The organism is Xanthomonas sp. BRIP62411 (genome assembly GCF_003993525.1).
Taxonomy (GTDB): domain Bacteria; phylum Pseudomonadota; class Gammaproteobacteria; order Xanthomonadales; family Xanthomonadaceae; genus Xanthomonas; species Xanthomonas euroxanthea.
In genome coordinates this window covers 115,343-169,596 of sequence record NZ_QEZI01000013.1, presented here as the reverse complement: position 1 = coordinate 169,596, position 54,254 = coordinate 115,343, and the positions used below count along the sequence as shown (strand labels likewise).

The following is a 54,254-nucleotide window of genomic DNA, read 5'->3' as shown; positions in this document are numbered from 1 at the left end:
TTGTTGGGGGTGTCCGGGGTGTGCGCGGCCGGCGTTCCATCGCAAGCCGGGCAGCGGACAACCCCTCAACACGCAACCTACAAACGTCTCATCTGCCCGCCGCACGCCGACTGGCAGGAACGCGACCGACCGATTTACCGGTGCGGTAGCCCGGCCGGTTACGGGACCCCTGGCGGCATGGGTGCCGCCAAGGACTCCTAAGGATGGACTGCCTGTCCTGCAAGCAGTGAGGGCACGCGCCCTCGGACCTATCCGCGCCTCCGACGCTCCGGCATTGAACGACTGCGCAGACCGGACTGCAGCCCGACTCAACCGTTGAGCGTGCCCAGATCCTTGGCCGCAGCCTGCGCGCCTTCCAGGCTGTCGAAGGCAACACCGGTGTCGCCGACCACGTACTTGGTCAGCTCGCCATCGCGGGTGGTTTCCTGCATCTTGAAGATCGGCACTGCATCGGTGCCGCCGACGCGTTCTTTCTGCGTTGTCATGGTGATTCCTCCAGGGAGAGTGCCTTGCACGGAGCCGGATGGCGCCGCGGCTCCCACGCGGGAGCACAGACGACCCGACCCTAGCGCGCCGTCTGGTGCAGGGGCGTGAATCCATTGACGAGGCCGATTCCCACGGCGCCCGGCACCATCATTTGCAGAAAATCACATCCGCTTCGCCCCGCGGACGCGCGCAACCCACGCGTCTGTCGTACATTCGCGACGTGCAGCCTCATCAGTCCACCGTCACTCTCTCCACCGTCTTGCCGCGGCATGCCCGCGTGCGGTGCAACTACGCCGCGCCGTTCGTGGGGCGATGCATGTCAGCGCTGCCCTGCGCGGGTTGTCGTGCGTGAGCACGCCTCCCCGCAGATGTGGGTGGTGAGGTGAAGCGTCAACGCATCATCAGTGTGACCGTGTTGCTGGTGCTGCTGTGCGCAACGCTTCCGATCAGCCTGTCCTACTACCTGGCATGGCGGCTGGCGCTGGACCGCGAGGAAGGCAAGCTCGCGCAACTCGCGGCATTGTCGATCCGGCGCACCGAAACCGCCTTTGACGAGGCACACGGTGCGCTCTTGAGCATGGGCGCATCGCCGCTGCAGCCGTGTTCCCAACCGCATCTGGCGCAGATGCGCGCGCTGGTGCTGGCCAGTCATTACATCGTCGAACTGGGCTACCTCCAGCAGGGCCGGCTGCGCTGCACCTCGTGGGGCCCATCGCCGGAGGTCGTGGCGCACACCGCTGCCGACTTCGTGGTCAAGCGCGGCATCGCGGTCACCACGCGGTTGCGCCCGCTGGCCAATCCGCACCACCCGCTGATGGCCTTGCAGTTGCGGGACTACAACGTGCTGATCAATCCGACCACGCTGACCGACATCAATCTGCCGCCCGGCCTGCAATTGGCGATTGGCACGCCGGACGGCCAGATACTTAGCAGCACCGGCACCGCCGCAGAGCAGCTGCTGATCGCGCTGCCGACCGCTGCATCCGGCACCGGGCCGGACGCCCAGGCATTGTCCGGCCGCGACCGCCGCGGCGACTGGGCCGCGGTCGTCACCGAGCCGGTGGCCTATCTGCGCGGGCCGCTGGCGGCTGCACGGCTGCAGGTGGTACCGGTCGGCATCGCGCTGGCGCTGCTGTTGGTCAGCCTGGTGATCTGGGTCTCGCGGCGGCGGTTGTCGCCGCTGGCGCGGCTGGAAATCGCCGTGCAGCGCAACGAGTTCGTCGTGCACTACCAGCCGATCATCGCGCTCGACACCGGCGCCTGCGTCGGTGCCGAGGCGCTGGTGCGCTGGCAGCAACCCGATGGCGTGTTGATCCCGCCCGATGCCTTCATCCCGCTGGCCGAAGAGAGCGGCCTGATCCTGCCGATCACCGATCTGGTGGTGGCCGAAGTCATCCGCGACCTCGGCCCGACCCTGGCGACCGACCCTTCCCTGCACGTGGCCATCAATGTCTCAGCCGACGACATCAAGAGCGGCCGCGTGCAGACCGTGCTGGCCCGGGCGCTGCATGGCACCAACGTGGACAGCGGGCAGTTGTGGGTGGAGGCGACCGAACGCAGCCTGATGGACATCGAAGCGGCGCGCACCACCATCACCCACCTGCGCGGTGCCGGCCACACGGTGTCGATCGACGACTTCGGCACCGGTTATTCGAGCCTGCAGTACCTGCAAGGCTTGCCGCTGGATGCGCTGAAGATCGACAAGTCCTTCGTGGACACCATCGGCACCCACTCGGCCACCAGCGCGGTGACCTCGCACATCATCGACATGGCCAAGACGCTGCAGCTGCGCACCATCGCCGAAGGCGTGGAACGGCAGGAGCAGCTGGACTATCTGCGCGCGCACGGCGTGGACCTGGCGCAGGGCTGGCTGTTCTCGCGCGCGCTGCCGGCCACCGGCTTCATCGCCTACCACGCGCTGATGCGCGGCGGCGCGCACTGACCAGCGCCGCTACGGCGTCAACACCAATTTGGAGCCGTGACGACCAACCGGGCAAGGCGATCAAGGCACGGCAATCAGCGGGATGGCACGCACGGCCTGCTCGAATCGCGGCCAAGACGGTTCGCCTGTGCCGAAGGCAACGAGGTCGCACGCCGACCAGGCGCACGCTCGTGTGGCAGCCAGGCCGGACTGACTGGCCCGACAAGAAAAAGGGCCGCCAGTGGCGGCCCTTTCGATCAGGCGCCTTGCAGGGCACCTTCGCGTTGGCGACGTACCGGCCTGGGCCGGCTCGGGAACGCATGCCGCACAATCCGCCACATCACCTGGCCGAACTGACGCGGCAGCGAGCCGGTGTTGTAGTGCTGGCCGTAGCGCGCACAGATCTGCTTCACCTCGACCGCAATCTGCGCGTAACGGTTGGCCGGCAGGTCCGGGTAGAAGTGGTGCTCGATCTGGTGGCTCAGATTGCCCGACAGCACGTTCATCAGCTTGCCGCCGGTGAGGTTCGAAGATCCCCGCAGCTGACGCAGGTACCAGTGACCGCGCGACTCGTTGCGGATCGACTCCTTCGGGAACACTTCCGCATCGGCGGTGAAGTGACCGCAGAAGATGATCACGAAGGTCCAGATGCTGCGCAGCACGTTGGCGGCCAGGTTGCCCAGCAGCACGGTCAGGAAGAACGGGCCAGCCAGCGCCGGGAACACGATGTAGTCCTTGAGCATCTGGCGGCCGATCTTGCGGCCGACCGGCAGGAACGAGGCGCGCAACTCGGCCGCCTTCATCTTGCCGGCGAACCAGCGGCCCAGGCGCAGGTCCTGGATCGCCACGCCCCATTCGAACAGCAACGCGAACACCACCGCAATGAACGGCTGCAGCAGGTAGAACGGGCGCCAGCGCTGCTCGGGGAAGATGCGCAGCAGCCCGTAGCCGATGTCGTCGTCCATGCCGCGCACATTGGTGTAGGTGTGGTGCTTGAAGTTGTGCGTCTTGCGCCAGTTGTCGCCGGTGGCAACGATGTCCCACTCGTAGGTGTTGCCGTTGAGCTGCGGGTCGCCCATCCAGTCGTACTGGCCGTGCATGACGTTGTGGCCCAGCTCCATGTTCTCCAGGATCTTGGACAGCGTCAGCAGCACCACACCGGCGATCCACGCCGGGATCAGCACGCTGTGCACGAACGCGCCCAGGAACAGCAGCGCGCGTCCGGCCACGCCGGTCCAGCGCACCGCGGCCACGATGCGGCGGATGTAACGCGCATCGGCGGCGCCGACCTGGGCCTGCACGCGGGCGCGGATGGCGTCGAGTTCGTCGCCGAAGGACTGCAGTTCGGCAGCGGACAGGGCGCGGTTGTGGACTCGGCTCATGAGGATTCCTTACAGATCCAGGATCAGGTCAGTGCTCGGGGCACTGATGCACAGGCGGACCTGTGCGGTGGGTTCGTTGCTGCGCTCACCGGTCAACAGGTGACGCGTGGTGCCGGCCTGGCGCGCGCAGGCGCAGCTATTGCAGATGCCCATGCGGCAACCGTGCTTCGGCCGCAGGCCTTGCGCTTCCAGCCCCTCCAGCAGCGACTGGCCGCGCGGCAGGGTCAGCGTACGGCCGCTGCGTGACAGCTGGACCTGCACCTCACCGGCTTCGCCGTCGTCCAGCACCGGCACGCTGAAGGCTTCGGCCTGGAACGCGGCCACGCGGCCCTGCAGGCGCGCGCGCGCTGCCTGCACGAAGCCGCCCGGGCCGCAGACCATGACGTGGCGGCTGGAGAGATCGGCGACCTGCTCCAACGGGTAGCTATCGATGCGCGCAGCCGGCGTGGCGCCTTCGCGGGTGGTCAGCAGGCGCACGCGCAGGCGCGGATGTGCGGCGGCCATCGCCTCGAATTCCTCGACGAAGCAGGCTTCGTCGCGCTGGCGCACCCAGTACAGCAGGTCTACGTCCATCGGCATGCCGGCCTGCGCGGCGGCCTGCAGCAGCGCGCGCATCGGGGTGATGCCCGAGCCGGCCGCCAGCAGCAACAGCGGCGTCGGGGCGGCCGGCAGCAGCATGTCGCCGAAGGCCGGATCCAGCGACACCACCGTCCCGATCGGCGCATCGCCGGCCAGGTAGCGGCTGACCAGCCCGCCCTCGATCGCCTTGACGGTGATCGCCAGGCGGCCATCGGCCAGCACGGTCGGGCTGTAGCTGCGCAGCAGGCGGCGGCCGTCGATCTCCACGCCCAGGCTCACGTGCTGGCCGGCCTGCAGCCCCTGCCAGTGGCCGTTGGGCCGCAGCACCAGGGTCACCGCGTCGCGGCTGGCCGGCGTGCGCGCGACCAGGCGGGCCATTGGCCGTTCCAGGGTCCACAAGGGGTTGAGCCGGGTTGCCCAGAAATCGAACAACTGCGGCGACACCAGCCGGCGCGCCAGGCGCGTCGGCAACGGGGACTTGGACTTGGGGTCGGATGCCAGGTTCATGGATTGCACTATACGCATGCATGCACAGCCGTGTATACAGTTGTATATCGATCAGAGGAGCTATGATTCAGGCCCACGCCCGGCTACCGCCTCATGACCTCCATCGCCCTGCCTTCCAACGACGCGCCGCCGTCACGCAAGCCGGCGATTTCACGTGAGGATCTGATCGCCGCGGCACTGTCGCTGATCGGACCGCACCGCAGCCTGTCCACGCTGAGCCTGCGCGAAGTGGCCCGCGAAGCCGGCATCGCGCCCAACAGCTTCTATCGCCAGTTCCGCGACATGGACGAACTGGCGGTGGCCCTGATCGATCTGGCCGGGCGTTCGTTGCGCACCATCATCGGCCAGGCCCGTCAGCGCGCCACCTCCACCGACCGCAGCGTCATCCGGGTATCGGTCGAAGCCTTCATGGAACAGCTGCGCGCCGACGACAAGTTGCTGCACGTGCTGCTGCGCGAAGGTGCGGTGGGCTCGGATGCGTTCAAGCAGGCGGTGGAGCGTGAGCTCAGCTATTTCGAAGACGAGTTGCGGGTGGACCTGATCCGCCTGGCCGCCGCCGACAATGCCAAGCTGCATGCGCCGGCGCTGGTGTCCAAGGCGATCACCCGGCTGGTGTTTGCGATGGGTGCGGTGGCGATGGACTCGCCGCCGGAAAAAGACCCCGAACTGATCGAGCAGATCTCGCAGATGCTGCGCATGATACTCACCGGTGCACGCACCTTGGGCACGCACGGCGGGTGAGCGTGGCTTGACGCTGGAAAGCCACCGGTCTGTCTCGCGTTGACCGGTGACGCATGCTCGCTTCGATCGATACGCCTGGCTGATGGCCTACGCATCAAGTCGCACGCATGCGCTGTCGGTGCGTCAATGACCTGCGCGCAGTATGGGGGCGCAGTCCACGAGCATAGCCACGCCAGGTGCATGCAAGCGCCTGTGCATGGAGATCGGCACATGCCGCGTTTTGCGCAGACAACCGAGCATGGCGATCGCTGAAACATCGGCAGTGCCTGTTTGTCTTCACAGGCATCCAAACACCTGCAAGGCGATACGGTCGTACGTCTATCTCCTATATCGACCAGCCTCATCCATGGCGGCGAATGCACAGTTCAGTCTTGTCGCGGTGGTGCTCACATCCAAGCACACGCGTTTCACTCCTGGCTGGCCAAGGTGGGCCACGTTCGCGATCTGCTCGACAGACGCACCTACAGGCACACGGAGACGACATGAGCAACCACGACACCCCTCTCGACAAGCAGGAACGCAAGGCCGAAGCGCAGGATCTGAACCGCGATCCGATCTCAGGTGCACCCGGTTCGCATCCGGTCGGTGTGGGTGTGGGCGGCATCGCAGGCGGTGCTGCTGCCGGTGCGCTGGCCGGCACCGTGTTCGGTCCGCTGGGCACGCTGATCGGCGCGGCGGTTGGCGTGGTGGCCGGTGCCGCGGCCGGCAAGGGCGTGGCCGAGCGCCTGGACCCGACGGTGGAAACCGAATACTGGCGTCAGGAGCACCAGAACCGTCCTTACTACAAGGAAGGCACTGACTACGACCGCGATTACGCCACCGTCTACGGCTTTGGCCTGCAGGCGCGCGAAACACGTCCGACCAGCACCTGGGAAGAAACCGAGGCCACGCTGGCTGGTGAATGGCCGCGCAATCGCGGCGAATCGCGTCTGGAATGGGAAGAGGCACGCCTTGCCGCGCGCGATGCCTGGGAGCGTGCCGATCGCACGCATAGCGTCTATCGCGAGGGCGATACGCATTACCAAGGCCGTTTCGACAGCGCGAGTTATCGCGACGCCGAATATTCCTACGACGATTATCGCCCTGCCTATCGTTACGGCATGCAGGCACGTCAGCAATATGTCGGCCGCCAGTGGGACGACCATCTGGAACGCGACCTGGGCGATGGCTGGGACCGTTTCAAGTCCAACTCACGCCTGAGCTGGGAAAAGGCCAAGCATGCCGTGCGCGAAGCCTTCGATTCGGAGAATCACGATCAGGCAGCACGTCGCAATCCGACCGACCCGCGCGTCTAAGGTGTCGCGGCCTGGCACCAGGCCACGCTGATGTGTGAAAAAGAGCGGGCCCGATGGGCCCGTTCTTCATTGTCGAAAACACTAGCGGTTACGCTGACCTCGTTGCGTGGACGACTCAGCTGGAGCTGTTTTCCACGGCACGGATGTCGCCACGAAATTCGCGCGCGCCCTGCCCGGGCGATGACACTGCATCGCCCTGTTGCTGCTTGAGCATCTGCTTGCGTGCGGCCACCACTTCCTTGGCCAGGGCGATGCGCCGGCCAACCACCATTTCGGTCAGCCAGTCGATCAGGGTCCGCGTGTATTCCTGCTGGTGTTCCTTGATGCTCAATGCGTGATCGGCACCGGCAATCACCCGCGCGCTCAGCGAGCGCGCATTGACGAAGGCATTGGCATAATTGCGCAACACCGGATGCGGCACGATCACGTCGTGTTGCGCCTCCACCAGCAGCACATCGCCCTTGTAGTCGGCACAGGCCGCCAAGGCGATATTGTCGTCCGGGGTCAGCACGCGCTGCCGGTATTCCATCAATTCCGTATCGGCATTGAGGCTGACCTTGGGGCGATCCCAATGCTCGTCCTTGTACAGCGCAGGCGAGCGTAACGCCAGCCATTCCACCGGGCGTTCGCGCGTCAGCAAGGCGGACAGGTAGCCACCGTAGCTGAGCCCGACCACGGCGATCGATTGCGGGTCGACATACGGCAGGCCGGCAAGCTGATCGTAGGCCGCCTTGATGTCGTCCAGGTTCTGCGCGCGTGTCACGCTCTGGCGCATGGACGCATAGCCTTCGTGGCCACGCAGGTCGAAGGTCATGCAGATGCAGCCCAGGCCGACCGCTTCGCGCGCGCGCACCAGGCTGTGATGCTGGCTACCGCCCCAGCCATGCACGAACAGCACGGCGGGAATGCCGGTGGGCGTGAGCAAGGTGCCACTGAGTTCGTCCTGGTCGACCGGGATCTGGATGCTGGAAAGTTTGGCTTCCATTACGTGGTGGATACCCTCCTGTATTTGAAGCGCGGACCCGGCCCAGGGCGTTCGGCGCGGTAGTAGATCTGCGCATCTGCGGGCGGTTCGCCCTGATAGATCTCGTGCGTGGATGCATGCACCCAGCGCAGGTTGGCATCGTCCTGAAAGCTGCCAATCGCGGCGAGCTCGGCCGGTGTGGCGCCGCCGACGCGCCAGGATTGCTCCAGCACGCCGCAGACCGCACCGTTCCTTCCATCGTCGCCGCTGACCACATCGTAGTTGCGCCGCGAGATGTGCAACCCAGGATAGGCGGCGGTGATGAATCGATCGTATCTGCAGGCTTGCGCGACCACACGCTGTTGCAGCGGCGGTAGCGCCGTCACGGCCAGCGCTTCGAGCGATCCGCGATACACATGCAGCGATGAGCCGCCATAGACGTCCTCGTCCTGCGTATTGCGCACGCTGCATTGGGTGCCGTAATAGGCGATCTGGACGCCGGCAACGCATAGCTCGCCCACGCTATGTGTCACCGGCTGCAGGATATTGCGCTCCAGGACCGCGCCATGCGTGCCCAGATAGTCCTCCGGCAAGCTGTCCAGCACCTGCGTCAGTTGCGCTGCATCGGCAATACGCCACTGGCCGTTGCCACCCACGCCGGTCGGCAGCTTGAGTCGCACACCGCCATCCGGCAGCAGGGCCTGCAGCGCACGCAGGGCATCGGTGCGCGAAAACACGGTATAGCCCGCCAACGTGGCCGGAATTAGCGCGGTGGCCAGTGCCTGGTTCCATCCGGGGACGCTGGCTGCCTGCTCGGCAATCAGCGGGTGGCCGATCACCTTGGTTGCGAGGAAGGCATGCGGCACGATGCCGCCCAGCAAGTCCGCAGCGTCATCGATGCCCAGTCCATGCGCCTGTTCCGACGTCAGGGTTTCATCGGGCACATGAAACACGGTCTCGGCAACCACGTGTCCGGAGGCGGCGCGATGCCCTGCGCCGCGCACGCCCAGCAGCCGTGCAATTTCGCGACAGACCCACGCATGCGTGGCACGCTCATGACCATCCTCGGGCACCGGCCGAGTGACATGCCCCACGACCCGGCAGTACTGCTTGTGCGCCATCACGTCTCCCCTCGCAGCGTCGAACCGCGTGCCGTTGCTGGCTTTTCAAGCAGTTGAGACCCGCGCAGTCGGTGATGCAGCGCTACGCCGGCGCCGGAAGAACCCGGCTTACTTCAAGGTCAGATAGAACGCAAACACGATCACAAGGACGACGATCAAGCTGATGGCGACACGTCCCCCACGCAACTCCACCAAGGCATGCCACCACACACGTGCTTCCGAGGTGCCGCTGGCGGCTTGCGGCTTACGACTGCTTTCGCTGTCCTGCATCCTGAGTACTCTCATCTCCATCATGTCATCCCACATCCTAAGCATCAGACGTTACACAAGTGTGGAACGATTCAGAATCTTCCGTAAATTGCGGCATTGCGCGCATGTTTGTCCCGACATCATCGCAACGATCGCCCGATACACGTGGCAATGGGAACTCGCCGAACGTAGACCTTTCGAAAGGATGCAATCGATTGCTGACGGGTGCTCACCGCTGCGCTATGACTTGAATCGCCGATGCACGCTGCAGACTGCAAGACCTGCATGACCTGCATGACCTGCATGTCATGGCGCAAACGAAGCTGACCAGTTAAGCACGCGCTGCTGCGATTCGGCCAATAGTCGGGTTCGATGATCATCCGTTGACACAGCCACGGTTACCCTGCGTGTCAAGTTTGTTTAACCCGGACCACGCGAAGTCATGAGCAGAGACCCATCCGTCATCGATGTACAGGCCGAAATCGCGCATTGGCAGGCGCGTCACGCGCAGGGCAACCTGGGCGCAGGCAAGTTCAGCGAATTGTCCCCGGTGGTGAAAATGGCCTGCGATATCTATCTGCAGGCACCGCGTTCGAGCGATCAGGAACGTCTGCGCCTGTTTCGCGACCGCCTGGAGCATCATTTCATTTCATCCAGCACGCAGTCCAATTACGAGCAGTTGGCGACCGATTGCTGGCAGCGGTTAGGCAACCGCAATAGTTGAGCAAGACCGTTCCTCATTGGAGAGCATCATGAAAACCCCGTATCAAGTGCAGCAGGAGCTGGAGCGATTGGAGCGGTTGGTTCCGCACATCGTCAGCGACCAGGGCGACCGCGCGGAGGACATCCTAGGCTTCCATGTCGCCAGCTTGCTGGGCAGTGCCCCGGTCAGCGAACACGCGTTGATTCGCGAACGCACCGCACGCATGGCGCGCGTGTGCCGCACCGCGCAGGATACGGTGCGCACGCCGGCCAGATCGTTAGGCCTTGGCGCAGTCGTCCAACCGCAACTGGCCTGATTGGCAGGCACGATCCACGCATCACCGGAGCCGCGTAGCGGCTCCTTTGCATTTCACCGTCGGCAGTGTTGGCCGCCTCTTCCCAGGACCTCCATGAAATCCCTTCTTGTCGCGACATCGCTCCTCGCCATGCTTTCCCTTACCGCCTGCGATCGCCCCGGCGGCGATGCGTCGCGGACTGCGCCGGCAGTGTCACCCGAACCGACTGCTGCACCGGTCTCCGGGACTGGTGCCACCGAACTGGCCAAGGGCGACGCCGCCGTGCTCGGCGTGTTGGTGGCGCTGGATGAAAACGAGATCGCGCTGGCCAAGCAGGCCATTGCCCAGGATCTGGGCGGTGCGACCGATACGTTCGCCAAGCAGCTGCTGCACGACCACGAAGCCAACCTGGAAAAGAGCAAGGCGCTGGGTGCCACTGACAGCCCCCGTGCCGATGCCATGCGCGCCAAGGGCAAGGCGGCAGTGGACGCACTGGCAAAGACCGCGACCCTGCCCGATGGCAAGGACGCCTACCGCAATGCCTTCATGCGCACGATGGTCAGCGACCACGGCGACACCATCAAGATCATCGATGCCGAACTGCTGCCCGCCGCCGAAAGCGCGCCGGTCAAGCAGCACCTGGAAGAAAGCCGGCGCGTGGTGTCGGCGCACTTCGAGCGGGCCCACGCGGTGTCCTCCTCGCGCTGAGCCTGGTGCACCGTCTGCAAGCATCCAACGCGCCGGCCTGTCCGGCGCGTTGGCGTTTGGGCCTTGCCGATCGAGCGCGCTGTCCACCCGGCCGCCGTCCTGGCGCCACGCGGCGACCGCCACGCATGCGGCAGCGACTTCACCCTGCAGCAGGCAGCGCTGGCCTATCGTGCCGCATCGATTCGGCGCAGGAGTGTCCCCATGCAGTTGCTCATCACCGGCGGCACCGGCTTCATCGGCCAGGCCTTGTGTCCGGCACTCCTGCAGGCCGGGCACCAGGTCAGCGTGCTGACCCGCGACCCGCGCCGCGCCGGGCGCAGCCTGCCCGGCATGACCGCGGTGGACACGCTGGACGGGGTGCGGGCCGATGCGGTCATCAACCTGGCGGGCGAACCGCTGGCTGCCGGTCGCTGGACTGACGCGCGCAAGCAGCGCTTCCGGGCATCGCGCCTGGGCATCACCGGCCAGCTGCATGCCTGGATCGCGCAGCAGCCGGCCGAACAGCGCCCGTCGGTACTGATTTCCGGCTCGGCGGTGGGCTATTACGGCGAGCGTGGTGACAGCGTCCTGACCGAGGCAGACCCTGCCGGCGACGATTTCTCCGCGCAGCTGTGCCGCGACTGGGAAGCCGAGGCGGCCAGCATCGCCGCACTCGGCCCGCGCGTGAGCTGGGTGCGCACCGGCATCGTTCTCGACCGCGACGGCGGCGCCCTGGCCCGCATGCTGCCGGCGTTCCGTTTCGGTGGCGGCGGCCCGTTCGGCGATGGCAGGCACTGGATGAGCTGGATCCACCGGGCCGACATGGTGGCCTTGCTGCTGTGGTTGCTGGAGCACGGCCAGGGCGGTGCCTACAACGCCACCGCACCGACCCCGGTCACCAATGCCGAATTCGCGCGCACCCTGGCCCACGTGCTGCATCGCCCGGCGCTGCTGGCGTTGCCGGCCGGCCTGCTGCGACTGGGCTTTGGCGAGATGGCCGAGCTGCTGCTGATCAGCCAGCGCGTGCTGCCACAACGCGCCCTGGAGGCCGGCTTCCGCTTCCGCTATGTGCGCCTGGACGAGGCGTTGCGCGCCATCCTGCAGCACTGACCCGCGCGTTGCCCGGGCGGGGCCTTGCACACGGGGCGGGCCGCCGGCCGCGCTGCGACGGCCGTTAGCCATGCACTAATATTTGCCTAACGACCATCCCCGACAGTGCTGCCGATCTCGGACTGGCCCCGGGCCCGGCGGAACACCTATGCACCTGCTCCTTGTCGAAGACGACACCATGCTGGCCAACGCGATCTGCGATGGCGTGCGCCAGCAGTCCTGGACCATCGACCACGTCGGCAGCGCCAACGCCGCCAAGACCGTGCTGGTGGACCACCGCTACACCGCGGTGCTGCTGGATATCGGCCTGCCGGGCGAATCCGGGCTGACGGTGATCCGCTTCATGCGCGGCCATTACGACGCCACGCCGGTGATCGCACTGACCGCGCGCGGGCAGCTCACCGACCGCATCCGCGGCCTGGATGCCGGCGCCGACGACTACCTGGTCAAGCCATTCCAGTTCGACGAGCTGATGGCGCGGCTACGTGCAATCACCCGGCGCAGCCAGGGCCGGGTGGTGCCGCTGCTCACGCAGGGCGATGTCTGCATGGACCCAAGCAGCCGCAAGGTCACCCGCGACGGCAAGTGGGTGGCGCTGAGCGCGCACGAATACCGGCTGCTGCTGGCGCTGATGGAACGCGCCGGGCGCGTGGTCACCAGGGACCAGCTGGAAGAAGGCGTCTATGGCGGCCCGTGCGAAGGCGGCAGCAACATGATTGCGGTGTACGTGCACCAGCTGCGCCGCAAGCTGGGTGATGCGCTGATCTCCACGGTGTATGGCCAGGGCTACATGGTCGGCAAGGCACCCGAATGAAATCGCTGCAGGCGCGCATGCTGGCGGCGCTGGCCGCAATCGTGTTGCTGAGCTGGTGCACCTCCCTGTGGATCCTGGTCGCCCTGGTTACCCAGGGCCATCACAGTGTGTTCGAGCAGGAACTCAACATCTTCGGCGACCAGCTGATCGGCGCCCTGCCCGACGCGCTGGAGCACCGCTTCGATACGCAAGCCGAGCCGCAGGCTGCGCTCGACGCGCGCGCGCCGAGCGGCAATGTGTCCTCGCGCATGAGTTTCAAGCAGACCCTGATTGCGATGGTGCTCAACACCGTGCAACTAGGCGTGCTGGGCCTGCTGGTGTGGTGGGCGGTACGCACCGCGCTCGCGCCGCTGCGCGCCATTTCCAGCGCCATTGCGCAGCGCACCGGGCTGGACACCGAACCGGTGCCGCTGGCGCAGGTGCCGGAGGAGATTCGCCCGCTGATCGGCTCCTTCAACTCCCTGCTGGCCCGCGTGGAAAAGACCGTGCAGGCCGAGCGCGATTTCGTGGCCGATGCGGCGCACGAACTGCGCACGCCGCTGTCTGCGCTGCATGCCTATGCCGAGGTCGCGCTGCGTGCGCCCACGCTGGAGGCCAAGGACGCGGCGCTGCAGCAGCTGCTGGAAACCGCACGCCGCAGCAATCGGCTGGCCGCGCAATTGCTGGATCTGGCGCGGCTGGATGCAGGCATCAGTTCGGCGGCGTACCGGCAGGTGGACATGGGCGAGTTGATCTCGCATGTGCTGGACGAATTCAGCGTGCAGGCCGACGCCCGCCACATCACTCTGCAGGTGGAGGCATTGCCGTGTCTGTTGCGTTGCGATGTGGATGCGGTGGGCATCCTGATCCGCAATCTGGTCGACAACGCCATCCGCTATGGGCGCCTCCATGGCACGGTGGAAGTGAGTTGCGGCTACTGCCTGCGCGCCGATGCGCTGCATCCGTTCGTGCAGGTCAGCGATGACGGCCCCGGCGTACCGGAGAGTGCCCACGCGTCCATCTTCGAACGCTTCTACCGGGTTGCCGGCAGCCAGGTGCAAGGCAGCGGGATCGGGCTGTCGCTGGTGGCCGGTATCGCGCGCCTGCACGCGGCCACCATCGAAACCTGCGAAGGCCACCAGGGCCGCGGCCTGTGCGTGCGCGTGGTGTTCGCCGGCGAAGGCGTGCGCCGCACTGGCTGAACGCAGGCGGCGCGCGGCGATCGCCTATCGACTATCGCCTGTCGTTATCGCCCAAGCCAATAAGTTTCCAACACCCACTGCCTACAGTGCACTCACCGCATGCATCCAGGATGCCTGGTGATGGTCAACTCGATCCGTTCCACCCCGCTCGTCCCCGCCGCCGTCGCGCTGCTGGCACCACACGCGGCCGCCAACGACAGCGCCATCCCTGCCGCCGTCGCCAACGCGGCACTACGGGAATTCCGCTGTGGCCGTACCGGCACGCGCAATCGCGACATCTGGCGCGCACTGCCGGATATCCGCAGCGCGCGCCAGGCACGCCGGCTGCAGCGCTGGGCCAACGGCGGTGTGTTGTTCACTGCCGCCGCAGTGGTGTTTGCGCTGGCGGTGGCCAGTTATCTGATGCATTGAGCGCGCGGCCCCGCTCGCGCGTGCTTGTCCCTATCTGCTTCCTCTCCAGGTATTTGCCCATGTCGTCGTATTCCCTTGTCCGTTGCTGCGCGCTGCTGGTTGTCGGCGTGACGCTGATCGGTTGTGCCAGTACGCGCCCGATGCCGTACAGCCAGTTGCCATCTTCAAGCTATCTGCGCCCGCACGTTGGCAGCCGCGGTGACCGCATGCCGTACGCCTACCAGGGCGCGGTGGATTGGACACGTTACCGCGCCGCACTGGTCGAGCCGGTCAGCATCTATCGCGGTCCCGACGCGCAATTCGAAGACGTGCCCGAGCAGGACAGACGCATGCTCGCCGATTACATGCAGCAGGAGTTCGGCGTTGCGATCGGGCAGCGTTGGCAACGCGCGACAGTGGCCGATCGCGACACCTTGCGCGTGCGCATCAGCCTGACCGGTGCCAAACCCAGCAAGCGGGTGCTGGGCACCTTCATGAAGGTGGATCTGGGCGGCGGTTCCTACAACGCGGTGGAGGCCGCACGCGGCAAGGAAGGCGCGTTTTCCGGCTCGGTCAGCTACGCGGTGGAAATCTTCGACGCGCAGAGCAACCGCCTGCTCGCCGCCTACGTCGAAAAACAGTATCCGAGCGCAATGAACATCAAGGCCAGCCTGGGCGCCTACGACGCTGCGAAGGCGGGGATCCGCAAGGGCGCCGAGCAGTTGGTCAAGGGAATGGACTAGCTGGGATGCGGGATTCGGGATTCGGGATTCGGAATCCGGGATTGGAATAGGGAATAGGGAATCGGATTATCGGAAGCGTTGGCTTCTAGTTTCCTTCTCCCACCGGGAGAAGGTGCCCCGCAGGGGCGGATGAGGGTACGGACCAGAGGCCCAATCCAGCCCAGATGTCAGATTCGATTACCTGCCCGATCACATGAGCGCAGCAAGACCGCGGTCGCCGAGTCACGGTCAACCCACGAAAAGGCCGGCGCTGTACGGACAGCGCCGGCCTTTGTCAGTTTGCACGGCCCACGTGTTGTCAGCGGGCCATGCCCTCTTGGCGCTGCAGCCTCAGCGCGTGACCCGCTTGGCCGCCTTCTTGCCGACGGCCTTGCGGGCGGCGGTGGTCTTGGCCACGGCGCGCGTGGCCGGCGTCTTGGTGACCTTGGCGGCCTTCTTCAAGGTGGTCTTGGTCACCGCCTTCTTGAGCGGCACCTTTTTCACTGCAGCCTGCTTGGTGGCGGTCTGCCTGGCCACCGGCGCCTTCTTGGCGGCGGGCTTGACGATGGCCTTGGCGACCGGCTTCTTGACCGGGGCCGACTTGGCCACCGCCTTCTTCGCTGCTGCGCGCGCACCCACCGTGGCCACCGCGCTCTTGCGCGCCGCGCTCTTGGCGGCCGTCTTGGCACTGAGCGCCGCCGCTTCGGCCTTGGCATTGGCCTTGGCGGTCTCCAGCTTCTGCCTGGCGCTGGCCTTGGTGTTGGCCAGTGTCTGTTTGGCAGCATCGGTGGTGGTGCTCAGCTTCTGCTTGGCCGCATCCTTGGTGGAGGCGAGCTTCTGCCTGGCGGCAGCACTGGTGGCGGCCAGTTTGTCCTTGGCGGCCGCTTTGCCCGACACCAGCGAACGCTTGGTCTTGGCCACGCCGCGCTTGACCGCGGTGGCTGCATCGCCGGCGTTGTCGACGACGCGCTGTTCGACCTTGACCACGGCCTTGCGCGCCTTGGCGACGCCGGTCCTGACCTGCGCCGCCGCCGTGCCGGCCGCGTCCTGCACGCTGGCCACCGCGTCGCTGGTGGTGCTGGCGATGGTCTCGCCCAGTTCGGTGGCCGTGCTCTTGACGCTCTCGACAGCGTCGGACAGGGTTGCCGTCACACCATTGCCGTTGTTCATAGACCCTCCTTCAGGGCGTCAGTGCGGAAAGCGCGGGCGATGCGCAGCGGCATGCGTATGCTGAACAGGCATCGGATCAAGCGGACGCTACGCCGGGCTCAAGCGGCTGTCAACGCAGGGCCCGCAAGGGATCTGCTGCGCTTTCACCACGCGTTAAATTGCCCGCTGGCACTCTCGTTCAGCTTGATTTACGCAGCCAGACGCCCTATTCCTCTTCCACCGCGTAACCCGGACTTCGTTGCATGCGCCCGCTGCCTACCTTGCTGACACTTTCCCTGGCCGCTGCCTTCGGCGGTTTTGCCGCCACCGGCATCAATGCCTGGATGGACAACCGCGCCGAGGCCACACCGGCCGGCGCCGCCACCACCTTCAGCCTGCCGGCGGCTGCCGCGTTGCCGGCCGCCGTGGCCGGGCAACCGGTGCCGTCGCTGGCGCCGATGCTGCAACAGGCGATGCCGGCGGTGGTGAGCGTCAACACCAAGCAGGTGGTGCGCGTGCGCAACCCGTTCTTCAACGACCCGATCCTGCGCCGGCTGTTCCCGGAGATTCCGCAGGACCGCATCAATGAATCGCTGGGCTCGGGCGTGATCATCGATGCGCAGAAGGGCTACGTGCTGACCAATCACCATGTCATCGAAAACGCCGACGACGTGCAGGTCACGCTCGGCGACGGGCGCACGGTCAAGGCCGATTTCATCGGCTCCGATGCCGATACCGATATCGCGTTGATCCGCATCAAGGCCGACAAGCTCACCGACATCAAGCTGGCCGACAGCAACGCGCTGCGCGTGGGCGACTTCGTGGTGGCGATCGGCAACCCGTTCGGCTTCACCCAGACCGTCACCTCCGGCATCGTCTCAGCGGTGGGCCGCAGCGGGATTCGCGGGCTGGGCTACCAGAACTTCATCCAGACCGATGCCTCGATCAATCCAGGCAATTCCGGCGGCGCGCTGGTCAACCTGCAGGGCCAGTTGGTGGGCATCAACACCGCCAGCTTCAACCCGCAGGGCAGCATGGCCGGCAACATCGGCCTGGGCCTGGCGATCCCCTCCAACCTGGCGCGCAATGTGGTCGAGCAACTGGTGACCAAGGGCGTGGTCGTGCGCGGCACGCTCGGGCTGGAAACCCAGAACCTCACCCAGCAGATGCTGCAGGGCCTGGGTGTGGATTCATTGCGCGGCGCCCTGGTGACGCGCGTGTTGCCAGGGTCCGCCGCGGCGGCCGCAGGCGTGCAGCCGGGCGATGTGGTGGTGGCGGCCAACGACCAGCGGGTGGACAGCGCAGAGGCATTGCACAATTATGAAGGCCTGCAGGCGGTCGGTAGCGCGGTAAGGCTGGAGATTCGCCGCGATGGCAAACCGCTCACGCTCACCGCGACACTGAAGGAGCAGGACCGCGCAGTCACCGGCGACATGCTCGACCCACGCCTGGGCGGCGCCACCTTCGTGGATCTGCCCGAATCGCTGCGCCAGTCCGGCATCACCGGCGTCATGGTCAGCGAGGTCAAACGCGGCAGTCGTGCCGCAGCCAATGGTCTGGTCACCGGCGATGTGATCGTGGCCAGCAGCGTGGGCGAGTTTGCCGATCTGGCCAGCTGGCGCGCCAATTTCCAACGCAAGCCGCAGCAACTGGTGGTGCGCATCCTGCGTGGCAATGCGCAATACGACGCGTTGATGCGTTGACGCGGCGTGCACTGCCCTCGGCCTGCACTAACACCTCCTACACCGCAGCGATGCTATTGCTGCACCACGCCCGCATGCTGTTCGCGGCTGCCATCAATGACCGAAGGAGATATCGCATGAGCCCCACCAATACCGACCAGCTGAAAGAAAACCTGAGCGAAGCCAGCACCCATCTTAAGTCTGCTGCCAGCGCCGCAGGCGAAGCCGTCAAAGGCGCCACCAGTGCTGCCGGCGACGAACTCAAGCTTGGTCGTGCCAACGTCAAGGCAGAGCTCTCCGATACCGCACTGGCCGGTATGGCGGCTGCCGAGTTCGGTGGTGCCGCTGCCAAGGAGCAGCTCGACGTGCTGGTCAGCAAGGGCAACGACCTGCTGGAAAGCGCGACCGATCTGATCCGTGAGCGGCCGCTGGCTGCGTTCGGTGTGGCGTTCGCGACCGGCTGGATCATTGCCAAGCTGGCACGCAGCAACGACAACTAAGTCGTGAGCGATCAGGCCTCCACAGCTGCCGCCTCCGACGCGCCCAACGCGCGGCCGGAAACGCCAGGACTGGACGAAAGCGTACGTGCGGTCGGCGCAGCCGGCCGTGCGACGCTGGGCTCGGCCAAGGACACCAGCCGGGCATTGCGCCGGCTGGTGTCGGCCGATTTACAACTTGCACGCAGTGCCTTCGGGCGCGGACTGGCCTGGGCATGCGTTGCCGTGGTCTTCGGCGCCTCGTCGTGGCTGTTGCTGGCGGGTGCGATCATCGCCCTGCTGCAACGCGCGGGGCTGTCGTGGTTCCAGGCGATGTTTTTCACCGCGTTGGCCAGCCTGTTGGTCACCGGCATCGCGGCGTGGCGCGTGTTCTTCTACTTCGACCACACCGGCTTGAATGCAACACGCCGTCAGCTGGTCAAGCTGGGCATCTTCGATGACAGCAGCGACGACGACGATGCCCATGCATCGGCTGCCACTGGAGCACGTACATGAAGTTTGGCACCTTGCGTCAGCGCGTCGATCGCGCGGAATTCCTGGTGGAAGGGCGCGCACAGGAAACGCGCCTGCATTGGGGAGAACTGCGTGACACCTGGCGTGCCGGATGGTCCCCGTTGCGGATCATGGTGGTCGGGTTCGGCCTGGGTTTTGTCACCGGCCGTAACGAACCGCAGGCGGCGCTGGGCAGTATCGCCAGCAAGCTGGGCGGTATCCCGAAAATCCTGCAGATGATCAGCACGATCTCTGCGCTGTTCACTGCACATCGTGCGCAGGAAGCCTCCGAGCAGGCAGAACGTGCCGCCGACAATGCCGAAGAGGTCGCTGCCGATCCACCGGTGACGGTGGTGCAGGCACCGGTCGATCGCGCCGCATAATGACGACGGTCCCGGGCCATCGCCCGGGATCACCCTGCGCGAGGCGTGCTGCCTGGTACACGGCAGAGCCCGCCACTGACATCGTTCGGGCCTGACATCCTGCGCACACCCTCTGTGCGCGATGTTGACGCGTTCGGCTGATAATGGCGCACCGCTGGCAGCACGCCAGTCTGCTGCCAGGGCGCGCATGACTCTTCCCGTCGATTCAATGGATGCTGCCGTTGCGGCAGATTCGCTTCCGCCGCCACCGGCACCGCGCCCGCGCGCACCGGTCTCGTTGGTGGTGCTGGCCACGCTGGCGGTCGGCTACACCCTGTGGGCGGCACAGACGATCATCCTGCCGGTGATGCTGGCGGCGTTTTTTGCCTTGATCGGCAATCCCATCCTGCGCGGTCTGCGCAAGCTGTATATCCCGCGCTTTCTCGGCGCCTTGATGGTGTTGTGCCTGGGCCTGGCCGCGACCGTGGCGCTGGCTGCGCAACTCGCCGGGCCGGCAGCCGAGTGGGTGCAGCAGGCGCCCCGACAGATGCGCCAGATTGCGCGCGACGTGCGCGATTTCACCAAGCCGATGATGCAGGCCAACCAGGCCGCGGAAAACTTTGCGCGCGCCGCCGGCGGCGACGGCCAGCGCAGCGTGCAGATCGTGCGCACGCAGATGGACGACCCCTACAAGGCGCTGGTGCGCACGCCGAAACTGGCCGCCTCGGTGCTGGCGGTGGTGCTGCTGACGTTCTTCTTCATGGTCTACGGCGAAAGCCTGCAACGGCATGCGATTGCGTTGCTGCCCAATCGCCAGCAGCAACGCTTCACCACCGAAATCATGCTGGACATCGAGCGCGAGGTCTCGCGCTACGTGCTCACCATCAGCGTGATCAATACGCTGGTCGGGCTGGTCTTTGCCGGCATTCTCTATGTGCTCAAGATTCCGCTGCCCGAAGCGCTGTTGTGGGGCACGGTGGTGGCGCTGCTCAATTTCGCACCGTACGTGGGTCCGTTGATCGGCGTGATGCTGATGCTGCTGATGGGCTTTGTGGAATTCCGCACCACCTTGTCGGCAATGCTGCCGGCGATCCTGTATCTGGCGCTGCACACCATCGAGGGCCAGGTGGTCACTCCGATCGTGCTCGGCCGCCGCATGGCGATCTCGCCGCTGATGCTGATCCTGGCGCTGATGCTGTTCGGCTGGCTGTGGGGCATGATCGGCCTGCTGCTGGCGGTGCCGCTGCTGGTCTGCATCAAGATGGTGCTGAGCCGGGTGGAGGGAATGCAGCGCTGGGCCAGGCTGCTTGAGTAGCCGGGATTGGGGATTGGGGATTGGGGATTGGGGAGTCGGGAGTCGGGAATCGCAAGAGCAGTGAAGCAGCCCGCCAAAGCGTTGCTCTACCGATTCCCGACTTCCCATCCCCGGCATTACAATCTCGCGATGAGTTTCCCAATCAGCGCCATCACTCTCGACCTCGACGACACGTTGTGGCCCTTTGCGCCGATCGGGGCGCGGATCGACCAGGTGTTGTACGACTGGATGCGCGAGCACAGTCCGGTCACCGCCGAGCGGTTTCCGGTGGAGGCGATGCGCGAACTGCGCGAGCGCAGCTTTGCCGACAACCCGCACCTGCATCACGATCTCAGCGCGCTGCGGCGGCTGACGCTGGAAATGGCACTGCGCGAGAGCGGTGGTGATCTGGCCTTGCTGGAGCCTGCGTATGAGGTCTTCTACGCCGCGCGCAACCAGGTGGAGTGCTACCCGGATGCGCTGGACGCGCTGGCGCGTATCGCCGCGCATGTACCGGTGGCGGCGCTCAGCAACGGCAATGCCGATCTGCAGCGCATCGGGCTGATGCATCACTTCGCGTTTCAGCTGGGCTCGCGCGAGCACGGCAGCGCAAAACCCGACCCGAGCATCTTCCTGGCCGCCTGCGCGCGCCTGGAGGTGCCGCCGGCACAGGTGCTGCATGTGGGCGACCATGTGCGCATGGACGTGCTTGGCGCGCTGGATGCCGGCCTGCGCGCCTGCTGGATCAATCGCGACCGAGCACAGTGGTCGCACCCGACCCAGCAGCCGGATCTGGAGTTCGACTCCATGACCGGGCTGGCCGATTGGCTGGACGCGCAGCAGCTGCATCCCGACGCCGCGCGTACCGGCATCCGCATTCCCGCCTGAGCCACTTTTGCTCGGCGCATGGCGCCGCCTCCGAGGATTTCCATGTCGCAGCTCACCGGTTTCATCGATCCTAACGCCGCAGCCCTGCCGCTGCATGTGCTCGACCGCGAAGGCTTTGCAGGTTGGTGCGCCGAGCAGCCCACCCGCGTGCTGGCGTGGGCGCAGGCGCAGCGTTTCGATGCGGCGCCGGGCAGCGTGCTGTTGCTGCCGGGGGAACACGGGCTGGCCGGCGCGGTGCTCGGGATCGGCGACCGCGCCGATGCCTACGCCTATGCGCACGCGCCGATGGCGCTGCCGCCGGCCAGCCGCTGGACGCTGGCCAGCGCGCTGAGCGAGAGCGAGCAGGCGCTGCTGCACCTGGGCTGGGGCCTGGGCGCGTACCGCTTCTCGCGCTACCGCAAGGTGCCGCGCGCACCGGCCGAACTGGCCGCCACACCGACACCGCACACCCGCGACCTGATCGAGGCCTGCATCCGCGTGCGCGACTGGGTCAACACCCCGACCGAGGACATGGGCCCGCAGCATCTGGAAGAGGCCACGCGCGCAGTGGCGCAACCGCATGGCGCGCAGGTCGAGGCCATCGTCGGTGAGGCATTGCTGGCGCAGAACTTCCCCACCATCCACGCGGTCGGGCGCGCATCGCATCGGGCGCCGCGACTGATCCAGTTGCAATGGGGCGACGCGGCGCATCCGCATCTGGTGCTGGTCGGCAAGGGCGTGTGCTTCGACACCGGCGGGCTGGATCTGAAGCCGGCCGATGGCATGCGCAACATGAAGAAGGATATGGGCGGCGCAGCGCATGCCTTGGCGCTGGCCGGCCTGGTGATGGCGCAGCAGCTGCCGGTACGACTGACCCTGTTGATTGCCGCGGTGGAAAACGCCGTCGGCCCGGATGCGTTCCGCCCGGGCGAAGTCATCACCACCCGCGCCGGTGTCACGGTGGAAGTGGACAACACCGATGCCGAAGGCCGCCTGGTGCTGTGCGATGCGTTGAGCTACGCCACCGAGCAGCGCCCCGATCTGATCCTGGATTTCGCAACGCTCACCGGCGCCGCACGCATCGCCCTAGGGCCGGACCTGCCCGCGCTGTTCGCCAACGACGATGCGCTGGCGCAGGCCTGGTTGAACGCCGGCGAGCAGACCCGCGACCCGGTCTGGCGCATGCCGCTATGGCGCCCGTACCTGCGTTACCTCAACAGCCATGTCGCCGACATGGCCAACGCCGGCTCGCGCATGGCCGGCGCGGTCACCGCCGCGCTGTACCTGGAGCGCTTTGTCGCACCGGGCCAGCCGTGGGCGCATCTGGATGTCTACGCCTGGAACGACAGCGACCGCCCCGGCCGCCCGGCTGGCGGGGAGGCACTGGCGTTGCGCTCGGCTTACGCGATGCTCGAGCAGCGTTACGGCGGCTGAGGCCGGCTGACAGCACGGCTTCAACAAACTCGCCTTCGTCGACGCGTGAAGTGATGCCGACGATGGCAGCGACGTCGATCCGATTAAAGTGCGTGCTCAGCCTGCGCCGCATTCACGGCTCGCATCCATGCACACCGACCATCCCGACTGGTCCTTGCCCGCCAACCGTCGCGGGACCTTACGCGGCATGGATGCCGCGTAAGAGCTTACAAGGACGTACTTGCAGCGTGTGCCGCGAGGGTGGGCGGGCAAGGACCCTGCAGCAAACCCGCAGATCATCCGCTCCACAACCGATGCATCCACTCTGCTCAATTACCTCCAAGGCGAGCGAGCGCTCGAGCTTCAGCATCGTTTGACTATCCCCAAGCCGAGCGGGTCGATGGCGTAGTGCCTTGAGCACGCTGCGCCATTGCCCGTCATCTGGATCATTCATCGACCGCTTTGGTCGCGGCATCACACACCAGACGCACTGGAGCGTGGACTATGCGCCCACGGGTCGTGCCGGTGCCGCAGGTTGGGCGGGGTGGCGATCACGGCGCCACACGCCTCACCGCATCGACTCTTTGCCGCATTGCCCACCGGAGCCAGCCATGAACTTGCCACCTCCCGCTCCACCCCCGCAGCGCGCACGTCTTGTGGCGCCATTGCTCGGTATCGCCGCAATTGCCGGCGGTATCGCGGTGGCGTTCGCCTGGACCGCCGGCTGGATCGGTGGCGACCGGCTCACTGCCGCGCGCATGACCGACACCATCGAAGCCAGCGGGCCGCCGCATCCGGGCTTTCGCCGCGCGCACACCAAGGGCGTGTGTGTGAGCGGGGAGTTCAAGGCCAGTGGCAAGGCCACCTGGCTGTCGTCGGCACGCATCTTCAGCCAGGCCAGCACGCCGGTGCTCGGGCGCATGTCGATCGGCGGCGGCGACCCGCATGGCGCCGACGGCGCGGCGCGCGTACGCAGCATGGCATTGCTGCTGCGCAGCGACGACGGGCAGGAATGGCGCACCGCGATGAACAGTTTTCCGTTCTTCGTGGTGGCCACGCCGGCCGGTTTTCAGGCCTTGAATGTGGCCTCCAGGCCGGACCCGGCCACCGGCAAGCCCGATCCGGCCAAGCTGGCCGCGTTCGGCAAGCAGTATCCGGAAGCGGCCAAGTTCCAGCAGTGGGCCAAGACCGCGCCGTGGTCCAACAGCTGGGCCAACACCCAATACAACGGGGTGAATGCGTTCCGCGCGATTGCGGCCGATGGACGCGAGCGCTACATCCGCTGGTCGATGCGTCCGCATACGCCGTTCAAGGAGCTCAGCGCCGAGCAGCGCGCGCAGGCCGATGGCGATTTTCTCGCCACCGACCTGGACACGCGCCTGGCGCAGGGTCCGCTGCGCTGGGACCTGGTGCTGACCGTGGCCGAGCCGGGCGATGCGGTGGACGATCCCTCGCAGCCATGGCCGGAAAGCCGCAAGCAGATCGTGGCCGGCACGGTGTCGATCGATCATGCCGAACCGCAGGCCACCGGCCCGTGCCGCGATCTGAATTACGACCCGCTGATCCTGCCCAAGGGCATCGCAGGATCGAACGACCCGATCCTGGCGGCGCGCTCGTCGGTGTATTCGCAATCGTTCAACCGGCGCGAGCATGAGATCGCCAATGGCACAGGCAACGCTGCCACCGGCCAGGGAGCACACCGATGAGCAGCCATCCCCACTTCAATTTGCCCGCGCGCATCCTGCATTGGTTGATGGCCGCGATGATCCTGACCATGCTGTTCGTCGGCGTGGGCATGGTGGCGTCGGTGACGCAGCGGCCGTGGTTGATCGACCTGCATCGCCCCCTGGGCATTGCGATCCTGGTTCTTGCGGTGCTGCGCCTGATCAACCGCCTGCGTCACCGCCCGCCGCCGCTGCCGGCCGACCTGCCGGCCTGGCAGAAGGCCGCCGCGATCGCCTCGCACTGGCTGCTGTATGCGTTGATGCTGGGGATGCCGTTGATCGGCTGGGCGATGCTGTCGGCCGGTGCGTATCCGATCGTGCTGTGGCCGGGTGCGAACCTGCCGCCGATCGCACCACACGATCCGGCGCTATACGCCTGGCTGCGCAGCGCGCATGGCTGGTTGGCGTATCTACTGTTCGCCACCGTGCTGGGGCATCTGAGCGCGGCGCTGTTCCATGCCTGGATACGCCGGGATGGCGTGTTTTCCAGCATGGCGCGCGGGGAGCGGTCTGCGCGTTGACGGATTGGATGGGTGGGTGTTGGAAGACGTGTTGCGCTGAGTGATTTCACTGCGCGGACGTACCCTCACCCCAACCCCTCTCCCGGTGGGAAAGGGGCCTGGTCTTCCCTTCTCCCGCCGGGAGAAGATGCCCCGCTGGGGCGGATGCGGGTGCGGGCAAAGCATCGGCTTCGCTGCCATGTGGAGTGGCGTTACCCCCGTACCCTCACCCCACCCCTCTCCCGTCGGGAGAGGGGCCAGGATCTAACGCTGGCGCTTTGTCTTGGCTGCTGGCGCGGGTGCCTGAATGCCCTTGCCGGTCGCGGCCCAGTAGATCCCGCCATACAGATGCTCCAGATAACGCGGGTCGTAGTAGGCCTCGGCCAGATGGCCCAGCGCGGTGGCAAACACGCGACCGCCTTCGAAGTGGTGGTACCAGGCCACCGGGTGCTGGGTGCCCATGCCCTTGGCAACCTGGCCCGGCCAGATCAGCGTGGGGTCGTAGCTGCTCTCGTCCACCGTCAGCAGCGTGACCAGGTCATCGCTGTACGGCGGATCGTATTCGTACCACTCGTCGGTCCACACCCAGCGCCTGGGCAGGCCGGCGGTGGCCGGGAAGTTGGGGTCCACCACGTCGACCATCGCGGTCTGCATGTACGGATGGGTGCGGAACGAGCGGCCGATCAGATGGTCGTACCACTCCCAGTCGCCACGCTTGATCGCAAACGCCTTGTGCACCGCCACCACGCCGCCGCCGTTGCGCACGTATTTCTGGAAGTTCGCACGTTGCGCCGGATCCAGATCGGTGGCCGGCGTGTTGAGCAGCACGATTGCCGCGTATTGCGATAGATCGCCATCAAAGGCCTTGGCATTCCACGCCCAGATCAGCTCGACATAATGCTTGCGCGCCATCGCTTCGAATTGCGGTTTGGCCACCGGGATGTAGTCGTGGTGATACTGGTTGGGAATTGCCGCCACCAGGATCTTGAACTGCTCGGCGGACGCATTGAATGCGCAGACCAGCAGCAGACCCAACAGCCACAGAGGTTTCATGCCGTTCGCTCGGAAATCGTTCTGGCCCGGCAGTGTACCTGCGCCTGCACGGCATGCTTTGCGCATGATCTGGAATAGCTGTCTGGCGCGCCGGTGATCGAGTGATGCGTGGCAGTGCATGGCCAATGCCATCCAGCGCTGCGCCCGCTGACAGCGCAACGCGTCTGCCTCACCGGTTCACAGCCAGCCTTTCTGCCGGGCCAGCCGATACGCCTCGATGCGATTGGCCACGCCCAGCTTGCCGATGCATTCGGACAGATAGTTGCGCACCGTACCGTGCGACAACTGCAGCTGCTGCGCGATCTCGCTGGCCGAGCGCCCTTCGCCGGCCAGCCGCAACACGGTGCGCTCGCGTTCGCTCAAGGGGTCGGCTTCCACCCAGGCGTCCAGGGCCAGTTGCGGGTCGATCACCCGGCCGCCGCGCTGCACCTGACGCAGTGCGCTGACCAGTTGTTCGGCCGGCGCGTCCTTGAGCAGATAGGCAGCCACACCGGCATCCAGCGCGCGGCGCAGAAATCCCGGGCGGGCGAAGGTGGTGACGATCATCACCCGCACCGGCAGCGCCTGGCGCTGGATACGCTGGGCCAGTTCCAGGCCGGTCAGGCCGGGCATTTCGATATCGGTGATCAGCACGTCCGGCTGCAGGCGTTGCAGGTCGCGCCAGGCACTTTCGCCGTCGCCTGCGCTGCCGACCACCTCGATATCGTCTTCCAGCCCAAGCAAGGCGACCAATGCGCCACGCAACAGCGCCTGGTCTTCGGCCAACAACACCCGGATCATCGCGCGCGCTCGTATGCAGACAACGGTGGCGCACGATAGCAGCGGTGGCGCCTGCCGTGCATGGGTCGATATGCAGTGGGCGTGCGTGCGATCAGCGCGACGGTGTCACCAGCGGGACCGGCACCGGCGGCTGCGCCGGCACCGGTGTGGGCTGCGGCAACGGCACGCTGGCGCGCAGGCGCATGCCGCGCGGCAGCGCTTCCACCTCCAGCGCGCCGCCCAGGCCGCGCAGGCGTGCGCGCATGCCGTCCAGGCCATTGCCGGGCACGATCACCCCGCCGCGCCCGTCGTCGCTGATGTCCAGCACAGCCTGGTCGCCGTGCGCGCGCAAGCTCACGCGCACGTGTCTGGCCCGCGCATGCCGTTGCACGTTGGTGGCCGCCTCGCGCACCACCAGCGCCAGCGCGGTTTCGTGTTCCGGCGGCAATGCCAGCGTCTGCAGGTCGTGTTCCAGCACGATGCCGTCCATGTCCAGCAATACCCGCGCCGACGCCAGCTCGGCCACCAGCCCGGCCGCGCGAATGCCGGTGACCGCGCGCCGCACCTGCGCCAGGGCATCGCGCGAAATCTGCGCCACCGCATCGATCTCGCTGCGTGCCCCCTGCGGATCACGCTCGATCAGACGCGCGGCCAGATCGGACTTGAGCGCCACCAGCGACAAGGTGTGGCCGAGCAGATCGTGCAGATCGCGGCCAATCCGTTCGCGCTCGGCGGTGGCCGCCAGCCGGCGCACTTCGTCCTGCGACAGGCGCAGCAATGCGTCCTTGCGTTCGTTGATGCTGTACACCGCACCGACCCCGGCCATGCCCAGCACCGACACCGGCAGCCACACCAGCGACTGCAGGCGCATTCCCAGCCAGTGCGCCCAACCCAGGTAGAGCACGTTCATCACCACCAGCATCGCGAAGTGCCGCCACATGGCATGCCGTGTGGACGGGCGCAGGCTCAGGCAGGCGAAGACGAAATAGCTGATCCCCGCCGGATACACCGGCAGCAATGCGGCACTGAGCACACCCATCGCCCACGCATAGCGATACAGGGTGCCGCGCGGCGCCAGCAACATCCGCGCGTACAACAGCAGAAAGACCGGATACGACAGCACGGTGCACAGCAGCCAGGTGCTGTCGTAGCCACGTGGCGAAAACACCGGCACCACGAACACCCAGCTCGACCACAGCAGATGCACGGCATCCATCCACGGCGACTGGCCCTGCGCCAGCCGTGCGGCAACCTGCGACGTGGCGGCGGGGCGAAGCCAGGCGGGCAGCGACAAGCGCATCGGGATGGGTCCGTGTGAGTGATCGGATTCTGCCACTGCCGGGCCCGGCCGGGCGCCCGATGCGGCAGCTCGCTGCGAACCGGCACGCTCATGCATCTGCGCCGCGCCCGCTCGTGGTGATCCTGCACAGCACCGATCCGGGCAATCGCGCAGGCCGACAAGAGCAATGAACGCAGCGCATGGCCAATCCGGCAGTATGAGGATGCTGCAGCCTCGCGCATGCTGCAAAGCCCGGCCAGTTGCCGCTGTCATGGACGGCAGGTGACAGCTGTCACTGGTGGAGGTGCCGCGACGGTCGCATGCTGCGCAGCACCTTGCAGCCGCGTCGATCGCGCTACCGCTCGTCGCCCCACCTGCATTGGTGACTTCCGGCAGCTTGCGGCGCCGCCCGCGTCCGGTCACATTTCGCGCAGCATCCCGTCCCGGTTATCGATGAATACTTCTGCCGATCTGCTCAAGCAACTGCGCATCGACCGCCAGCGTCCTGCTGCCCCTGAACCTGCACGGCGCGGTGGCTGGATCATCGCCGCGGTGGTCATCGTGATCCTGTTGGCGACCGCGGCGTGGTGGTTCACCAGACGCCCAGTGATGAAGGTGCAGACCGCACCGGTGGTGGCGATCAGCGCCGGCAGCAGTAGCGCCTCGGTGCTGGACGCATCCGGCTACGTGGTGGCGCGGCGCATGGCCACGGTGTCGGCGCAGGTCACCGGCAAGGTGCGCGAGGTGATGATCGAGGAAGGCATGCGTGTCGAACAGGGCCAGGTGATGGCGACGCTGGACCCGCTGGATGCCGATGCACAGCGCACGCTGTCGGCATCGCAACTGTCGGCCGCACGCAGCCAGGTCGACAACATGCAGGCGCAGCTGGCGGTGGCCAATGCCGATGCGACGCGGCTGCAATCGCTGGTCGGCGCGCAACTGGTGTCGCGCTCGCAATACGAGCAGGCCACTGCACAACGCGATGCCTTGCGCGCACAGCTGCAGAGTGCGCAACGCAACGTGCGCGTGGCATCGGACCAGTTGGCGATCTCGGCGATCCGCTCGGACTTCAACGTGGTGCGTGCGCCGTTTGCCGGCGTGGTCACCGCCAAGGCCGCCCAGCCCGGCGAAATCGTCTCGCCGCTGTCGGCCGGCGGCGGCTTCACCCGCACCGGCATCGGCACCATCGTGGATATGGAATCGCTGGAGATCGAAGTGGAAGTGGGCGAGTCCTACATCGGCCGCGTGCAGCCGAAGATGCCGGTGGAAGCGGTGCTCAACGCCTACCCGGAATGGAAGATTCCCGGCGAGGTGATCGCGATCATTCCCACCGCCGATCGCGGCAAGGCCACGGTGAAGGTGCGCGTGGCGTTCAAGCTCAAGGACCCGCGCATCGTGCCGGAGATGGGCGTGCGGGTGAGCTTTCTGGAGCGGGCCAACACGCAGGAGGCCAGCAAGCCGCAGGGCGTGCGCGTGCCGGGTGCGGCGCTGGTCGAACGCGACACGCGCACAGTCGCGTTCGTGCTTGGCGAGCGCAACACCGTCAGCGCAAGGACGGTCACTCCCGGCATGGTGATGGGCCAGGACCGCCAGGTGGTATCGGGCTTGAGTGCAGGCGACAGCGTGGTGCTGGATCCGCCGCAAGGCCTGAAAGACGGTGACACGGTGGCCGAGGCGGACGCGGAAGCGGACGCTGCCGAATAACCACAACGGATATTGCAGTCAACAACGCTGGGCAGCAACGCCGCTGCGACGAGCGCGGCGCCCATAGTGGCAGCCGGCGGCGTATGCGCTCGTTGCGCCTGGATGGGGTTGTGATCGCACACAGCGATGTCGCCATGGCGCCGGGAGCGCGGTCGATCGCGATCCGCACTTGTCATCGGTCATTGCAGAACCACGCTTGGCTCGCCGCCGCCATGCGTCGTCGCGGTTTTCACCCAGCAGTTGCGTCCGTCGTCAGCAAGCCTCGCACCGTCTTGCCGCGTCACCGTCATCGCATCGCCGTGTTGCCGTCTCATGCCAGCGCAGTCGTCATGCTGCATCGCGCTTGCCTCTTTCCCTTGCACCGTCAGGAGTCGCCATGACCGCTCTCGTCAGCTTGCGCAACATCACCAAGACCTACCAACGCGGCCCCGAGCAGGTGCAGGTACTGCACGGCATCGACCTGGACATCGCCAACGGCGACTTCGTCGCATTGATGGGTCCGTCCGGTTCGGGCAAGACCACCTTGCTCAACCTGATCGGCGGCCTGGACAGCCCCAGCGGTGGCGAGATCGAGATCCAGGGTGAGCGCATCGACCGCATGAGCGGCGGCCAGCTCGCGACCTGGCGCAGCCACCATGTCGGCTTCGTGTTCCAGTTCTACAACCTGATGCCGATGCTTACCGCGCAAAAGAATGTGGAACTGCCGTTGCTGCTCACCGCGCTCACCGCCGCGCAGCGCAAGCGCAATGCGGAAATCGCCCTGACCCTGGTCGGCCTGCAGGAACGCCGCAACCACAAGCCCAGCGAACTGTCCGGCGGCCAGCAGCAACGCGTGGCGATTGCACGCGCGATCGTGTCCGATCCCACCTTCCTGATCTGCGACGAACCCACCGGTGATCTGGATCGCCATAACGCCGAGGAGATCCTGCGCCTGCTGCAGGAACTCAATCGCGAACACGGCAAGACCATCGTGATGGTGACCCACGACCCCAAGGCCGCCGAGTACGCCACCCATACCATTCACCTGGACAAGGGCGAGCTGGCCGACGCGCCGCTTGCGCTCTGACGGAGTGATGCCATGAAGTATCTCTCGCTGGTGTGGGCGCAGTTGTTCCGCAGCAAGACGCGCACCTTGTTGACCTTGCTGTCGGTGGTGGCGGCATTCCTGCTGTTCGGCATGCTCGACTCGGTGCGCGTGGCCTTCACCGCCGGCGGCAATGTCAGCGGCGTGAACCGCCTGGTGGTGGCCTCGCGCCTGTCGATCACCCAGTCGCTGCCGATCAGCCTGGAGCCGCAGATCCGCAGCGTGCCGGGCGTGCGCGATGTGACCTCGGCGATGTGGTTCGGCGGGATCTACCGCGACCCGAAGAACTTCTTCCCGAACTTTTCGGTGGCGCCGAATTTCTTCGACGTCTACAGCGAGTACGAGTTGCCCAGCGAGCAGCTGAAGGCATTCCAGACCACGCGTACCGGCGCCATCGTTGGCGAGACCCTGGCCAAGGCCAATGGCTGGAAGATCGGCGACACCATTCCGCTGCAGGCCACCATCTTTCCGCGTGGCGGCAGCAACGACTGGCCGCTGCAACTGGTCGGCATCTTCCGCATGAAAGACCGCGCGGTGGCGGCCAACCAGGAGCGCCAGTTGATGATGAACTGGAAATACTTCGACGAGTCCAACGACTACATCAAGAGCAAGGTCAGCTGGTACACGGTGACGCTGGCCAACGCCGACCAGGCCTCGCGCGTGGCGCAGGCCATCGATGCGTTGTCGGCCAACTCCGATCACGAAACCAAGTCACAGACCGAGTCGGCGTTCCAGCAGGCCTTCATCAAGCAGTTCGCCGATATCGGCCTGATCGTCACCTCGATCATGGCCGCGGTGTTCTTCACCTTGCTGCTGCTGACCGGCAACACCATGGCGCAGGCGGTGCGCGAGCGCATTCCGGAACTGGCCACGCTCAAGACGCTGGGCTTTCAGGACCGCACGGTGTTGAGTCTGGTGATGGTCGAATCGGTGCTGTTGATCGGGCTGGGCGGGCTGATCGGCATGGGCCTGGCAGCGCTGGTGATCCCGCTGGTGGCCGCGCGCAGCGGCGGGGTGATGCCGGTGCAGAGCGTGCCGCTGCAGACCTGGTTGGTCGGGCTGGGCCTGATGGCCGGCATCGGCATCGTGGTGGGTGCGCTGCCGGCGCGACGCGCGCAGCGCTTGAAGATCGTCGATGCCCTCGCCGGCCGCTGACAGGAGCATGCAGATGCAAACCAAATGGAAGAACCGTCTCGTCAATCTGCTGTCGGTCGTGGCGCTGGCCGCCGGGCTGGGTGTGTGGATCGCATTGCCCTGGATCGGCGTGCTGGTCATCGCAGCGTTGCTGGCGGTGTGGCTGCTGGCCACACGCAGCGGCCGGCTGTCACTGGCTGCCGCCCGTATCGGCATCGCCACGCTGCCGCAACGCTGGGGTGCCAGCTCGGTGATCGTGGTCGGCATCGCCGGGGTGGTCGGGGTGCTTGTGGCGATGCTGGCGATGGGCCAGGGCTTCCAGGCCACGCTCAACAGCACCGGCGACGACACCACCGCCATTGTGTTGCGCGGCGGCTCGCAGGCCGAGACCAACTCGGTGATCACGCGCGAGCTGGTGCCGCTGATCAGCAGCCTGCCCGGCATCGCCGCCGATGCCAGGGGCCGCCCGCTGCTGTCGCCGGAGCTCTCGCAAGTGGTCAACATCGCCTCCAAGTCCGATGGCACCGACGTCAACGCGCAGGTGCGTGGCGTGGGCGAACAGGCCTGGGCGGTGCACGCCAAGGTCAGGCTGGTGCAGGGCCGGCGCTTCACCACCGGCCTGCGCGAGATCGTGGTCGGCAAGGGCGCATTGAATCAGTTTCGTGGCTTGGAGCTGGGCAGGACGCTCACCCTCGGCAGCCAGCAATGGACCGTGGTCGGCGTGTTCGCCTCCGGCGATGCGCACGATTCGGAGCTGTGGACCGACGCGCAGACGCTGGCCACCACCTACAACCGCAGCGCCTATCAGTCGATCAGCGTACGCACCACCGGCAAGGCCGGTTTCAGCCAGTTCAAGACCGCCATGGCGGCCGACCCGCGGCTCAAACTGGATGTCGAAACCACCCGCGCCTACTACGGCAAACAGGGCGGCGGCTTGAACAGGTTGATCAGCGTGCTGGGCACGGTGATCGGCGCGATCATGGCGGTGGGCGCGGTGTTCGGCGCGCTCAACACCATGTATGCGGCAGTGGCCACGCGGGCGCGCGAGATCGCCACGATGCGCGCGATCGGCTTTCGCGGCACGCCGGTGATCATGGCGCTGATGCTGGAGACCATGCTGTTGGCACTGCTGGGCGGCCTGCTCGGTGGCCTGATCGCCTGGGCCATCTTCAATGGCTACAGCGTGTCCACGCTGGGCAGCAACTTCAGCCAGATCGTATTCCAGTTCAAGGTCTCGCCGGAGCTGTTGTGGAGCGGGCTCAAATGGGCGCTGGGCATTGGCCTGGTCGGCGGGCTGTTCCCGGCCTTGCGTGCAGCGCGCTTGCCGATCACGACGGCCTTGCGTGAGGTGTAGCGCGGGCCTTGGCCCGCCGGGAATCGGGAATCGGGAGTGGGGATTCGTGACAGCCAAAGCCGAGCAAGTGCGCTGCTGCGGCTGAACCTAGTGCAGGCTGTCATCGTTTTGTCACTGCAGTGCGGTAGATGCGCGGGCGGGCAGGCCGTAGGCTGCTCGGCCGTTGCATCCATCGATCGTGCCCATGACGCGCCTGATTCTGCTGGCCTGCGCCTGCCTGTGGCTGGCCGGCTGTTCTTCGTCCTCCACCTCGCTCAGCGAACGCCTGGTTGCGCCCGGTGGCACTTCGCCGTTGCTGGATGCCGAGCGCATTGCCGCCACCATCGCCACGGTGCCCAACCGCAGCGGGCATGTGGTCACGCGCGACCAGGTGCCGATCTTCTGGCGCGCGATCGACCCCGGCCAGTACGCCATGCAGTACCGCTATCTCGGCCAGCGCCACGATCCGGCGCATGCGCTGGATGTGGATTTCAGTTTCAAGGTGCCCACCGCTCCCCCGCCGACGCCGCGCGGCACCGTGGTGCTGTTGCACGGCTGGATGATGGATGGCGATTCGCTGCTGCCGTGGTCGCTGGAACTGGCCCAGGCCGGCTACCGGGTGATCACCATCGACCTGCGCAACCACGGCCATTCCGGCGGTGGCCCGTCCGGCTACGGCACGCGCGAATCCGACGACGTCATCGATGTGCTCGATGCGCTGCAGCCGCGCGGCGAGATCCGCGGCCCGCTGTACCTGTTCGGCATTTCCTACGGCGCCGCCACCGCGCTGTTCACCGCCGACAAGCTCGGGCCGCGCGTGACCGGCGTGGTGGCGATGGAATCCTTCGCCAACGCCGGGCGCGGCATTCGCGACATGGTGCCGCACCTGCTCGCCAGCCAACCGAACGGCTGGCGTGGGCAGGCGGTGGCCGCGTATGCGCGCTGGCGCTATGCCGACCAGGATCTCGACGCGGTGATCGCCGCCGCCGACCGCCAGCTGCAGCTGGATCTGGACCACGTCGATGTCGCGCACGCCCTGGCCGACACCCGCAGCTGCGTGCTGCTGGTGCATGGCGATGCCGATCAGCACATCCCGGTGGCGCATGGACGTGCGCTGGCGCTGGCCAGCCCGCGCGCGCACTACGTCGAGCTGCCCGGCGAAACCCATCTGAGCCTGCCGCTACGACTGGACCTGCTGGGCGGGCCGATCGACCAGTGGCTGGCGCAGACGCAGCAGGATCCGAACCACTGCCCTGCCCCGCAGGCACTGCCGACCTCCACGCTCGCGGTGGCGGCACCGGCATCGGCGCCGCGCGGCTGAGGGCGGCCGGCAACCTCGCGCGGTCGGCAGGCCGGAGCGGACCGCAGGCTCTCAGCCTGCGTATACGAAGGACATGCCGATTGCGGGCAGCGACCACGCCCGCATGGCACCGAGCGTAGTGCTCTGCTGGTCGCCCTGCATTCAGACGGGAAGTGGCCGGCGGCAGGCTGCACGGAGCGCGCAACCGCACTGCTGCCGCCACGCGACGCCGTCGCTGCGCGCTCACCCCGAGCGCGCACCACCAATGCTCACGGCACCGCCACAGCCGGCCGCCGCGACCGCCACACGCTATCGCCGACGAACAGCAGCAGCCCGACCCAGATCGCGGCAAACCCGATCGCGCGCCCCTGATCGAACGGCTCGTGGAAGAACCACACGCCCAGCAGCAACTGCAGGCTCGGCGCGATGTACTGCAGGATGCCCACCAACGACAGCGGAATCCGCCGCACGCCATACGCAAACCCGATCAGCGGCACCGCGGTCAACACGCCGCCGAAGATCAGCAACAGATCGGTGCGCAGGTCCCAGCCGCTCAGGAAGGCACCGCCGTGGCCCTGCTCGCCCCAGCCCGCCAGCAGCAGTGCCGGCACGAACAGATACACGCTTTCCACGCCCAGCCCGGCCACCGGATCCACCGCCACCAGCTTGCGCAGCAGGCCGTAGGCACCGAACGAGAGCGCCAGCCCCAGCGCGATCCACGGCGGTGCACCGGCATCCAGGGTCAGCCACAGCACGCCCACCGCCGCGCACACCACCGCCACCCATTGAATGCGCTGCAGGCGTTCCTTCAGCACCAGCACGCCCAGCAACACGCTCAGCAGCGGATTGATGAAATAGCCCAGGCTGGCCTCGATCACATGCCCGGCGTTGATCGCCCAGATGTACAGGCCCCAGTTGAACGCGATCGCCACGCTGCTGCCGGCCAGCATCCACAGCGCGCGCGGCTGCGTGGCGACAGCGCGCCACCAGCGCAGGCCCGAGGTGGCCAGCAACCACACCACCACCAGCAACGCACTCCAGACGATGCGGTGCGCGATGATCTGCAGCGACGGCACCGCCTTGAGCAGATGCCAGTACAGCGGCACCAGGCCCCAGATCACGAAGGTCGATGCGGTGATCAGCAGCCCGCGGCGTGCCTCGATCGGCGAAACCACCGTCAACGCCGCGCCTTTGCCAGCGTCACCACCAGCACGCCGGACAGGATCACCGCCATCGCGCCGATGTCGTGCGCGCTGAAACGCTCATGCCCCAGCCAGGCGCCCAACGCCACCGCAATCACCGGGTTGACGTAGGCGTAGCTGCCGGCCAACGCCGGGCGCACGTGATGCAGCAGCCACACGTAGGCGGTGAACGCCACGATCGAGCCGAACACGCACAGGTAGGCCACGGCCAGCAGCCCCTGCGAGGTCGGCAGGCGCTGTGGGCGTTCGCCGATCAGCAGGCCGGTGCCGACCAGCAACACGCCGCCGCACAGCATCTGCCCGGCGGCGGTCATGAACGGCGACGGCAGGTCGCGTCCGCGCGACCACACCGAGCCGAATGCCCAGCCGATCGGCGCAATCAGCAATAACACCAGCCCGCCCGGCGAGGCGGTCAGGCTGCTGCCGGCATTGAGCCAGACCACGCCCAGAAAGCCGATCACGATGCCCAGCCATTCGCCACGGCTGGCGTGCTGCCCGCGCAAGGCGCCGAACAAGGCCATCCACAGCGGCACCGACGCCACCGCGGTGGCAGCCAGGCCGGACGAGACGCTGCGCTCGGCCAGCACCACCATGCCGTTGCCCAGCAACAGCAGGGCCGCGCCCATCATCGCCACGTTCCTCCACTGCGCACGCGTCGGCGCGGCCACACCACGCCAACGCAACACCGCATACAACACCGTGCCGGCCACGATGAAACGCGTCCCGGACACCATGGTCAGCGGCAGCGCGCCGCCTTCCAGCGCAAAGCGGATCGCCAGATAGGTCGAGCCCCAGACCACATAGACCAGCAACAAAGCGACAACGACCAGGCCGCTGCGCGCAGGCACAGCAGCATCGTGTGAAGAGGACATCGGAGATTGCCAAGTGCAGCAGAAGCTTCAATTCTAGATCACCTGCCCACGCCAACGGCTACGCCTCAGGCGCCTGCCGCGTTATGGTGCGCTGTGATCCCCGGCTCGGAGTGCCCATGCAGCGTCACGTCACCTGGTTGACCTTTGCCGCCCTGACCGTGCTATCGGCCAGTGCGTCGGCGCGCGTCCCCGAACCCTGGGAACCCAGCGGGCGCAAACTGCTCGAGGCCGGGCTGGACGGTTCGTTGGCGCCGGAAATCGCGCCCGAACAAACCGAACTCAAGGTCATGCTCTCGGCAAACCGCGCCGGCGCCTACCTGCTCGGCGTCGCCAGCAGCAGCTACCGCACGCAGTGGTGCATGCCGGCCGGCAAAAGCGGCCCGCCGGATCTGCAGGCGATCATCGCCGATGTCGGCGCGCTGCCGGATGCGCGCCTGGACGAGGCCGCACCCGCATTGATCGTACAGGCGCTGGCCAAGCGCTATCCGTGCCGCAAGTAGTGGGCGGTCGCCAGAAGCCAGCTCGACGCACCGCCATGCAATGGCCGGATGTGGTGCACATGCGCCGCGCGAATCACTCGGCGCGCCGGCTTGGACGCACCAGGCGTTTGAACACCGCTGGCCTTACTTGCGCGCGGCATCGCTGCTGGCGCGGATCGCCTTGAACTCCGAACCGTCCTGCCAGCTCGGCCACTGCCGGCCGTTGGCCAGCGCCACGCCCACGTCGTAGACCAGGGTGGTGTCGGCCGCGTGGCCGCTGGCGTCCCATTGCGGGGTCCAGCGGTCGCAGGGCTGGTGATAGCACTCGGCAAAGTACTTGTCGCGCAGCGCCTTGCCGGCTGCCACGCCGCCTTCGAGCATGTCCAGACCGGGCCCTGCGGTGATCGCCGGCACGCCCATGCGCGCAAAGGCGAAATGGTCGGCGCGATAGAAGAAGCCCGCTTCCAGATTCGGGTCCGGTGAATAGCTGCGGCCGCGCGCCTTGGCAGCGGTTTCCAGATCGCCTTCCAGCGACACCCGTCCGCGTCCCCACGAGGCGATATCGCGGGTGGGGCCATCGGGGCTGAACATTTCCATGTTGAGCACCGCCACGGTCTTGTCCAACGGCGCCAGCGGATGGGCGGCGTAGTAATTGGCGCCGAGCAGGCCCTTCTCTTCCGCCGTCAATGCGATGAAATACAGCGTGCGCTGCGGCTTGGGGCCGGCGGCGAACACGCGTGCCAGCTCCAGCACGCTGGCCACGCCGGTGGCGTTGTCCACCGCGCCACGACGTACCGTGTCGCCGCCGGCATCGGCCTTGCCCACGCCGAACGCATCCCAGTGCGCGGAGAAGATCACCGTCTCGTCCGGATGCTGGCTGCCGGTGAGCTTGGCCACCACGTTGTGCGTGACCACGCGCTCGCGCTTGAGCTTGAAGTCCACCGACAGCGTCGCATCGCCCAACGCCATCGGTGCAAAATCGCGCTGCTGCGCACGCTGCTTGGCCTGCGCAAAATCCAGCCCGGCGCGCTGGAACAGCGACGCCGCCAATGCCTGCTGCATCCAGCCACGTACCGGTACGTGCTGCGCCTTTGCATCGGCATCGCTGCGTTCGATATCGAACAACGGCGACAGGCCCGAACTCTGCACCGTCGCCCAGCCGTACGCGGCCGGTGTGGTCTCGTGCACGATCAGCACGCCGGCGGCACCGCGACGCGCGGCCTCTTCGTACTTGTAGGTCCAGCGGCCGTAGTAGGTCACCGCCTTGCCATCGAAGGCGCCCGGCTGGCTGGATTCAAAGTCGGCATCGTTGATCAGCACCACCGCGATCTTGCCGCGCAGGTCCACGCCCTTGTAGTCGTCCCACTGCCGCTCCGGCGCGCTGATGCCGTAGCCCACGAACACCAGCGGTGCATTCTTCAAGCGCACCGCGGCCTGCGGACGCAGGCTCTGCAAGGTCACGTCGCTGCCATTGACCAGCGCCTGGGTCTTGCCGCCGACACGCAGGCTGGCGCGCACCGGGCCGTCCACCTGCGCGCGTACCAAGGGCACCGCCTGGGTCCAGCCGCCCTGCTCGCCACCCGGCTGCAGGCCGCCGGCCTTGAACTGCTCGACCAGGTAATCGACCGTGCGCTGCTCGCCGGCACTGGCCGGCGCACGGCCCTCGAACTCATCCGATGCCAGCAGGCGCACATGCCGCGACAGCGCTTCGGCATCGATGCCGCCACCGGGCAGATCGTTGGCGGCCTGCGCCACGCCTCCCACGAACAGGCAGGCGGACAACAACAGGATGCGCATCGGATTCACGGCGTGGCCTTGCAACAGATAGATGACACACAGTTTACAAGCGCGCGCCCGCCCCGGGACAGCAGACACGCCTTGCATACGCAACCTGCAACCTCTCGCCTGCCACCGCAAGCCGAACAATACGCTTTCAAGAAAGCAACCTGCAAACGGTCTGGTGCGGTGTCCTCGCCGGTTGCGGGCTCGTGGCGACATGGATGCTGCCACCGAGCCTCCACGGACGGGGTCACGGCGTGTCCCGCAAGCGGTGAGGGCGCCGCACGCTCGACTGACTCGGCCTTTGACTGCAGCCACGCGAGGCTACGGCTCGCGACAGCGTTCGACTGGTGGAGCGTTACCCGCTCCAGGCGCGCTAATTCGTACGCGTCGCGCGGTCCAGCCAGCAGGCCAGGCCCTGCGCGTTGAGTTCGATATCGGTACCCAGCAACTGCGCCACGCGTGCATCGTCCAGGCGGCAGCCGTGCAGGCGGGCGCGCTGCAGATACAGGTCGGTCAGCGCCTCCACCATGCAGCGATGGCGATCGGCGCGCTGCGCGCACGCCAGCGCGATGGCGGTCATCGCATGGATCTGCTCGACCAGCGCCTGCGCCAGCGGTGCCGGCGATTCGACCCGGCCGTAATGGGTGAGATACATCGCCTGCGGCGCGGCCTCCATCAGCCGCGCGATCGACTGCAGCATCGACTCCGGCTCGAACTGCACCGGCGAGGAGGTCGGCAGGATGAAGGCGCCTTGCGCGCTGTCGAGCTGGCGATACGACAGGCCGAAGGTGTCGCCAGTGAACCAGCTGCGGCTGCACGCATCCCACACGCACAGATGATGTCGCGCGTGGCCAGGCGTCTCGATGGTGCGCAGCGCGCGCTCGCCCAGCATCACGGTCTGTCCGTCGGCCGCTTCCACCACGCGCTCGGCCGGTATCGGCACGATCGCGCCGTAGCTGCGCGCCATTTCCGCCTCGCCGTACACCGCCGTGGCACCGGCAATCAGCCGGGTCGGATCGATCATGTGCGGCGCGCCGCGCGGATGCACCAGTACCCGCGCATTGGGCAGGTGCTGCAGCAAGGCACCCGCACCGCCGGCGTGATCCAGATGCACATGGGTCAGGATCAGCCAGTCCACCTGCGCAGGCGTCAGCCCGGCCGACTGCAACGCGGCCAGCATCTGCGGCACCGACAGCGAAGTGCCGCAATCGACGAAGGCACCCCGTTGCGCCTCGACGATCAGGTACGCCGCATCGAACTGCACACCGCCAAAGCCGGTGTCGATGGTCTGGATGCTGGAATCGGCAATCGCTGTCATTGCTCCTCCACGGCTATGCGAGAGGCCCCAGTCTAGCCACCGGCTCCACGCATGTCGTTACGCCTCGCGCAACACGCGCATCGCCGCCAGGATCACGGCCGCCTCCACCTGCGCATGCACGCCCGGCAATTGCAGGTCGCTGCCCTGCTCGGCCTGTTTCAGCCGCGCGATCAGCTGGCCCGCATCGCGTGGCGAGGCGAAGCCATCGCTGTGCAGCAGCAACGCGCCGGCGCCATCGGTCAACTTGAAATAGAACTGCCCATCGCTCTCGCGGTACTGCTTGAACACCGGCGGTGCGCTCTTCTCGCCCACCGCCGGCGCGGCCGTATCGCCCTGGCTGGACAGGTCGCGCAGGCCCACCGCAGCACGCAGCTCGGCCAGGAACGGCGTGGCGTAGCGTGCGCGCAGACGTGCGCCACCGGCGCGCAGAATCGCCTCGATCTTGCCCGGCTCGGCCATCAACGCGTCATAGCGCGCGCGCAGCGGTGCGATCTCCTGATCGATCCGCTCGAACAGCTGCTGCTTGGCATCGCCCCAGCCGATGCCATCGGCAAAGGCCTGCGCAAAGGCGGCCGTTTCCTGCGGCGTGGCAAAGGCCTGGTACAACTGGAACAACGCCGACCCCTGCGTGTCCTTGGCCTGGCCCGGTGCGCGCGAATCGGTGAGGATGGAGAACACCAGCTTGCGCAGTTCCTCGCGCGGGGCGAACAGCGGAATCGTGTTGCCGTAGCTCTTGCTCATCTTGCGGCCATCCAGACCCGGCAAGGTCGAGACCTGCTCATCGATCACCGCCTCGGGCAGGGTGAAGAAGTCGCGGCCATACACGTGGTTGAAGCGCTGGGCGAAATCGCGCGCCATCTCGATATGCTGGATCTGGTCGCGTCCCACCGGCACCTTGTGCGCGTTGAAGATCAGGATGTCTGCGGCCATCAGCACCGGATACATGAACAAGCCGGCGGTCACGCCCGCGTCCTCGTCCTCGCCATCGGCGCGATTCTTGTCCACCGCCGCCTTGTAGGCATGCGCACGGTTGAGGATGCCCTTGCCGGCCACGCAGGTCAGCAACCACAGCAACTCGGTGGTTTCCGGCACATCGGACTGGCGATAGAACCACACCGTTTCCGGGTCCAGGCCGCAGGCCAGCCAGCTGGCGGCGATCTCCAGCGTGGAGCGCTGCGTCCGCGCCGGGTCCTGCGCCTTGATCAGGCTGTGCAGGTCGGCCAGGAAGTAGAAGCTCTCCGCATCGGCCGCCGCACTGGCCTGGATGGCCGGGCGGATCGCACCGACGTAATTGCCCAGATGCGGGGTGCCGGAGGTGGTGATGCCGGTAAGGACGCGAGTGGTCATCTGCGTAAGGCCAGGGAGTCAGCACGCAAGTTTAGCGTTTCCGCGCCCCTGGCATGGACGCAACCGCGTTGGATGCCTGCTGCCGCCTGCGCCGGCGGCAGACGCGCAACGGGCCGCATCAAGCGGCCCGTCGTGTGCAACGCGCCGTCACCACTGTCTCACCGCGGTGGCTGGACGCAGTGAAGCGACACCGTCAGGTGTCGTCGCGCAGCGACTTCTCGAAGGCGCGCACCTCGGTCTGGGCACGATCACGGTCCCAGCCATAGCGCTCCTGGAGCTTGCCCTGCAGATACTCGGCATTGCCTTCGGCCACCTTGAAATCGTCGTCGGTGAGGTCGCCCCACTTGGCCTGCGCCTTGCCCTTGAGCTGGGTCCACTTGCCGGAAATGATGTCAGTGTTCATTGCGTCGACTCCGCTGATGCGGCCGCGATTGACCGTATGCGCAGCTTGCCCCCGGCCCCGTTCGCCGCAGATCAAAAGCCGTCAAACCCGTACTCACCGCACTGAACGGTGGCCTGCGCTTGCGGCGCACCTTGTTCGCATCGGCTGTGCCCTCACGCCTCATCGCAGCCCTGCGTGCGCAGAACGTCGGACAAAAAAACGGGCCTTGCGGCCCGTTCTTTCTGCATGCAGCGCTCGATTACTTGCGCGCAGCGTCTTCCACCTTCTCGCCAGCGCCCTGCACGTCCTTGCCGGCACCTGCGACGGTGTTGCAACCCGACAGCATACCGACCGACAACACCGACAGCACCAGCAGCACAATTGCACGCTTCATAACAGACTCCTTCGTGGGTAAAGCGGCGGCTTGCCGCAGATCAATCAAATCAAACAACGATCAAACAAAACTCAAGGATCAGCACTTACCGTCACTGCAATTGTCGGCCTTCTTTTCGACCTTCTCGCCCGCGCCCTGCATGTCCTTGCCGGCGCCAGCCATGGTGTTGCAGCCAGTCATCACACCGGCCGAAAACAGGCCCAGTACCATCAGTGTCAGCAGTCGCTTCATCGGTCTTCCTCAGTTCTGCGTTCGGTGCAGACGCACCATCTCTGGCGCCAAATCTGACTGCGCGGCCGTGGATTTGATGTGAACGTGGCGTGCCGCGTTCAGCGATCGATCAATCTCGCATCAGTGTCGACTTGCCGAACAGGCTCTCGACCAGATCCACCGCCAGCTCCGCCGTGGCATTGCGGTTGTCCAGCACCGGGTTGAGTTCAACGATGTCCAGCGACCCCATGCGCCCGGTATCGGCGATCATCTCCATCACCAGCTGCGCCTCGCGGTAATTGGGTCCCCCCGGCACGGTGGTGCCCACGCCTGGCGCGATGCTCGGGTCCAGGAAATCCACATCGAAGCTCACATGCAGATGGGTGTCCTCGCTCATGCCCTGCAAGGCGGTCTCCATGGTGCGCTTCATGCCGGCCTCGTCGATGTAGCGCATGTCATAGACATCGATGCGGTGCTGCTTGATCAGGCGTTTCTCCTCCGGGTCCACCGAACGGATGCCGATCTGCCGCACCTGCTCGGGCAGCAGCGCCGGCGCACTGCCGCCCAGGTGGGTCAATGCCTGCGGACCCAGCCCGCACAGGCAGGCCACCGGCATGCCGTGCACATTGCCCGACGGCGTCACCTCGCTGGTATTGAAGTCCGAGTGCGCATCCAGCCACAGCACCCGCAACGGGCGTTGCTGCTCGCGGCAGTACCTGGCCACGGCGGTGATCGAACCGATGCCCAGGCAGTGGTCGCCACCAAGCATGATCGGCATGCGCCCGGCGCGCAGCTGCGCATAGCTGGCCTCCATCAGCACCTGGTTCCAGGCCACCACTTCGTCCAGGTGCCGGTAGCCGGCCTGCGGGGCCTGCCAGGGATTGCGCGGCCCATCCAGATTGCCCAGATCGCGCACCTCCACGCCGCGGCCGATCAAGGCCTCCTGCAACCCGGCGATGCGCAGCGCCTCCGGCCCCATCCGCGCACCACGGTGGCCGGCACCGATGTCGGTGGGAACGCCAATCAGGGAAACCGGCACATACTGCGTCGCCATGCATTGCTCCAGCATCGAGAAAGCGCTGCAGTCTAGTCGCCGGCCCGCGCGCTGACGCGCGGCAGCGCAGCACGACGCACGACGCACGCCGTGCGTCCCATCACGCAATCGCATCTGCCACTGCAGCAATCGAAAGTGCGGCCGATAGTGCGTAGCGGGCAGTCGTCGAACCGGCTCGGGCAGCAGGCGCAACACCGCCGCGTCGGCGTGATGCAGCCCGGCGAACCAGCGCCATCGGCCGCGTCCGCTTGGGGCGGCAACGGCGTCCCGACGGCCGCTTCAGGTGACGTGGTTGGGCAGTTTGTGGCGTATTCGCGCTTTGCCGAATGTGCTTGCCTGACCGCACAGTTAAGACATTGAGGGTGCTATGACGATGACAAAACGTGCCGATGCTACTGTTCGCCCGCCAGCGCGGGACCCGGTGTCATCGACAGGATCCTTCATCGCGCAGCGCGTTTCGTACAGGGGAGGATTTCATGCCGCATAACGCCGTCAACCAGGTCGTCAAGGCTGCCGTGGGCGAGATCGCGCGGGCGACGCATCACTACGATCTGCAGCGCATCGGCCGCGAGTTCGCGCAGACCATCGAGCGCGAGCGGGGCATCCGCCTGTTGATGCTGTCCACCGCCGACGGGCGTGCCATCGCCGAACACTCCAGCCTGGATGTGGACGGTCGCCGTCTGGCGGCCATGGCCAATTCGTTCCTGACCCTGGGCGAGACGCTGGCGCGCGAATCCAGCCTGAGCGAAGCCGACTACGCCACCATCAGTACGCGTGGCGGGCAGCTGGTGCTGATCCGCATTCGCGCCGACAAACCATTGACGCTCACTGCGGTGGGCGGCAACGACATCAATGCCGCGGCGCTGTTGTTCAACGCGCGCGACTGCGCCGGCCGTCTGGCTGCGGCGCTGGCGCAGCCGGCGAACTGAGCGTTTGGCATTGTTCGTGCTTGTGCCAGTGCACCCATCTCTCATCGCTCGTAAGGACGACCCGTGTCAAAACTCAATCTGGAACACCTGCATTCGATCGCCGGCTTCGTCGGCGCCGCCCTGGTCGATAGCGACAGCGGCATGGCGCTGGGCATGACCGGCGGCACCGATCTCAACCTGGAACTTGCCGCGGCCGGCAATACCGAAGTGGTGCGTGCCAAGCGCCGTATCGCCGAGCAGCTCGGCCTGAACGACACCATCGAAGACATCCTGATCACCCTGGCGCGTCAGTACCACCTGCTGCGTCCGCTGGAGAGCAACGGCACCTTGTTCCTGTACGTCGTGTTGGATCGCGCCAAGGCCAATCTGGCCATGGCCCGCCACGAGCTCAAGGCGTTCGAGAAGACCCTGGACTTCGGTTGATGCCACACCGGCGGCGCGCACGCGTCGCCTGCCCGGCCTGCCGGCTTGTCCCGGCAGGCACCGCACTTTCAAAGCGCCGACGCGGCGCCCTGTCATGACCACACCCATTCACGCCATGCGGGTCGCCACGGCCGGCCTGGACCTGCTGCACACCACGCGCCTGAAACTGGCGTGCTCGTTGTTGCTGGCCGAACGCATCGACGTGCAGCTGGGGCAATGGCCGCAACATACCGCCGAGGTGGTGGTGCTGGGGCTGGAAAGCGCCGACGGCCTGGCCGCCTGGCAGGCCTTGCAGGGGCAACCCGTGCGTGTGCTGGTGGTGTCGCGGACACCGGTGGGCGGCGCATGGCTCAAGCACGGCGCCACCGTGCGCGAACTCAACGAACAGATGCGCCTGCTGCTGTCGTCCTCCGATCACGCGCAGGTCGCCGAGCCGGCATTGCTGGTCCGCCATTGCCGCGGCGAGTTCGGTACCGCTGCGGTGCTGTTGCGCCATGCACACCTGCAGGTGCGCGTGGATCCGGCCAACGGCTGCGTGCAGCTTCCCGCCGGCATTGCGTTGCCGGAGCTGGTCGCCGCACTGGATCGCCCCGGCTGGCAGGTCGTACCGGACACCGCCGATAGCGCATTGACCCAACGCCTTTCGTTCGAGGCGCTGTATTTCGCCCTGCCCGAGCACCTGCGTCCCGCGCTGCCGGCGGTCGAACCCAGCCACGCGTTGCAGCTGCGCCAATGGCCGGAGCTGAGCGCCGAGACCAGTTCGCCGGCGCGGCTGCTGGCCATTGCCCACCTGCATGCGCGTCCGTGGCGCCCGCAGGCGCTGGCCAAGGCTTGCAAGCTACCGCTGCAAACGGTGGAATGCCTGTTCGCCGCGGCACTCGCCAGCGGCCTTGCCCAGACCGCGGAGATTCCCGTGCCTGCAACGCAGCCCCGCCCGGACAGCAGCAACTCCCGGTTTCTCTCCTGGGTCGCACGTCGCTTTGGCCTCTCTCTCTTTCAGGCGCAGTCATGAGTCTTCCGGCCAACAAACTGGTGTTCGTTGGCGGCATGGGCGCCGGCAAGACCACTGCCGTGCGTGCCATTTCCGACGTGGAGCCGGTCAGCACCGAGATGCCGCTCAGCCAGGATGCCTACGGCGACAAGACCTACACCACGGTCGCGCTGGACTACAGCTCGATCGAACTGGAAGACGGCGAGTTGCTGCACGTCTACGGCGTGCCGGGGCAGAAGTACCTGGATTTCATGTGGCCGCTGGTGTGCGACGGCGCCTTGGGCGTGATCGTGCTGGTCAGCGCGCGTGATCCGCAGATGCGCGATGCCACCGTGGCCTTGCTGCGCGAGTTTTCGCAGATCGCACCTGCGGCAAGCCTGGCGGTGGGCATCACCATGACCGACGAAATGCAGGACTTTTTGCTGCCGCCGTTCCGCGACGCATTGGTGGCCGAAGGCTTCCGCATCCCGGTCATGCGCGTGGATGCGCGCTCGGCCACCCAGATCACGTTCCTGGTGAAGTCGCTGCTGTCCTATCGTTACACCTCGGCAACCAGCTGACCGGCCATGCGCCTAGCGCATGCCGAGGCGGGCGGCGCAAAGACAAGACGAGGCGCGAGACAAAACAAGGAATCCGGTCACGACGGTGCCTGAGGGGCGTCACGCGGGGGATGCCGCCTCTAGGGTGGCGGCGACGCGTCCATCTTCCTTGATGCCAGGCACGCGACGCGAACGTCATACCTTCGAGCGCGCTGCCTGACTTGTTCAGTATGGCGCACGGTCGGAAACCAGGGCATCGGGACATTCCCGACATCGCGCAGGACATACCGGCGATACGGCATGGGCAATAGCGCTGGCGGCCGGTCGCCAGCCGCGCACGCAACCGGCGGTTGCAAGGCACGCCCGGCGACGCGTTGGACACACCAGTCGTCCCGCCGTTTCACGCACGCAGCGATGTGCGGCATCAACGCCCATCGGTGGACGCAGCAGATACCTGACCCACCGGGGTCGGCGATTGCAGGCCGAGGTCGATGCCGCTGCGCAAGTGCTGATCCAGCACCATGATCGGATAAAGTAGCGCGATGACACTCGAACTGAAGCCCGGCGGTCTGCTGATCGCGATCGAAGGCATCGACGGCGCCGGCAAGACCACCCTCGCCCGCAGCCTGGCCACCACGCTGGAAGCGGCCGGCGCGCGCGTCGTGCTGAGCAAGGAGCCGACCAACGGCCCCTGGGGCACCCAGCTGCGCCAGTCCGCCGCCACCGGCCGCCTCAGTGCGGACCAGGAAGCCGAGCTGCTGATCCGCGACCGCCACGAGCACGTGGACACCCTGATCGCACCGGCGCTGGCACGCGGCGACATCGTGATCCTGGACCGGTATTTCCCCTCGATGGTCGCCTACCAGGGCGCTGCCGGCCTGCCGCTGGACGATCTGCTGGAACGCAACGCCTTCGCGCCGCGCCCGGACGTGCTGCTGCTGCTCGACCTGCCCCCGCCCACCGGGCTGGCGCGTATCCGCGCCCGCGGCGATGCGCCCAATCACTTCGAGACCCAGGACAACCTGGAACGCTGCCGCAGCATCTTTGCGCAGCTGCAGCTGCCGGGGAAGCACGTCGTGGACGCCAGTGCCGATGCGGACAGCGTGCTCCGCCAGGCCCACGCCATCGTCGTCGCCGCACTGGCCGACCGCCTGCGCAGCGAGGCCGCCGACGCCGACGCCGACAAGGCCACGCTGGAGCTGCTGTCGGCCGGTCGCCCGGCCTGAGGTGCTGCGCGAACCACGCGCCGGCAACCGCAACCGCGCAGTGATTGGCGGGCTGCGTGCAGGGATCTGTTCTCGACCGGCCGAACCCGGGAAGACGCGCTCCGGGGCGCTGACGGGCAGCCAGCACCGAGCTACATGCACAGATTGCGGGAGAGCACGAAGGACCTTCGTGGTGCCGGCACCCGGATTCGAACTGGGGACCTACCGCTTACAAGGCGGTTGCTCTACCAACTGAGCTATGCCGGCAAAGGCCAAGCGCGTTGCGCGCCGGTGCGCATTCTAGCGCAGCGTGGTGCAATCTAGCGACCGCTGACGCGTTGCGCCTGCGGTGCCCTGCAATGTCCCGATTGCGGCCGTGCTGCGCACATCGATCCACCAGCGCGATTGCCCGTTGCCGCTGGGCAGCAGCTGCGCCGGAAATCCCGCGCCGACCAGGCTGGCCTGACGTCGCTCGGCACGTTCGCGACTCTGGTACTGGCCCAGCGCGATGCTGGTGTCCTCACCCTGGGCAATCACGTAATAGTCGCCAATGCCGGCGGCGGCGATGCGCTTGACCAACGCCTGCGCCGCCGCACGGTCGCCGACATTGGGCAGCATCACCCGGAACGTACTGACCCCGGCGTCCTGGTCCTCGCGCACGCGGGTGCGCGTGGCCTGGCCACGCAAGCGTGCCAGCGCGGCATCGGCCTCGGCGCGCGCCGCATACGGCCCCAGGCTGGCACAGCGCTCCGGCGCAGCGGCCGGAGCGGGCACCGCCGGCGAAGCGTTGATCGGCGCTGCCGCGGCACGCTCGGCCGGCGACGGAGCGGGCTTGGCCGGTGCTGGTGATGGCGCCTGTGCCGATGACTGCGACGTGGCGGCCACCTTCGCCGCAGCCGCAGCTGTCGAGGAAGCTGCCGCCGCTGGTGCGGTCGTCAATGTCTCAGGCGATGCCCGTGCCGGCGCATCCGATGGTGCGGTCGGCGCAGCGCCCGACGCCGCCGCTGCGGTGCCTGCCTCGCCTGACACCGCAGCCGCCGCGGCTGTCGCCGTGCTCGGCAGTACTTCCAGGCGCGCCACACCAGCCGGCTGCGGCGGTGCAGCCACGGCTGCCGGTGCAGGCTGCAACGCCCACCACAACGCCACACCGGCATTGAGGACGATCAGAACAACGATGAGTGCGCGCACATACATGCCAAGGATTCTAAGCGGGGGCGGTCACAACGCACGAGTGCTCGTCGACCCGCCGCCGAGGGCAGGGCTCGTGGGCGCAGTGCACCGGCGCGGCCGGCCGGTTCCGTCTGCCGGCCGCACCCGCTGCGAGGCCGTGCGAGCGCGCGGCTCGTGCGTTCAAGCTGCCGACGCAGCCCTGGCCCAGGTCGCCAGCCCGTCCAGCACCAACGCCGCGCGGAAGCTGGCATCGGGCAACAGCGGCAGCAACGGCGGCGCACCGCCCCCGTGCACCAGCAGCCGCACCGGCACGCCCAGGCTGCGTTGGGCATGCTGCAGGCTGCGTTCGATCAGCGCCACCGCGGCGCCATCGCAGCCGGAGGCCAACGCGTCGTCGGTGTCGTCGGCCAGCTCGACATAGGCCCCGCCGCTGGCCGGCAACTGCACTGCGCGCGCATGCAGCGCTTCGCGCATGGTGGTCGGCGAGGCAGCGATCCGCCCGCCGTGGTGCTGTCCGTCGGCGCCCAGTACATCGATGGTCAGCGCGGTGCCCACGCCGGCCACCAGCACCGGTGCGTCGCCGCGTGCGCCCAACAGCGCGAGGAAGCGATCCACCCCGAAACGGCCCGGGTCTGAGTAGGCGATGCGAATGCCGGCGCATTCGGCCACGGTCCGCACGATGCGCACCTGTTCGAAGCGCTCGCGCAGGCAGCCCAGCATGCGCTGCGTCAATGCCGGCGCGGCCACGCTGGCCACGTGCGCAATGCGCCCGGTGGGCAATGCGGCCAATGCGGCCGCATCCATCGCCTCGGCACCGTGCGGCCAGGCCTGCACATCGCCTGCGCGGTCGCCCTGCAGCGGTGCGTACTTGAACCGCGAATTCCCCAGGTCGAACAGCCACTCGCTCATGCAGGTCTCACGCTCACTTCTCCGGAGTGGAACAGCCGCACCGTCTCGCCCAGTTGCACCCGCAAAGCGCCGTCGGCTGCCAGGCCAAGCGCAACACCGTGATGCCGGGTGCCGGCCTCTTCGACCTGCACCGCGCGGCCGCGCAAGACGTCCAGGGCCGCATAGCGGCTCAGGAACGGCGCCAGCCCCTGCGCTTCGAACAGCGCCAGCGCCGGCAGCAGCGCCGACACGACCGCCGCCACCACGGTATCGCGCGACACCGCGTGGCCGGCCAGCGTATCCAGATCCACCCATGGTTGATCGATCACAACGGCGGCGGCGGCCGGCATATGCACGTTCAAACCCAGCCCGATCACCGCGCGCGCGTTGCCGGCCATTTCGCCGCCGCCTTCGATCAACAGGCCGCCCAGCTTGCGCTCGCGCGCCAGCAGATCGTTGGGCCACTTCAGCCCGACATCGGCAAAGCCGCAATCACGCAAGGCCTCGGCCACCGCCACGCCCACGGCCAGGCTGAGCCCGGCCAACTGCCCCAGCCCACCGCTGAACCGGCGCGAGGCCGAGAGATAGATGTGTGCGCCCAGCGGCGAAGTCCATTGGCGTCCACGCCGGCCACGCCCGCCGGTCTGCCGCTCGGCCAGCAGCACTGTCACGCCCTGCTCCGGCGCCGGACGCGCCAGCAAGCTGGTATTGGTGGATTCCAGCGTCCAGGCGACCTCCAGCGCAGCCAGGCCTGCCAGCGCATCGGCCGACAGCGCTGCACGAATGCGCGCCTCGTCCAGCAGGTCCAGCGGTGCCGCCAGGCGGTAGCCGTCCCCGGCCCGCCCTTCGATCTCGACCCCGGCCGCGCGCAGATGCTGGATCCGCTTCCACACCGCCGCACGGGTCAGCCCGGCGTCGCGCGCCAACGCATCGCCGGATAGCCGGCCGCTCGCAAGTTTGGCCAGCAAGGCGCGGTCATCCACGGCAAGGTTCCCAAATCGATCCGTGAAAGTATGCGCCAAGCGCTCCCACCCGCCCAGCCTGGCTTGCGTGAGGGAGTGAAAAGCACGTTATGATCGGCCACTCACGCCGCTTGCCCTGGATGTGGACGATGCGCCGAATCACGGTTTGCCTGCTGTTGTTGTTGGCTCCGCTTGCCGCACTGGCATCGGACCCGCTGACCGATGGCGATCATGAGAGCTGCGTCAGCAGCAACTCGGCGGCACGCGGCAGGACCCCCAACGGCGACCCGGCAGCCCCGGCACGCGCTCCGGCGCACAAGCCCGCGCCAGCCACCGGCGGCGGCGGCAGCGACGGCGACGGACTGTTCCCCCGCATGCGCACGATGCCGCGCTGGCATAGCTTCCTGCCGGGCATGTTCCGCTGATCCAGTGGTTGTTGCGCCGGCTGCGCCGGCCGCCGCTCGATATTCCCGATGCGTTGTGGGTTGCGGCCAGCCGCCGCTGCGCCTGGGTCGCTGCGCTCGACCCGCCCCGCCAGCAACGTCTGCGTGCATTGGCCGCGCAGTTCCTGCGGCAAAAAACGATTTCCCCGCTCGGCGGGCTGCAGCTGCAGCCGCACGATCGCGTCTTGCTGGCTGCCAGCTGCTGCCTGCCGCTGCTGAACATCGGCGCGACCGGCTGGCGTGGCTGGTCGCAGCTGATCGTTTACCCAGACGCGTTCCGCGTGCAGCGCACGCATGTGGATGCGGCCGGGGTGATGCATGCCTGGGACGACACCCTGATCGGCGAGGCCTGGGAGCAAGGCCCGCTGATCGTCAGCTGGGCCGACGTGCAGGCCGACCTGGACGACCCGCAGGCCGGCTTCAACGTGATCGTGCATGAGATGGCGCACAAGCTCGATGCACTCGATGGCGCCCTCGACGGCACTCCGCCGCTGCCGCGCGATGCGCAGCGCGCCTGGGCACGCGATTTTCAGCAGGCCTTCGACGCCTTCTGCCAACGCGTCGATGCCGGCGAAGACACCGAGATCGACCCGTATGCCGCCGAAGCACCGGACGAATTCTTTGCAGTGGTGAGCGAATACCACTTCTCCGCGCCACAGCTGCTGGCGCGCGTCATGCCGGATGTCGCTGCACAGCTGACGCGCTTCTATGGACCATCGCCGTTTGCGGCGTCAGCGCAGCGCTGATGGTGCGGTGACATGCCTGCATGCGTTGGGCTGTCGTCGTGCAATGCTGTCGCGCGCATCAATCGCACGCGTTTCAAGCGACTGAGCACACCAATGCGCGATGCCGCACTCGGCCACACGCGGGACGAATCGACATCGCTCGCGCACTGCCACGCACTCACACCAACCCAAGATCGCGCGGCCTGGCCCCGGGAAACACCCGGTCCAGCTGCGCAGGCGACAATCCCCACAACCGACTCAACACACCGCCGAACAGGCTGCGGTAATTGGTGAGCACCGGATAATCGCGGTTCTGCAGCAGCTGTGCCTGCGCAACGGCGACCTGCTCGCCCGCGATCCGGCCGCCACGCACGCTGCCGCCCAGTATCCAGTACGTGGTGCCATGCCCATGATCGGTGCCCTTGCTGCCGTTCTCGCGGAAGGTGCGGCCGAACTCGGACAGCACCACCACCACGGTGTCCTTCCATGCCGGCCCCAGGGCCTCGGCGTACGCCGCCAGTCCTTCGCCCAGATTGCGCAGATTGTTGGCCAGGCCGCCTTCGACACTGCCCTGATTGGCGTGCGTGTCCCAACCACCGACATCGACAAAGCCCAGTCGATAACGCTCGCGCATCAGGCTCGCCATGCGCCGGGTTTCGTCGGCGAAGCTGCGCGCGCTGGCGGCGCCGCGACCGGCCTGCTCCATCTCTTCGCGCAGCTGCGCGGTGACCTGCTGACGCAGTGCCAGTCCCTCGCGCGCAGCCGCCGCCAGCGGGGTTGCGTCGTACATCTGCGACAGGATCTGCGCCTGTCGCGCATCCACACCGCCCTTGCCGATGCCCCGCAACGACACGTTGGGCAGGTCGCCGCCACCCTGGAAGGTCAGCGGCAGCGAATCGGTGAAGGCAATCGCCGGCACTCCGCTGAGCACGCCCGACAGGCGCGCCATGAAGCCGGAACGATAATCGCGACGCTGCGTGCCGGCCTGCCCGGATTCGATGTCGTCCTGGGTTTCGAAGTGACTGCGCGACAGATCGTCGGTGCCGGCAAACGGCACGAACGCCAGCTGCTGGCGTTGCCATAGCGGCAGCAGCGCATCGCGCATCACCGGGTTGAGCCCCCATTGCGTATCCAACGCAATGGCACTGTCCGGATTGGCCGCATCCGGCCGCGCAATCGCCAGGGTTGGACGCGCCTGATAATAGAAATCGCTGGCATGCGGCACCAGCAGGTTGTTGCTGTCATAGCCGCCACGCAGGAACACCACCAGCATGCGTGCACTGTCGCGTGGTGCAGCAAACAGGCGACCGCTCCAGGGCAGGCTGGCGGCCGCTGCGGAGGCGAGCAGAAATCGACGTCGTTGCATGGCGCACTCCCGTGGCGGTGATCGCTGGTCGGTTGTTGATCAGCGGGTATTGCATCGGCGGCCGTTGAATCGGCGCCCCTTGAATCAGCGATAGTTGAAGTCCGGCGATGACAGCAGGAATCCGTTCCATTCCGCAGGCGAACGCGCCTGGTCCAGCGCCTCACGCGTGCTGCTGGAAAGCGACGGCGCAACCCAGCGATACGATGGGCGCGTGTCGATCCGCGTCAGCGCCGGAAGTGGCGTGTCGTTATCGCCATCGAAGCGAAACAATTGCCTGGGTCCGCCACCCAACGCACGCGCCACCTCGAAGCGGCGTGCCAGCTGCCCGGAGCTGGTCCACGCCTGCGATTGCAGCGACCACCCATCGGGAGTGATGCGCCCGAACACCGGCTCGCCGAGTTGCTGCACCCAGCTCACCATCGGCGCGGCATTGACCACCGGTTGACCCTCGTACGCCAGCCGCATCGCCGAGACCACAAACCGATTCGGATCCTTGAACTTGCGCGGTTGCGCCTGCGCAAACTCCGCTGAATCCAGCAGGGTCTGCATGACCTTGGCGATATCGCCATCGCTGCGCTGAAAGGTGTTTGCCATGCGTTCGACCAACGCGGCCGGTGGCGTGTCGCTGACAAAGTACTCGGCCAAGCGCTGCGAAATGAAATGGGCGCATGCCGGCTGCCGCACCAGCAACTGCACCGCACGCGCGATCTCATCCAGGCCGCCGGCGGCGATGCGCTGGCCAAGCAAGGTCTTGTCGCCAGGTTGATGACGCGCAGGATTGAATTCGAACAGCCCCTTGC

General features: G+C 66.9%; 57 protein-coding genes and 1 tRNA gene (1 of these 58 cut by a window edge). 33 read left to right on the top strand and 25 right to left on the bottom strand.

The features are described from left to right. Positions 1 to 308: 308 nt before the first annotated feature. Entirely contained in the window at positions 309 to 485 is a 177-nt protein-coding gene (locus EO139_RS12045) for a hypothetical protein (protein ID WP_010374782.1), read from the bottom strand. Between the two features lie 383 nt (positions 486 to 868). Between EO139_RS12045 and EO139_RS12040 the strand changes: the two genes are divergently transcribed. Continuing rightward, entirely contained in the window at positions 869 to 2,428 is a 1,560-nt protein-coding gene (locus EO139_RS12040; RefSeq protein ID WP_104584887.1) for an EAL domain-containing protein, read from the top strand. A gap of 236 nt (positions 2,429 to 2,664) precedes the next feature. Here EO139_RS12040 and EO139_RS12035 read toward each other — a convergent pair whose 3' ends face one another. Both EO139_RS12035 and EO139_RS12030 read right to left on the bottom strand, forming a co-directional pair. Beyond that, positions 2,665 to 3,789, bottom strand: coding sequence for an acyl-CoA desaturase (locus EO139_RS12035; protein WP_104584885.1), 1,125 nt, complete (start codon positions 3,787 to 3,789; stop codon positions 2,665 to 2,667). A 9-nt stretch (positions 3,790 to 3,798) separates the two neighbouring features. Continuing rightward, on the bottom strand, positions 3,799 to 4,875 hold the full coding sequence (locus EO139_RS12030) for a ferredoxin reductase (protein ID WP_126970800.1): 1,077 nt from the start codon (positions 4,873 to 4,875) through the stop codon (positions 3,799 to 3,801). A 93-nt stretch (positions 4,876 to 4,968) separates the two neighbouring features. On the opposite strand from EO139_RS12030, the gene fabR reads away from it, so the two are divergent. Next, positions 4,969 to 5,616 carry an HTH-type transcriptional repressor FabR gene (gene fabR, locus EO139_RS12025; protein ID WP_104584881.1) on the top strand — a complete coding sequence of 216 codons (648 nt, stop codon included), beginning with the start codon at positions 4,969 to 4,971 and terminating at the stop codon, positions 5,614 to 5,616. Positions 5,617 to 6,098: 482 nt separating this feature from the next. Beyond that, on the top strand, positions 6,099 to 6,911 hold the full coding sequence (locus EO139_RS12020) for a hypothetical protein (protein WP_119129785.1): 813 nt from the start codon (positions 6,099 to 6,101) through the stop codon (positions 6,909 to 6,911). Between the two features lie 115 nt (positions 6,912 to 7,026). On the opposite strand, the gene EO139_RS12015 is transcribed toward EO139_RS12020, so the two are convergent. From EO139_RS12015 to EO139_RS21440, 3 genes are all read right to left on the bottom strand, one after another. Then, entirely contained in the window at positions 7,027 to 7,896 is an 870-nt protein-coding gene (locus EO139_RS12015; protein ID WP_126970798.1) for an alpha/beta fold hydrolase, read from the bottom strand. After that, the gene (locus EO139_RS12010; RefSeq protein WP_126970796.1) at positions 7,896 to 8,996 is read right to left on the bottom strand and encodes a DUF3182 family protein; all 1,101 of its coding nucleotides are present in this window, start codon (positions 8,994 to 8,996) and stop codon (positions 7,896 to 7,898) included. The genes EO139_RS12015 and EO139_RS12010 overlap by 1 nt, the downstream gene beginning before the upstream one ends. 108 nt (positions 8,997 to 9,104) lie before the next feature. Then, a complete protein-coding gene (locus EO139_RS21440) occupies positions 9,105 to 9,281 on the bottom strand; it encodes a hypothetical protein (protein WP_164739817.1) in 177 nt (58 codons plus the stop codon). Between the two features lie 406 nt (positions 9,282 to 9,687). Between EO139_RS21440 and EO139_RS12005 the strand changes: the two genes are divergently transcribed. The 8 genes from EO139_RS12005 (at position 9,688) to EO139_RS11970 (ending at position 15,168) form a co-directional block, all read left to right on the top strand. Beyond that, on the top strand, positions 9,688 to 9,969 hold the full coding sequence (locus EO139_RS12005) for a hypothetical protein (RefSeq protein WP_104584871.1): 282 nt from the start codon (positions 9,688 to 9,690) through the stop codon (positions 9,967 to 9,969). A gap of 28 nt (positions 9,970 to 9,997) precedes the next feature. Next, the gene (locus EO139_RS12000; RefSeq protein WP_164739826.1) at positions 9,998 to 10,264 is read left to right on the top strand and encodes a hypothetical protein; all 267 of its coding nucleotides are present in this window, start codon (positions 9,998 to 10,000) and stop codon (positions 10,262 to 10,264) included. Between the two features lie 93 nt (positions 10,265 to 10,357). Further along, on the top strand, positions 10,358 to 10,951 hold the full coding sequence (locus EO139_RS11995; RefSeq protein ID WP_104584867.1) for a DUF4142 domain-containing protein: 594 nt from the start codon (positions 10,358 to 10,360) through the stop codon (positions 10,949 to 10,951). A 201-nt stretch (positions 10,952 to 11,152) separates the two neighbouring features. Continuing rightward, the gene (locus tag EO139_RS11990) at positions 11,153 to 12,040 is read left to right on the top strand and encodes a TIGR01777 family oxidoreductase (protein WP_104584954.1); all 888 of its coding nucleotides are present in this window, start codon (positions 11,153 to 11,155) and stop codon (positions 12,038 to 12,040) included. Positions 12,041 to 12,188: 148 nt separating this feature from the next. After that, complete coding sequence (locus EO139_RS11985) at positions 12,189 to 12,854, top strand: response regulator transcription factor (protein WP_126970792.1); 666 nt, start codon at positions 12,189 to 12,191, stop codon at positions 12,852 to 12,854. Then, on the top strand, positions 12,851 to 14,035 hold the full coding sequence (locus tag EO139_RS11980; RefSeq protein ID WP_126970790.1) for an ATP-binding protein: 1,185 nt from the start codon (positions 12,851 to 12,853) through the stop codon (positions 14,033 to 14,035). Before EO139_RS11985 ends, EO139_RS11980 begins: the two co-directional genes overlap by 4 nt. A 120-nt stretch (positions 14,036 to 14,155) precedes the next feature. Then, positions 14,156 to 14,446 carry a hypothetical protein gene (locus EO139_RS11975; RefSeq protein ID WP_119129984.1) on the top strand — a complete coding sequence of 97 codons (291 nt, stop codon included), beginning with the start codon at positions 14,156 to 14,158 and terminating at the stop codon, positions 14,444 to 14,446. A gap of 59 nt (positions 14,447 to 14,505) precedes the next feature. Then, entirely contained in the window at positions 14,506 to 15,168 is a 663-nt protein-coding gene (locus EO139_RS11970) for a DUF3313 domain-containing protein (protein ID WP_126970788.1), read from the top strand. Positions 15,169 to 15,498: 330 nt separating this feature from the next. Here EO139_RS11970 and EO139_RS11965 read toward each other — a convergent pair whose 3' ends face one another. Then, positions 15,499 to 16,317, bottom strand: a complete 819-nt coding sequence (locus tag EO139_RS11965; RefSeq protein WP_126970786.1) for a histidine biosynthesis protein HisIE — start codon at positions 16,315 to 16,317, stop codon at positions 15,499 to 15,501. A gap of 242 nt (positions 16,318 to 16,559) precedes the next feature. Between EO139_RS11965 and EO139_RS11960 the strand changes: the two genes are divergently transcribed. From EO139_RS11960 to EO139_RS11920, 9 genes are all read left to right on the top strand, one after another. After that, positions 16,560 to 17,999 carry a Do family serine endopeptidase gene (locus tag EO139_RS11960; protein ID WP_126970784.1) on the top strand — a complete coding sequence of 480 codons (1,440 nt, stop codon included), beginning with the start codon at positions 16,560 to 16,562 and terminating at the stop codon, positions 17,997 to 17,999. 116 nt (positions 18,000 to 18,115) lie between these two features. After that, positions 18,116 to 18,478 carry a hypothetical protein gene (locus tag EO139_RS11955; protein ID WP_006450942.1) on the top strand — a complete coding sequence of 121 codons (363 nt, stop codon included), beginning with the start codon at positions 18,116 to 18,118 and terminating at the stop codon, positions 18,476 to 18,478. Positions 18,479 to 18,481: 3 nt separating this feature from the next. Further along, positions 18,482 to 18,970: a hypothetical protein gene (locus EO139_RS11950; protein WP_104584855.1), complete on the top strand. Its 489-nt coding sequence runs from the start codon at positions 18,482 to 18,484 to the stop codon at positions 18,968 to 18,970. Further along, the gene (locus EO139_RS11945) at positions 18,967 to 19,350 is read left to right on the top strand and encodes a hypothetical protein (protein ID WP_119129794.1); all 384 of its coding nucleotides are present in this window, start codon (positions 18,967 to 18,969) and stop codon (positions 19,348 to 19,350) included. Before EO139_RS11950 ends, EO139_RS11945 begins: the two co-directional genes overlap by 4 nt. Before the next feature lie 187 nt (positions 19,351 to 19,537). Continuing rightward, on the top strand, positions 19,538 to 20,644 hold the full coding sequence (locus EO139_RS11940) for an AI-2E family transporter (protein WP_104584851.1): 1,107 nt from the start codon (positions 19,538 to 19,540) through the stop codon (positions 20,642 to 20,644). Between the two features lie 129 nt (positions 20,645 to 20,773). Then, entirely contained in the window at positions 20,774 to 21,511 is a 738-nt protein-coding gene (locus tag EO139_RS11935; RefSeq protein ID WP_126970782.1) for an HAD family hydrolase, read from the top strand. A gap of 42 nt (positions 21,512 to 21,553) precedes the next feature. Further along, the gene (locus EO139_RS11930; protein ID WP_126970780.1) at positions 21,554 to 22,924 is read left to right on the top strand and encodes a leucyl aminopeptidase family protein; all 1,371 of its coding nucleotides are present in this window, start codon (positions 21,554 to 21,556) and stop codon (positions 22,922 to 22,924) included. Positions 22,925 to 23,514: 590 nt separating this feature from the next. Further along, positions 23,515 to 24,609: a catalase family peroxidase gene (locus EO139_RS11925; protein WP_126970778.1), complete on the top strand. Its 1,095-nt coding sequence runs from the start codon at positions 23,515 to 23,517 to the stop codon at positions 24,607 to 24,609. Beyond that, positions 24,606 to 25,148 carry a cytochrome b gene (locus EO139_RS11920; protein ID WP_126970776.1) on the top strand — a complete coding sequence of 181 codons (543 nt, stop codon included), beginning with the start codon at positions 24,606 to 24,608 and terminating at the stop codon, positions 25,146 to 25,148. Before EO139_RS11925 ends, EO139_RS11920 begins: the two co-directional genes overlap by 4 nt. Before the next feature lie 243 nt (positions 25,149 to 25,391). Here the strand turns inward: EO139_RS11920 and EO139_RS11915 are convergent, their stop codons facing one another. The 3 genes from EO139_RS11915 to EO139_RS11905 all read right to left on the bottom strand — a co-directional run bounded on the left by EO139_RS11915 (position 25,392) and on the right by EO139_RS11905 (position 28,239). Beyond that, positions 25,392 to 26,180 (bottom strand): ThuA domain-containing protein, encoded by a 789-nt coding sequence (locus EO139_RS11915; protein ID WP_126970774.1) that lies wholly within the window; start codon positions 26,178 to 26,180, stop codon positions 25,392 to 25,394. Between the two features lie 177 nt (positions 26,181 to 26,357). Beyond that, positions 26,358 to 26,960 (bottom strand): response regulator transcription factor, encoded by a 603-nt coding sequence (locus EO139_RS11910; RefSeq protein WP_119129798.1) that lies wholly within the window; start codon positions 26,958 to 26,960, stop codon positions 26,358 to 26,360. 91 nt (positions 26,961 to 27,051) lie between these two features. After that, a complete protein-coding gene (locus EO139_RS11905; RefSeq protein WP_126970772.1) occupies positions 27,052 to 28,239 on the bottom strand; it encodes a sensor histidine kinase in 1,188 nt (395 codons plus the stop codon). 432 nt (positions 28,240 to 28,671) lie between these two features. On the opposite strand from EO139_RS11905, the gene EO139_RS11900 reads away from it, so the two are divergent. From EO139_RS11900 to EO139_RS11880, 5 genes are all read left to right on the top strand, one after another. After that, the gene (locus EO139_RS11900) at positions 28,672 to 29,922 is read left to right on the top strand and encodes an efflux RND transporter periplasmic adaptor subunit (RefSeq protein ID WP_164739825.1); all 1,251 of its coding nucleotides are present in this window, start codon (positions 28,672 to 28,674) and stop codon (positions 29,920 to 29,922) included. 376 nt (positions 29,923 to 30,298) lie between these two features. Continuing rightward, positions 30,299 to 30,988: an ABC transporter ATP-binding protein gene (locus EO139_RS11895; protein ID WP_119129800.1), complete on the top strand. Its 690-nt coding sequence runs from the start codon at positions 30,299 to 30,301 to the stop codon at positions 30,986 to 30,988. Positions 30,989 to 31,000: 12 nt separating this feature from the next. After that, positions 31,001 to 32,161, top strand: a complete 1,161-nt coding sequence (locus EO139_RS11890) for an ABC transporter permease (RefSeq protein ID WP_126970770.1) — start codon at positions 31,001 to 31,003, stop codon at positions 32,159 to 32,161. Between the two features lie 7 nt (positions 32,162 to 32,168). Further along, positions 32,169 to 33,494: an ABC transporter permease gene (locus tag EO139_RS11885; RefSeq protein WP_164739824.1), complete on the top strand. Its 1,326-nt coding sequence runs from the start codon at positions 32,169 to 32,171 to the stop codon at positions 33,492 to 33,494. A 184-nt stretch (positions 33,495 to 33,678) separates the two neighbouring features. Continuing rightward, the gene (locus tag EO139_RS11880; protein WP_126970768.1) at positions 33,679 to 34,794 is read left to right on the top strand and encodes an alpha/beta fold hydrolase; all 1,116 of its coding nucleotides are present in this window, start codon (positions 33,679 to 33,681) and stop codon (positions 34,792 to 34,794) included. Between the two features lie 248 nt (positions 34,795 to 35,042). On the opposite strand, the gene rarD is transcribed toward EO139_RS11880, so the two are convergent. Together rarD and yedA are read right to left on the bottom strand one after the other, a co-directional pair. Beyond that, positions 35,043 to 35,954: an EamA family transporter RarD gene (rarD, locus tag EO139_RS11875; protein WP_104584258.1), complete on the bottom strand. Its 912-nt coding sequence runs from the start codon at positions 35,952 to 35,954 to the stop codon at positions 35,043 to 35,045. Then, entirely contained in the window at positions 35,951 to 36,847 is an 897-nt protein-coding gene (gene yedA / locus EO139_RS11870; protein ID WP_126970766.1) for a drug/metabolite exporter YedA, read from the bottom strand. Before yedA ends, rarD begins: the two co-directional genes overlap by 4 nt. A 116-nt stretch (positions 36,848 to 36,963) precedes the next feature. On the opposite strand from yedA, the gene EO139_RS11865 reads away from it, so the two are divergent. Next, the gene (locus EO139_RS11865) at positions 36,964 to 37,347 is read left to right on the top strand and encodes a Rap1a/Tai family immunity protein (RefSeq protein ID WP_126970764.1); all 384 of its coding nucleotides are present in this window, start codon (positions 36,964 to 36,966) and stop codon (positions 37,345 to 37,347) included. Positions 37,348 to 37,470: 123 nt separating this feature from the next. Here EO139_RS11865 and EO139_RS11860 read toward each other — a convergent pair whose 3' ends face one another. From EO139_RS11860 to rocF, 7 genes are all read right to left on the bottom strand, one after another. Then, positions 37,471 to 39,165, bottom strand: a complete 1,695-nt coding sequence (locus tag EO139_RS11860) for a M28 family metallopeptidase (protein ID WP_164739830.1) — start codon at positions 39,163 to 39,165, stop codon at positions 37,471 to 37,473. A gap of 316 nt (positions 39,166 to 39,481) precedes the next feature. After that, on the bottom strand, positions 39,482 to 40,426 hold the full coding sequence (locus EO139_RS11855; protein WP_126970760.1) for an MBL fold metallo-hydrolase: 945 nt from the start codon (positions 40,424 to 40,426) through the stop codon (positions 39,482 to 39,484). 57 nt (positions 40,427 to 40,483) lie between these two features. Beyond that, entirely contained in the window at positions 40,484 to 41,773 is a 1,290-nt protein-coding gene (locus EO139_RS11850) for a tryptophan--tRNA ligase (RefSeq protein WP_126970758.1), read from the bottom strand. A 193-nt stretch (positions 41,774 to 41,966) separates the two neighbouring features. Continuing rightward, positions 41,967 to 42,176: a CsbD family protein gene (locus EO139_RS11845; protein ID WP_016904514.1), complete on the bottom strand. Its 210-nt coding sequence runs from the start codon at positions 42,174 to 42,176 to the stop codon at positions 41,967 to 41,969. 238 nt (positions 42,177 to 42,414) lie between these two features. Further along, positions 42,415 to 42,549: an entericidin A/B family lipoprotein gene (locus EO139_RS11840; RefSeq protein ID WP_016904515.1), complete on the bottom strand. Its 135-nt coding sequence runs from the start codon at positions 42,547 to 42,549 to the stop codon at positions 42,415 to 42,417. A 78-nt stretch (positions 42,550 to 42,627) separates the two neighbouring features. Continuing rightward, positions 42,628 to 42,780, bottom strand: a complete 153-nt coding sequence (locus tag EO139_RS11835) for an entericidin A/B family lipoprotein (RefSeq protein ID WP_006451340.1) — start codon at positions 42,778 to 42,780, stop codon at positions 42,628 to 42,630. Positions 42,781 to 42,889: 109 nt separating this feature from the next. After that, positions 42,890 to 43,813, bottom strand: coding sequence for an arginase (rocF, locus tag EO139_RS11830; RefSeq protein ID WP_104584297.1), 924 nt, complete (start codon positions 43,811 to 43,813; stop codon positions 42,890 to 42,892). A 476-nt stretch (positions 43,814 to 44,289) separates the two neighbouring features. On the opposite strand from rocF, the gene EO139_RS11825 reads away from it, so the two are divergent. The 5 genes from EO139_RS11825 to tmk all read left to right on the top strand — a co-directional run bounded on the left by EO139_RS11825 (position 44,290) and on the right by tmk (position 47,921). Continuing rightward, a complete protein-coding gene (locus tag EO139_RS11825) occupies positions 44,290 to 44,742 on the top strand; it encodes a roadblock/LC7 domain-containing protein (RefSeq protein ID WP_126942411.1) in 453 nt (150 codons plus the stop codon). Between the two features lie 63 nt (positions 44,743 to 44,805). Beyond that, a complete protein-coding gene (locus EO139_RS11820) occupies positions 44,806 to 45,165 on the top strand; it encodes a hypothetical protein (protein ID WP_016904518.1) in 360 nt (119 codons plus the stop codon). 94 nt (positions 45,166 to 45,259) lie between these two features. Further along, complete coding sequence (locus EO139_RS11815) at positions 45,260 to 46,177, top strand: hypothetical protein (protein ID WP_126942414.1); 918 nt, start codon at positions 45,260 to 45,262, stop codon at positions 46,175 to 46,177. Continuing rightward, on the top strand, positions 46,174 to 46,716 hold the full coding sequence (locus EO139_RS11810; protein ID WP_016904520.1) for a GTPase: 543 nt from the start codon (positions 46,174 to 46,176) through the stop codon (positions 46,714 to 46,716). The genes EO139_RS11815 and EO139_RS11810 overlap by 4 nt, the downstream gene beginning before the upstream one ends. Positions 46,717 to 47,237: 521 nt before the next feature. Further along, positions 47,238 to 47,921, top strand: a complete 684-nt coding sequence (tmk, locus tag EO139_RS11800) for a dTMP kinase (protein WP_126970754.1) — start codon at positions 47,238 to 47,240, stop codon at positions 47,919 to 47,921. Positions 47,922 to 48,091: 170 nt separating this feature from the next. Here tmk and EO139_RS11795 read toward each other — a convergent pair. From EO139_RS11795 to birA, 4 genes are all read right to left on the bottom strand, one after another. After that, positions 48,092 to 48,167: transfer RNA gene (locus EO139_RS11795), tRNA-Thr, on the bottom strand. A 33-nt stretch (positions 48,168 to 48,200) separates the two neighbouring features. Continuing rightward, positions 48,201 to 49,094, bottom strand: coding sequence for an SPOR domain-containing protein (locus EO139_RS11790; protein WP_126970752.1), 894 nt, complete (start codon positions 49,092 to 49,094; stop codon positions 48,201 to 48,203). Positions 49,095 to 49,250: 156 nt separating this feature from the next. Beyond that, the gene (locus EO139_RS11785; protein ID WP_126970750.1) at positions 49,251 to 49,979 is read right to left on the bottom strand and encodes a type III pantothenate kinase; all 729 of its coding nucleotides are present in this window, start codon (positions 49,977 to 49,979) and stop codon (positions 49,251 to 49,253) included. Further along, positions 49,976 to 50,980 carry a bifunctional biotin--[acetyl-CoA-carboxylase] ligase/biotin operon repressor BirA gene (gene birA / locus EO139_RS11780; RefSeq protein WP_343136465.1) on the bottom strand — a complete coding sequence of 335 codons (1,005 nt, stop codon included), beginning with the start codon at positions 50,978 to 50,980 and terminating at the stop codon, positions 49,976 to 49,978. Before birA ends, EO139_RS11785 begins: the two co-directional genes overlap by 4 nt. Positions 50,981 to 51,030: 50 nt before the next feature. On the opposite strand from birA, the gene EO139_RS11775 reads away from it, so the two are divergent. Beyond that, the gene (locus EO139_RS11775) at positions 51,031 to 51,345 is read left to right on the top strand and encodes a hypothetical protein (RefSeq protein WP_126970746.1); all 315 of its coding nucleotides are present in this window, start codon (positions 51,031 to 51,033) and stop codon (positions 51,343 to 51,345) included. A gap of 8 nt (positions 51,346 to 51,353) precedes the next feature. Next, on the top strand, positions 51,354 to 52,109 hold the full coding sequence (locus EO139_RS11770) for a M90 family metallopeptidase (protein ID WP_126970744.1): 756 nt from the start codon (positions 51,354 to 51,356) through the stop codon (positions 52,107 to 52,109). A 157-nt stretch (positions 52,110 to 52,266) separates the two neighbouring features. Here EO139_RS11770 and EO139_RS11765 read toward each other — a convergent pair whose 3' ends face one another. Beyond that, positions 52,267 to 53,454: a DUF1501 domain-containing protein gene (locus EO139_RS11765; protein WP_126970742.1), complete on the bottom strand. Its 1,188-nt coding sequence runs from the start codon at positions 53,452 to 53,454 to the stop codon at positions 52,267 to 52,269. 84 nt (positions 53,455 to 53,538) lie between these two features. Further along, positions 53,539 to 54,254, bottom strand: the end of a protein-coding gene (locus EO139_RS11760; protein ID WP_241235954.1) for a DUF1800 domain-containing protein. It continues 853 nt past the right edge of the window; only the last 716 of its 1,569 coding nucleotides appear in the window; the start codon falls outside the window, past its right edge — the gene reads right to left on this strand; its stop codon occupies positions 53,539 to 53,541.

Bases quoted from the DNA above. Each gene is read 5' to 3' on its own strand.
- EO139_RS12045 (WP_010374782.1), bottom strand. From the start codon at position 485: ATGACAACGCAGAAAGAACGCGTCGGCGGCACCGATGCAGTGCCGATC.
- EO139_RS12035 (WP_104584885.1), bottom strand. From the start codon at position 3,789: ATGAGCCGAGTCCACAACCGCGCCCTGTCCGCTGCCGAACTGCAGTCC.
- EO139_RS12030 (WP_126970800.1), bottom strand. From the start codon at position 4,875: ATGAACCTGGCATCCGACCCCAAGTCCAAGTCCCCGTTGCCGACGCGC.
- fabR (WP_104584881.1), top strand. From the start codon at position 4,969: ATGACCTCCATCGCCCTGCCTTCCAACGACGCGCCGCCGTCACGCAAG.
- EO139_RS12020 (WP_119129785.1), top strand. From the start codon at position 6,099: ATGAGCAACCACGACACCCCTCTCGACAAGCAGGAACGCAAGGCCGAA.
- EO139_RS12015 (WP_126970798.1), bottom strand. From the start codon at position 7,896: ATGGAAGCCAAACTTTCCAGCATCCAGATCCCGGTCGACCAGGACGAA.
- EO139_RS12010 (WP_126970796.1), bottom strand. From the start codon at position 8,996: ATGGCGCACAAGCAGTACTGCCGGGTCGTGGGGCATGTCACTCGGCCG.
- EO139_RS21440 (WP_164739817.1), bottom strand. From the start codon at position 9,281: ATGAGAGTACTCAGGATGCAGGACAGCGAAAGCAGTCGTAAGCCGCAA.
- EO139_RS12005 (WP_104584871.1), top strand. From the start codon at position 9,688: ATGAGCAGAGACCCATCCGTCATCGATGTACAGGCCGAAATCGCGCAT.
- EO139_RS12000 (WP_164739826.1), top strand. From the start codon at position 9,998: ATGAAAACCCCGTATCAAGTGCAGCAGGAGCTGGAGCGATTGGAGCGG.
- EO139_RS11995 (WP_104584867.1), top strand. From the start codon at position 10,358: ATGAAATCCCTTCTTGTCGCGACATCGCTCCTCGCCATGCTTTCCCTT.
- EO139_RS11990 (WP_104584954.1), top strand. From the start codon at position 11,153: ATGCAGTTGCTCATCACCGGCGGCACCGGCTTCATCGGCCAGGCCTTG.
- EO139_RS11985 (WP_126970792.1), top strand. From the start codon at position 12,189: ATGCACCTGCTCCTTGTCGAAGACGACACCATGCTGGCCAACGCGATC.
- EO139_RS11980 (WP_126970790.1), top strand. From the start codon at position 12,851: ATGAAATCGCTGCAGGCGCGCATGCTGGCGGCGCTGGCCGCAATCGTG.
- EO139_RS11975 (WP_119129984.1), top strand. From the start codon at position 14,156: ATGGTCAACTCGATCCGTTCCACCCCGCTCGTCCCCGCCGCCGTCGCG.
- EO139_RS11970 (WP_126970788.1), top strand. From the start codon at position 14,506: ATGTCGTCGTATTCCCTTGTCCGTTGCTGCGCGCTGCTGGTTGTCGGC.
- EO139_RS11965 (WP_126970786.1), bottom strand. From the start codon at position 16,317: ATGAACAACGGCAATGGTGTGACGGCAACCCTGTCCGACGCTGTCGAG.
- EO139_RS11960 (WP_126970784.1), top strand. From the start codon at position 16,560: ATGCGCCCGCTGCCTACCTTGCTGACACTTTCCCTGGCCGCTGCCTTC.
- EO139_RS11955 (WP_006450942.1), top strand. From the start codon at position 18,116: ATGAGCCCCACCAATACCGACCAGCTGAAAGAAAACCTGAGCGAAGCC.
- EO139_RS11945 (WP_119129794.1), top strand. From the start codon at position 18,967: ATGAAGTTTGGCACCTTGCGTCAGCGCGTCGATCGCGCGGAATTCCTG.
- EO139_RS11940 (WP_104584851.1), top strand. From the start codon at position 19,538: ATGACTCTTCCCGTCGATTCAATGGATGCTGCCGTTGCGGCAGATTCG.
- EO139_RS11935 (WP_126970782.1), top strand. From the start codon at position 20,774: ATGAGTTTCCCAATCAGCGCCATCACTCTCGACCTCGACGACACGTTG.
- EO139_RS11930 (WP_126970780.1), top strand. From the start codon at position 21,554: ATGTCGCAGCTCACCGGTTTCATCGATCCTAACGCCGCAGCCCTGCCG.
- EO139_RS11925 (WP_126970778.1), top strand. From the start codon at position 23,515: ATGAACTTGCCACCTCCCGCTCCACCCCCGCAGCGCGCACGTCTTGTG.
- EO139_RS11920 (WP_126970776.1), top strand. From the start codon at position 24,606: ATGAGCAGCCATCCCCACTTCAATTTGCCCGCGCGCATCCTGCATTGG.
- EO139_RS11915 (WP_126970774.1), bottom strand. From the start codon at position 26,180: ATGAAACCTCTGTGGCTGTTGGGTCTGCTGCTGGTCTGCGCATTCAAT.
- EO139_RS11910 (WP_119129798.1), bottom strand. From the start codon at position 26,960: ATGATCCGGGTGTTGTTGGCCGAAGACCAGGCGCTGTTGCGTGGCGCA.
- EO139_RS11905 (WP_126970772.1), bottom strand. From the start codon at position 28,239: ATGCGCTTGTCGCTGCCCGCCTGGCTTCGCCCCGCCGCCACGTCGCAG.
- EO139_RS11900 (WP_164739825.1), top strand. From the start codon at position 28,672: ATGAATACTTCTGCCGATCTGCTCAAGCAACTGCGCATCGACCGCCAG.
- EO139_RS11895 (WP_119129800.1), top strand. From the start codon at position 30,299: ATGACCGCTCTCGTCAGCTTGCGCAACATCACCAAGACCTACCAACGC.
- EO139_RS11890 (WP_126970770.1), top strand. From the start codon at position 31,001: ATGAAGTATCTCTCGCTGGTGTGGGCGCAGTTGTTCCGCAGCAAGACG.
- EO139_RS11885 (WP_164739824.1), top strand. From the start codon at position 32,169: ATGCAGATGCAAACCAAATGGAAGAACCGTCTCGTCAATCTGCTGTCG.
- EO139_RS11880 (WP_126970768.1), top strand. From the start codon at position 33,679: ATGACGCGCCTGATTCTGCTGGCCTGCGCCTGCCTGTGGCTGGCCGGC.
- yedA (WP_126970766.1), bottom strand. From the start codon at position 36,847: ATGTCCTCTTCACACGATGCTGCTGTGCCTGCGCGCAGCGGCCTGGTC.
- EO139_RS11865 (WP_126970764.1), top strand. From the start codon at position 36,964: ATGCAGCGTCACGTCACCTGGTTGACCTTTGCCGCCCTGACCGTGCTA.
- EO139_RS11855 (WP_126970760.1), bottom strand. From the start codon at position 40,426: ATGACAGCGATTGCCGATTCCAGCATCCAGACCATCGACACCGGCTTT.
- EO139_RS11850 (WP_126970758.1), bottom strand. From the start codon at position 41,773: ATGACCACTCGCGTCCTTACCGGCATCACCACCTCCGGCACCCCGCAT.
- EO139_RS11845 (WP_016904514.1), bottom strand. From the start codon at position 42,176: ATGAACACTGACATCATTTCCGGCAAGTGGACCCAGCTCAAGGGCAAG.
- EO139_RS11840 (WP_016904515.1), bottom strand. From the start codon at position 42,549: ATGAAGCGTGCAATTGTGCTGCTGGTGCTGTCGGTGTTGTCGGTCGGT.
- EO139_RS11835 (WP_006451340.1), bottom strand. From the start codon at position 42,780: ATGAAGCGACTGCTGACACTGATGGTACTGGGCCTGTTTTCGGCCGGT.
- rocF (WP_104584297.1), bottom strand. From the start codon at position 43,813: ATGGCGACGCAGTATGTGCCGGTTTCCCTGATTGGCGTTCCCACCGAC.
- EO139_RS11825 (WP_126942411.1), top strand. From the start codon at position 44,290: ATGCCGCATAACGCCGTCAACCAGGTCGTCAAGGCTGCCGTGGGCGAG.
- EO139_RS11815 (WP_126942414.1), top strand. From the start codon at position 45,260: ATGACCACACCCATTCACGCCATGCGGGTCGCCACGGCCGGCCTGGAC.
- EO139_RS11810 (WP_016904520.1), top strand. From the start codon at position 46,174: ATGAGTCTTCCGGCCAACAAACTGGTGTTCGTTGGCGGCATGGGCGCC.
- tmk (WP_126970754.1), top strand. From the start codon at position 47,238: ATGACACTCGAACTGAAGCCCGGCGGTCTGCTGATCGCGATCGAAGGC.
- EO139_RS11790 (WP_126970752.1), bottom strand. From the start codon at position 49,094: ATGTATGTGCGCGCACTCATCGTTGTTCTGATCGTCCTCAATGCCGGT.
- EO139_RS11785 (WP_126970750.1), bottom strand. From the start codon at position 49,979: ATGAGCGAGTGGCTGTTCGACCTGGGGAATTCGCGGTTCAAGTACGCA.
- EO139_RS11775 (WP_126970746.1), top strand. From the start codon at position 51,031: ATGATCGGCCACTCACGCCGCTTGCCCTGGATGTGGACGATGCGCCGA.
- EO139_RS11765 (WP_126970742.1), bottom strand. From the start codon at position 53,454: ATGCAACGACGTCGATTTCTGCTCGCCTCCGCAGCGGCCGCCAGCCTG.